A 57,671-nucleotide genomic window follows, 5' to 3' on the forward strand; every position below is an offset into this window, starting at 1 on the left:
TGAGCACGAGACCGCGCTGCTGGCGCAGGATCCCGCGCCCGGCGTCCGACACGAGGACGTCGGCCTCGTCGAGCAGGGCGAGGCCGCGGGTGCTGTTGCCCAGCGCCGTTTCGACGGCCGCGTACGTCCCGAGCACGCGCGTGGCGAGGTCGGGCCAGGACGGCCACGCGGGCGGCGGCGCCGCGGCGGGCAGGCCGAGCAGCCGCGCGGCGGACCGGATCAGCCGCCCGCCGACGACGGGCTGGCCGTTGTTGGTCGCCGCGACCGCCCGCCGGTGCAGGTCGCGGACCCGGTCTTCGACCCTCGGCGACGCGACCACGGGCTGCCCTTTCGGCCGGGGAAGGACGCCCCGGATCGTACCTCCGAGTCAGAGGTATCAGGCAGCTTCGAAACCTTCGAAAACTACAGCTCGATGGCCGGGGTGCTCACCGTCCTCGACCGGCCGACCGTGCGGACCAGCACCTGGACCATCCCGTGCGGCACGCCGCCGACCGCGAAGCGGCCCTCCGCGTCCGATGTCGTCGTCAGCGGGCCGGTTGCGGTGCGGACCTCGATCGGGTGCTCGGCGGGCGGGGTCAGCCAGCCGTCCAGGCGGATCGTGCCCCCCGGTTCCGGGCTCACGTTCACCATGATCGTCAGGCTTTCGCTGTCGAACGTGATGAGCCTGCCCTGTTCGGCCGCGCTGCGCGCGTCCGCGAGCGCCTCCTCTTCCCGGATGCGCATCACCTCCAGGTCGACGACCTCCAGCCGGATCGCGAACCGGATCTGGTCCACCAGCGTGGGAGGCATCGGGTCGGCGTCTTCCCACAGCTCGCGCACGCCGGCCAGCAGCCGGAAGTCGAGCTCGTCCAAGGGCTCGTTCGCGCCTGGTGGTTCGACGGTGGTCACAGCCAATCTCCTTCGCCGTTGGCGAGTAGCTGCTCACGCAGGCGCGCGAGACAGCGTCCCCTGGTCGGGCCGATACTCCCCCTCGGCATTCCCAGCCGGGCGCCGACTTCGGCGTAGTCCGGCCGGTGCACGAACGCCACGATCCGCAGCAGGCTGCGGCAGCGTTCGGGCAGGTTGTCCACCGCGCGCCACAACCGCACGCGCTGGTCTTCGCGCAGCACCCCCTCCTCGGGTGCCGGCGAGGCTTCCACCAGCCGCTCCGGGAGTTCCGGCAGCGGCCGTTCGGCCTGGCGGCGTTCCCCCGTGCGCCAGGCCTCCCGCTTGGTGACGGTGATCAGCCAGCCGGTCAGCGCGACCGGCGAACGGATCTCCGCGAACGAACCGAGCAGCCGCAGCCACGTCGTCTGCACGACGTCGGCCGCGTGCTCGGTGTCGAGTCCCTGGTCGCGCGCCACCTGCCAGAGCAACGGCGTGAGCAGGGAAACCAGTTCGTCCAGCGCCGCGCGGTCGCCCTCCCGCGCGGCGTCGAACAGGCTCGCCACGCGAGCGTGGTCGGTCTTGGCCACGTTCACAGCGAGCCCAGCGCGGTCCAGGCCCGCTTGACGACGGTCTCCCGGTCGACCGTGGCCAGGTCCCCCGACTGCAGCAGCGCCTTGCCGAGCTCGGCGGCGGCGAGCGGCGCGGCGAACGACGTCCCGTCCCAGACCGCGAAGCCGGCGCTGTAGTCGTCGGGGTCGAAGGAGTTGCGGCCGAAGCCCGGCACCTCGTGGTCGGCGGCCGCGGTGCCGCGGACGTCGGTCGGGTAGGTGCTGACCACCCCGGCGCCGGTGGCCCAGCAGTGCACCCACGGGCCTTCGTTGGAGAACAGCGCCTTGCTCGTGCCGACGTCGGGGTTGAGCGCCCCGACGCTGATCACCTGCGGGCCGCTGCCGCCGCCGAGCGGCTGGTCGGCGAAGGCCGCCGGGTAGAACCGGCGCGTGGTGGCGTCGTTGCCCGCCGCGGCGACGACCAGCACGCCGAGGCCGAGCAGCTCCGCGATCACCGCGGCGAACTGGCCGGTGAAGGCGACGTCCGCGGCGTCCTCGAGGTAGTAGCCCATCGAGAGCGAGACGATGTCGACCATGTCCTGCGGGCGGTTGTCCGCCTGCGCGTTCCGGACGCGGTCGGCCAGCAGGTGCAGCGCGAGCAGCACGTCGGCCTCGTACGCGACGCCGTCGCTGTGCACCACGCGGATGGCCAGGGTGTCGGCTTCGGGGCAGGCCTGCCGGACGATGCCGGCGATGAACAGGCCGTGCCCGGTGTCGGTGTCGACGTCGCCGATCAGCGGCTGGCCGGTCGTCGGCGCGTCCCAGTAGTCGGTCAGCAGCTGGGTGGCGACGGTCGTGCCGGCGCCCAGCTCGCTCGCGAGGATCGCGGCCTGGATGCCCGGGGCGACGGCAAGCCCGGAACCGGCGGCCGGCGGTCCGGAGCGGTCGGCCAGCCCGAACCACGGGTGCGGGCCGATGCCGGTGTCGAGCACGGCGATCACCGGCCGCCGGTGGGCCGGCTTCGGGCTGCGGTAGGGCGGGGCGGCGGCCAGCGTCACCGGGATCCGGTTGGCGCCGCGGGTGCGCCCGTACGAGCTGCCCGCGCCGAACCCGCTGGTCTCCCACGGCGTGCCACCGAGGCCGCTGGTCTCCCACGGCACCCCGCCGAACACCGGCGTCGTGAACAGCAGGTGCTCGACGGACATGTCCCGGACGACCGCCGGGTCCAGTTCCGGTTTCTCCCCCGAGGCGGCGGACCGCAGCAGCTGCAGCGCCCGCCAGCAGTCGACGACGACCGGTTCGGTGTCTTCGCGCACCCGCAGCAGGGCGCGGACGGGCAGGTCGTCGAGCTGCCGGACGCGGTCGTACTCCTGGTAGTCGCCGCGGTCGGCCGGCACGGCCTCGACGCCGATGCGGGCGAGCACGCGGTTGATCGACGCCAGTGTTCCCTGGTCACGCAGGTACCGCTGGGGCAGCAGGAACACGCCCGGCCGGTACACCGTCGTCCGCGGGGCGGGCTGCCCGGCGGCCACGACGGCCGTCGCCGGGTCGAGCACGCGCGCGCCGTGCCGGTCCAGCAACTGCCGTGGCGGGGCCGGGAGCTCGTTGAGCGTGCTCGCGTCCTCCACCGCTGTCTCCGCGGTCTCGTCTCGCACGAACCTGACGACCATCGGGTCCACCCTCCTGCTGCCTCTGCCCCCGTCACTGATCACCAACGGCACCCGGGAAAGACCCGCGGGCCGCACCCGGGATACGACACGGACATCACGACTGCGTAACGGTGACGGCAAACGGGTGACGACGTATCTGGCGGGCCCGGCTCACCCACTTGGCCTCCCGGACGTCACGAATCCACGCGGGGAGATCAGATGCTTGTGCTCCGGTCGGGCACGCAGGACGCCGCCTTCACGCCGGACCCGGCGACCGGCGGCGGCAGCTTCACGGTGCCGCTCGACCTGCCGCCCGGTCCCGGCGGCAGCGCGCCTGCTCTCGCCCTGCGCTACGCGACCGGCGCGGCGAACGGCCCGTTCGGGGACGGGTTCACCCTCCCGCTGCCGCACGTCGGGCCGTCGGACGGCCAGGCGCCGTCCGGTCCGGCCGGACGGCTCGCCCGCCACGGTGACGGCTTCCTGCTGACCACCCGATCGGGCCTGCGGCACTTGCTCGGCCCCGGCGAGGACGGCACCTGGTACCTCGACCGGACCGAGGACGCCTTCGGCACCACCACCGCCTTCGGCTGGGCGCACCACAGCGGCCAGGCGTACCTGACGCGGGTCGCGTACGGCCCGTACGAGGTCGAGTTCAGCTACGAGCCGCGGCCGGACGTGCTGCGCCGGGGCCGCGGCGGCACCCTCGTCACGACCGCCCTGCGGTGCACCCGGATCGACCTGCGGGTGCCCGCTTCGGCGCGGCCGCTGGTCCGGCGGTGGACGCTCGGCTACGACGCCGACGACGTCACCGGCGCGTCCCTGCTGACGTCGGTGGCGCTCGCCGGCTTCGACACGCACGGCGCCGAAGCGGCCGCGCCGGTCCTGCGGCTGGCCTACGCCGCCCGGGAGGCGCCGGCCCCGCGGCGGGTCCGGCTGACCGCGCGGGCGCGCGCCGGCGGCGGGGTGTCGGTGCTCGACGCCGTGCCGTTCCACGCCTTCGACGAGCTGCCCCGCACCGGGCAGCTGTGCGAGATCGACAACGGGTCGGGGCTGCGGACCGCGATCGAGTACGCGACCGTCGCCGCGGTGCCGGTGGTCCGGCGGGTCTCGCGGCGCGAATCGGTGACCGGCCAGGTGGGCGTGACGGAGTTCGAGTACCACGACAGCAGGCCCGCCGGCTTCGGCCGCGTCGTCCAGGACGACCTCGGCGACGAGTACGCACCCACCCTGCGGACCGTGCGCTGGTTCGGCGGCGAAGGGCTGCTGGCCAAGGAAGAGACCTACGGGCTCGACGGCTCCCCGGCGGCCGACCGGCCGTACCGCCGCGTCGAGCACCGGCGTCGTCCACAGTGGACGCGAACGGTGACGACGGAGTTCGAGCGCCGGGAGACCCCGGTTTCGGTCACCACGAAGGAGACGGCGTTCGACGCCGCCGGGAACCCGGCGCGGGAGGTGGAGACGACCGAACGGCCCGGCCGCGAGCCGGTCGTGCGCGAGACCCGGACGCAGTACGCGGCCGACCCCGACCACCGGTTCACCGCGCTCCCGGCGCGGGTCCGCACGGTGGACGGCAGCGGGAAAGTGCTGGCCGACCGGATCTTCCGGTACGACGAGGAGCCGGACGGGTCGGCAGGCTCGCACGGCCTCCCGACCGCGCGGGAGGAGCTGGTGCTCACCGACGCACTCGTCGCCGACGTCTACGGCGCGCGCCCGCCCGACCTGCGGCACCACGGCTACCACCGCCGTCCCGGCGAAGGCGGCTGGTGGGTCACCACGTTCCAGGGGCGGCTGGACACCGTCTCCGGGCTGCGCACCACGACCACCGACCCGCTCGGCCACACCCGGGAGGTGCGGTACTCGGCCGACCGCTGCTTCCCCGAGGTGGCCACGGACCCGCTGGGCAACGTGACGATCACCCGCCACGACGTCCGCACGGCCCAGGTGTGCGAGGTGACCGACCCGGCGGGCGCGGTGACCACGCTGACCCACGACCCGCTGGGCCGTCCGGACACGGTCGTCCGGCCCGGTGACTCGGCGGAGCTGCCGACCGTCCGCTACCGCTACGACGGCACCCGCGTCACCACCGAGCAGCGAGCGGTCTCCGGTGAGGCGGAGGTGCTGGTGACCGCCGAGCTGCGCGACGGCGCCGGGCGGCTGCTGGAGCGGCGGCACTCGGAGCTGCTCGGCGACGTCGTCGACGAGCACCACGAGTACTGTGCGCGCGGCCTGGTGTGCCGGACGAGCCGGTCGTTCCGGGACGGCGATCCGCGGCCCGCGCCCGCGGAGTTCCGGTACGACGCGCTGGGCCGGCCGCTCCCCGTGGCCGCGGACCGCCCCGGCTTCGGTGGCGTGCGCGACCTGCTCGGGCGGGAACTGCGGGGCGAGGACGGTGCCGTGCACGTCCGGGACGCGGCCGGGAACGTCGTCGAGACGCGGACCGCGGGCGGGCACACGGTGTTCCGCGTCCGGGACGCGGCCGGCCGGGTGGTCGCGGTGCTGGTCGACGACCCGCGCGGCACGCCGGTCACCACGTTCACCCACCACGACGGCGGGCTCGCGGTGCCACTCGGCGCGGGGCCGCACAGCTGCGGTCGCCTGGTGCGCGTGACCGACGAATGCGGCGCGACGGAGTTCGGCTACGACGCGCACGGCCGCCGCGCCGAGACGCGCTGGCGGCCGGCGCACGTCGCGGTCGAGTACCGGCTCGACGTGCGCCACCGCGCGGACGGCCGGATCGCGGCGGTGACCTACCCCGACGCCGGCGACGGGCGGCTGACCGTGCTCCACCAGTACGACGAGGTGGGCAGGCTGGTCAGCGTGCCGGGGTTCGTCGACGCCGTCGACCACGACCTGAGCGGCCGCCGGGCGGCGGTGCACTACGCGAACGGCGTCAGCGAGCACTGGGCGGACGGACGGCACGTGCTCACCGGCCCGGGCGGGCTGCTGCGCGACATCGAGCCGGTCCCGGCACCGGAACCGCCGTCGGGCAGCGAAATCCGGGACGCGTTCGGCAGGCTGCGCGGGGTGCACGGCGACGGCGTCAACGCGCTGTACAGCTACGACCACACCGGCCGCCGCGTCCGCACCCTGGTCACCAACGGCAGCCACATCCACGAGGTCCTGACCCCGGACGACCACTACACGATCGAGGACGGCGAGCTGGTGGTCGTGGTGGCCGGCGCGGTGCGGCAGTACGCGGACGGCCGGCGCCGGTACCTGCACTTCGACGACGCCGGCGAGATCGCCGTGGTGACGGACGAGCACGGCGCGGTCGTCTAGCGGTTCAGTCGAGGACGGCGAGGTCCAGCCGGCCGAGGCGGGCCGGGTCGGCGAGGATGTCGATCTCGACGATCCGGCCGTCGGCGACCGTGAAGCCGAGCACCGAGAAGGGACGGCCTTCGCGCGTGGCGACCACGCCGGCGGCGCCGTTGACCAGGGCCCGGCGCACCACGCCTTGGCCGACGCGCGAGAACGTCAGCGCCTGGTTCGCGACCGCGGCCGCCCCGCGGATCTCGGTCGAGCCGCCCTGGTCCGGCCCGCGGTCGGCCCGCAGCACGACATCCGGGTCCAGGACGGAGACGAGCGCATCGAAGTCCCCACCGCGGGCGGCGGCGAGGAAGGCGTCGACGACTTCGCGCTGCCGGGCGAGATCCGGGTCCGGCGTGACCGGAGCGCCCTGCACCCGCCGCCGAGCCCGGCTGGCCAGCTGCCGCGTCGCCGCCTCCGACCGCCCGACGACCGAGGCGATCTCCTCGAACGGCATCGCGAACATGTCCCGCAGCACGAACGCCAGCCGTTCGGCGGGGGTGAGCGTGTCGAGCACGACCAGCAGCGCGAGGCCGACCGAGTCCGCCATCAGCACTTCGTGCTCGGGCCCGCCGTCGTCGCGGCTGATGACGGGATCGGGCACTTCCCACGGTTCTTCGCGCCGGGCTTTCCGCGAGCGCAGCATGTCGAGACAGACCCGCCCGACAACGGTGGTGAGCCACCCGGCAAGGTTTTCCACGGCGGCGGCGTCGCTCCGGCTGAGCTTGAGCCAAGCTTCTTGGACGGCGTCGTCGGCCTCGGTGACCGAACCCAGCATCCGGTAGGCGACGGCGCGGAGGTGGTCGCGGTGGGTCTCGAAGCTGCGGGCCAGGAGCTCGTCGTTCACGGGGGTCGTCCTTTCGGGGGTGCGATCACCACCTTGACGGCCGGGGGCGCAGGTTTGTGACAGATCAGACGACTGTGTGCCGGTGAGTGGCATCTTCCCTTGACGTACGATATATCACCAAAGAATCATCGGATCTCTCCGGACGAGGAGGTCCTTTGAGAATCCGACTGCTTGCCTGCCTCGCCGCCGCCGTTGCGCTGGTGGCGAGCCTCGTCAGTCCTGCGAACGCCGAGCTCTACCACCCTCGCCAAGACTGGCTGCGGGCCTCGACCGCCGGGCTGTTCCTGCACTGGGGCATGTTCACCGCGCCGCGGCACACCGACTGCGCCGCCTGGGAGCGCGACGTCACCGATGGCGGCTGGACACCGGGCTACTGGATCGACGAGGCCACGAAGCTGGGCGCGTCCTACGTCGTCCTCACCACCTTCCACAGCCGGCTGGGCTACGCGCGGCCGTGGCCGTCGAAGATCCCCGGGAGCTGCTCGACCCACCGCGACTTCCTCGGCGAACTGATCGCCGCCGGGCGGGCCAAGGGAGTCCGCGTCATGCTCTACATGACCGATGATCCTCAGTGGCACAACGAAACCGGCCACGAATCCCTCGACTCGGCCGCCTACTCCGCCTACAAGGGCAAGCCGGTCGACCTGACCACCCGGCCCGGCTTCGGCGAGTTCTCCTACGACCTCTTCGACGAGGTCATGGACCGCTACTCCGACCTCGCCGGCTTCTGGATCGACAACGACAACGAGTACTGGGAGCAGCACGGGCTCTACGAGCACATCCGCGAAAAGCGCCCATCCTGGTTGCTGAGCAACAACAACGAGGACACGCCGATCATGGACACGATCAGCAACGAGCAGAAGACCGGCATGACACCGTCCTACGACTACCCTCAGGCCGTCTACACGCCGATGCCGCGGCTCACCGAGGCCGACTACAAGCTGCCGACCAACGGCGACTGGTGGTACAGCGGCGGTGACCAGGCCGTCGACTTCCGGCTCTCCACCGGCCGCTACATCACGAACGCCGGCTCCTCGATCAAGTCGCTGATGGCCGAAACCGCCATGCTGAACGGGAAGTTCCCGCCCCAGCAGGAGGCGTTCAACAACTTCATGGCGTCCTGGACGCAGCCGATCAAGGAATCGCTGACCGGCACCGAGGGCGGCGGCTACATGTACGGCGGCCTGCAGCCCGGCTTCTGGAACGACGGCGCGCACGGCGTGATCACGGTGAAAGCGGCAACCCAGTACGTGCACGTCCTGACCCGGCCGTCGACCGACCTGGTCCGGCTGCGGGACAACGGTTACCGCATCACCGGCGTCTCGGACCTGCGCACCGGGAAGCCGATGCGGTTCGCTCAGTCCGGCGGCTACCTGTCCATCTTGGACATCCGGGACTGGGACACCTACGACACCGTGTTCAAAGTGGACACCGCGGGCCGGGAGTACTTCTACGACAAGAGCACGATCAAGGCGACGGCGTCGGCCAACTCGGCAACGGCGGCGAACCTCGTCGACGGCAGCTACCTCAACTACTGGGACGCGGGCGGGCAGCTCCCGGTCTCGGTGACGCTGGACCTCGGCCGGAAGCGGTCGACGGCCTACCTCGCGGTGCACGAGCGCGAATCTTCGCCGACGTACGCGCGGGAGTCTTTCGGCCGCGCCGAGGATTCCGCGCGCATCAAGGACTACCGCGTCCACGCCAGCGACGACGGGAAGACCTGGCGCACCGTCCGCACCGGCGCCCTGCCGAGCAACCGCGGCGTCCAGTTCATCGACATCGGCGAGGTGCACGCGCGGTACCTGCAACTGGAAGTGCTGAACACCTGGTCCGGGCCGCAGGCCAAGCCGTTCTACCGGCAGCTCGCGCTCGACGAGATCGACGTCGCCTACGGCTATCCCGACCCGCGCGGCGAGGTGCCGCTGGAAGCGGAGTCGTGGCGCAACGGCTTCGAGGGCAAGGCGTCGCCGGTGTGGTGCGAGGCTTGCTCGGGCACGAACGCCGTCACCGGCCTCGACCGCGGCGCCGTCGTCTTCCGGGACGTCCAGGCCACCGGCCCGGCGCGGCTGCAGCTGGACACGACCGGACCGGGCACGCTCGCGGTCAGCGTCAACGGCGCCGCGCCGGTCACCGTCGCCGCCCCCGGGGCGATCGCCGTGCCGACGGTCGCCGGCGCCAACACGATCCGGGTCTCCGGCAGCACCGGCCTGGACCGGATCGCGGTCGCGCCGCTGCCACCCGAGTCGTACACCCCGCGGACGACGTTGACCGTGCAACCCACCGGCATCCAATGGGTCTCGCCCGGTCCGCAGTCGCTGCGGATCACCGCATCCCTGCGGCTGGACGTCGACGACCCGATCGACCAGGTGTCGCTGGCGCCGGTGGTCCCGGCGGGCTGGACGGTCACGGGCGGCCCGGCGACGACGTCGGTGCTGGGGCTCGGCCAGGTGCTGAGCGGCTCGTGGACGGTGACCGCCCCCGCGGCCCAGGACGTGAGCATCCCGGTGACGGCGTCCTTCACGACGCTCGGACGCGCGAAGTCGGTCAGCAAGCCGGTGCAGGTCAAGCAGCGGCCCGCCGACCGGGTGTTCATGCGCGAGGCGGAGGACTCGGCGAACGACATCGGCGACGCCGGCGTCACGAACTGCTCGCCGTGCTCGGGCGGGCAGAAGGTGCGCAACATCGGCGGGAGCGCGGGCGCCGCGGTGACCTTCCCGGACGTCACCGTGCCCACGGCCGGCCAGTACCCGCTGTACCTGGACTTCACGGTCAACGGCGACCGGTCGTACTTCGTCTCGGTGAACGGCGGCGCGCCGGTCGAGGTCAAGGTCAGCGGCGCCGGGAACAACACCCCGTACACCACTTCGGTCCCGGTGCCGCTGACCGCGGGCGCCAACACGATCCGGGTCGGCAACGACCGTTCCGGGGCTCCGGATCTGGATCGGATTTCACTGGGTTAGCTCCATCGATGGTTGCCAATCCGGCCACAGCCACGGCCGAATGGCTTTGTAAAAATGGTTACGTGCCGAGTGGGGGTCGGCCTGCTTTTGGCCGGCTTGTCAGCTCCCGCAGCACCCGGGCCGCGTCGACTTCGACGGCGCGGCCCGGGTCCCCGCCCGGCGCGCTCCACGCGACGGACACCCACAGCTCGGCGTAGTCGCCGCGGTCCACGCGGGGCAGCCGCCAGGTGAGCCGGCCACCGGTCCGCTCGACGGCGTCCCCGCCGACCAGCCGCGACCAGTACGGCGGCACGTGCTGCCCGGCCCGCGAGCACCGCCGCAGCACATCGGCCGCCGGCCCGCCGACACTCACCACGGCGTCGGCGGTCTCGGCGGTGAAGGCGCTTTCCCAGGTGCGCTCCTCCGCCGGTGCGCCGGCCAGCTCGGCCTGGACGACGAACTCGCCGACGTCCTCCCGGGCCAGCACGCGGAGGACGGTGGTCTCGCGGGCGACCCCGGGCAGCCCGGAGGCGGTGCGGCCGGACAGCACGTCGAGCCGCACGGCCTCGTGCCGCCAGCGGCAGAGCCGGGCCCCGGACGCCAGGCCCCAGGTCAGCTCGGGTCTGGTGGGCACGTCCCAGCCGCCGGCGCGGACGGCGAACCGCACGTCGCCGAGCGGGGTGCCGACGCCGAGCGCCCGCGGAGCCGTCCGCGACAGCACTTCCGTGTCCAACATGGACACATCCTTACCCCGCGGGCCGACCGGCGAAAACGCGCTGCACCAACGTCACCCGACCGGGGAGCCGGCCGGAGCTCTGCCGGGCCGCTCCGGCCGGAAAGTGCCGCTCGGTCAGAACCCGGACGTGCCGTTCGGCGTGCCCAGCCCGGTCGGCCCGTCGTAGCCCGCGCCCGCCGTGCAGAGGTACGTGCCGCCGCAGCTGCCGTTCGAGCCGGACGTCACGTCGTACAGGCCGCTCGTGTGCGCGTACGGGTACGAGCCCGACGTCACCGAGTTGCCGGCCAGTGCGTACACGCTCGCGATCACCGGGGACGACAGGCTCGTGCCGCCGACCTGGACCCAGCCGTCCGCGCCCTGGGCCAGACCGAGCGACAGCAGGAAGTCGCACCACGACGAGCTGCCGCAGCTGTTGTACGTGTCGTACACGCCGAGCCCGGTGGCCGGGTCCGCGACCGCCGAGACGTCCGCGACCGTCCTCTTCGCACACCCGGTGTCGTGCTGCCAGGACGGCTTGGCCTCCAAAGTGGAGCATCCGCTGCCGCTGCCGCTCCACGTCGTTTCGGTCCAGCCGCGGGCGGCGGTCGTGGACTTCTTCAGCGTCGTGCCGCCGACCGCCGTGACGTACGGCGAGGAGGCCGGCCAGCTGACGCCGTAACCGGAGTCGCCCGAGGACGCCGTCACCGCGATGCCCGGGTGGTTCAGGTGCGCGTCCGCGGCGAGGATCGTCGAGTCCTCGGAGCCGCCGTAGCTGTTGGAGATCGCCACCACGCCCGGTGTCGCCGCGGCCGTGTCGACCGCGGTCATCAGCGGGTCGGTGTCCGGGGAGTCGGCCTCCACCAGCAGGATGTGGCAGTCCGGGCAGGTCGCCGAAACCGCGTCGAGGTCGAGGCTGATCTCTTCGGCCCAGCCGTAGTCGGGCGCCGGGAGCGGGCTCGCCGCGCCGTTCTGGTTGACCTTCTTGAAGCAGCCGTTGGCCGTCGTGCACGGGGACAGCCCGCGGGCGGACCGGAACTTGGCCAGGTCGGCTTCCGCCGTCGGCGCGTCCTGGGCGTCCACGATGGCGACCGTGCGGCCGTTCGCGTGCAGCCCGCCGAGGTTGTACGCGGCCTGGATCTCGGCCGGCCCGTAGCCGACCGGGGTCGAGACGACCAGCGGGCCGTTGCCCTTCGGCGACCGGACCGCCTTGCCGAGGCAGTGGAACTTGCCGGAGTTCGCGCAGCCGAAGTTCACCACGCCGCCGCTCTGCAGCGGGGCGGCTTCGGCGGTCGAGGTGGCCACCGTCAGCGGGGCCGCGATCAGGGAGAGGACGACGAGGGACCGGAACAACCGTGGACGGGCCATGGCCTACTCCTCGGTAGGGGACGAGGTGTGGCACGGGATCGTCGCATGTCACCCGGTCGAGGTCACCCGGCAGAAGAATGTTTCTCGGTTCAGTCATTCGCCCACCGTGGTCAGAAACCGACGAAGAGTGACGAACTGACTCACCCGTTCGCGCATTGGTCCAGACAAGTGTTATCAAAAAGTGATCGAGGCGCCGCTGACTGGGAGCTACTTTGTTGCGACTAGCAACAAATACCTCGTGGATCCCCAACGGCGGAGGTGTCACGGCGTGAACCGGACCTTGGACAAATTACGACGACGCGGCCCGGGCCTCGCGCTCGTGGCCTCGGCACTGCTGGTGGCGGCCGGGCTCAGCGCCCCGGCCGCGCTGGCCGCGGACGACTACACCCAGAGCGTCACGCAGCCCAGCTCCAGCCAGGTGCAGATCAGCTTCACCCCGACGACCCCGGCGCTGTACGTGGACGTCCACTACACCGGCGTCCCCGGCCTCGGCCAGCAGAACGTCCGGATGACCAACGGCTCGGGCACCTGGCGGACCACCGTCAACGGCCTGAGCAGCGGGAACGTCCTCGACTACTGGTTCACCTACGAGAAGAACGGCCCGCAGTACGACACCCCGCACTTCAGCTACACCGTCGGCGGCGGCGGCACGACGACGGTCGCGGCGCCGACGTTCAGCCCGCCCGGTGGCACGTATTCCTCCGCTCAGACGGTGACGATCAGCAGCGCCACCTCCGGCGCGACCATCCGGTACACGACGGACGGCTCGACGCCCACCGCGTCCTCGACGCTCTACAGTGGACCGATCAGCGTCCCGAACTCCCGCACGGTCAACGCGATCGCGCTGAAGTCCGGCTCGACGACGTCCTCGGTGTCGAGCGCGACCTATACGATCGGCACCCAGGCGGGCTGCCCGACGCAGTCCGACACCCCGAACTTCGGGTCGAACGTGCGGATCTTCGACCCGAGCATGTCGGCGGCGACGATCCAGGCGCAGCTGGACACGGACTTCAACAACCAGAAGGACACGCTGACCGCGCAGATGGCGGACCGGCGCGTCGCGCACCTGTTCAAGCCGGGCACTTACAACAATGTGCACGACAACGTCGGCTTTTACACCTCGGTCGCCGGCCTCGGCCAGAACCCGGGCGACGTGCTGATCAACGGTGACGTCACCGTCGACGCCTTCAACGCCTCCGACAACGGCGTCGCGCTGCAGAACTTCTGGCGCTCGGCGGAGAACATGGCGGTCAACCCCTCCGGCGGCAACGAGCGCTGGGCGGTGGCGCAGGCCGCGCCGTTCCGCCGGATGGACGTCCGCGGCGGGCTGCAGCTGTACCCGGCAAGCTACGGCTATGCCAGTGGCGGCTACATCGCCGACACGAAGGTGGCCGGCCAGGCCGCATCGGTCTCGCAGCAGCAGTGGTACACCCGCGACTCCCAGCTCGGCAGCTGGAACGGCGGCGTCTGGAACATGGTCTTCTCCGGCACCAGCGGCGCGCCGGCGACCACGTTCCCGAACCCGCCGGAGACCACGCTGGCGACCACCCCGGTCTCCCGTGACGTGCCCTACCTCTACGTCGACGGCACCGGCAAGTACCGCGTGTTCCTGCCTTCGCTGCGCACGAACGCGTCCGGCCCGAGCTGGGCGAACGGCAGCACCCCCGGCACCTCGGCGCCGATGAGCCAGTTCTACGTCGTCAAGTCCGGCGACACGGCCGCCTCGATCAACAACGCGCTCGCCGCGGGCTGCAACCTGTTCTTCACGCCGGGCGTCTACCACCTCAACCAGACGCTCAACGTGACCAAGGCGAACACGACCATCCTCGGCATCGGCTACCCGACGCTGGTGCCCGACAACGGCGTCAACGCCATGCAGGTGTCCGATGTGGACGGTGTCCGGCTCAAGGGCCTGCTCTTCGACGCCGGCACGACGAACTCGCAGGCGCTGCTGACGGTCGGCCAGTCCGGCTCGTCGGCGTCGCACGCGTCGAACCCGACGACCGTCCAGGACGTCTTCTTCCGGATCGGCGGCGCGATCGCGGGCAAGGCGACGAACAGCCTCATCGTCAACAGCTCCGACACGATCATCGACCACATCTGGGCCTGGCGGGCCGACCACGGCAACGCGGGCACGGTCGGCTGGACCACCAACACCGCCGACACCGGGCTCGTGGTCAACGGCGCGAACGTGCTGGCCACCGGCCTGTTCGTCGAGCACTACCAGAAGTACCAGGTGATCTGGAACGGCCAGGGCGGGCGGACGATCTTCTTCCAGAACGAGATGCCCTACGACGTGCCGAACCAGGCGTCGTGGAACGCGCCGTCGGGGGTGGCCGGGTACGCCGCCTACAAGGTCGGGTCGAACGTGACGTCCCATGAGGCATGGGGTCTCGGGAGCTACTGCTTCTTCGACACGAACCCGGCGGTGTCCAGCTACCACGCGTTCGAGGTGCCGAACACCAGCGGCGTCCGGTTCCACAGCCTGCTGACGGTGTCGCTCAACTACCGCGGCACGATCACGCACGTCATCAACGACACCGGTGGTGTCACGCCTTCGGGCACGGTGCCGGTCAACGTGGTCAGCTACCCGTAAGCGGTGGAGGACGCCTTCGGCGATGCGCTGAAGGCGTCCTCCACGGGTCACTTCACGACGATGTAGTAATCACGGCCGAGGCCGGACCGCTTGCCGTCGGCGGTCCGGCTGTAGACCTGGATGGGGTAGAAACCCGACGCGTCGGGCGTGAAGGTGAAGCTCGCCCGGCCGTCGGGGCCGGCCGGGACCACGGTCGGGTTGTCCCAGTCCTCGTACAGGTAGTAGACGTACTCGACGACGCCCGGCGTGCGCGGGGTCAGGGTGAAGACGCCGGCGACGCCGGGGCCTCCACTGGCCACGTTCTCCGGGTAGTCGGTGCTCGCCACCAGCGGAGCGTCACTGGCCCGGTAGACCTTGCCCGCGATCCCGGACGTCAACCCGGCGCCGGTCGTGCTCCACACGTCGAGCCGGTGGGAACCCCGCGTCGCCGTGACGATGTTCGCGGTCACGGTTCCGTCGGCCGCGGCCGCGACCGTGGTCTCGGGCCCGTTGTCGATCCGGTAGGTGTAGGAGACGACATCGGCCATGCCGGGCGAGAAGCGGAACTCGGCCGGAACACCGACCCCCGTCTCCCCGGGGCCGGTGATCAGCGGTTCCGTCGACTGCACGTAGAAGTGGTGGACGTGCTGCGGCGACCGGTTGCCCTCGCTGTCGACGCTCGCCACGTAGAGGTCGTCGGGCCCCGACGCCTGCGGCGTGTAGGACACCGTCGCCGAACCGCCGGGGTGGTCGGCCGCCACGAAGGTGGCGGCCGGATCGGTGTTGCCCCAGTAGAACCCGACGACCGAGTCATCGCCGTCGGCGCTGAAGGTGAACGAGCCCGGCACGCCGGCACCGGGGTGCCAGGCGTTGTCGTCGGGGTACTCGGCCGACGTCACGGTCGGCTCGGCGACCGGGGTGGCCGCACTCGCCTGCGCCGGCACGGCGGCCAACGCCACCACGGCGAGAAGTGTGGTGACCCCATGACGAACTCTCATCGGAAACCCCCCATGTGAAACCTGTGTCAATTACAGCTAAGCACAATCCGCACGGGAGGCGGCGGGCGTTTCCGGCGGGCCCGGGCTTCGGGGTCAGGCGATGTGCCACACCGCGGCGGCGCCGTCGAGCACGTCGGCGTCGAGGCCGAAGTAGCCGCGATCGGGCTTGGTGTCGGTGCGCTTGCGGCCGTCCGGGACCGCGGCCAGCCGCCACGTCTTCGTGTCCTGCTGCAGCACGCCTTCGTAGGTGTCCGGTGCCGGCTCGCCGAGGCCGATGGCGTCGCTGTGGCCGAGGCTGCCGGCGACGAACGCGTACCGCTCGCCGAGCAGCGCGCCGACGATCGCACCCGCGCCCGGCCCCGTGCGTTGCAGGTGACCGTTGTGCGCGAACACCAGCGTCGGGCCGCGGCGCGCCTCGATGACCCGGATGTCCAGGAGGTTCTCGGCCATGAGCACCGCGCGCAGGCCCGCCAGCCGCGCGATCCGCGTGTCCCGGTCACCGGGCCGGGCGGACGCCGCGTGGTAGCGCAGCAGGCCGCGGCCGGCGGTGGCGTTGGCCCGGGCCCGCCACCAAGCCGCGTCCAGCCGCGGTGCCCGGGCCTGCAGGGCGACGAGCAGGTCGTCGGCGATGACCCGCAGGGCACGGGCTTCCGCGGTGGCCCCGGGTGACCGGGCCGGGTCGAGGATCGCCTCGGATCGGCTCCACCGCTCGTCTTCGCCGGTCAGCGCGGCGATGTCGGCGTCGAAGCCGAGGTAGTCGCGGACGTGCTCGAGGTACGGGCGCGGGCTGGGGGCGCTGAACATTTCCATCGGGGCGTCGAAGCCGTGGCACGCCAGCGGTTCGCCGGCGGTCTCGTTGTACTCGCGCAGCCACGCCAGCAGCTGCCGGTTGGCGGCCACCTCGCCCAGGTCGTGCGAGAAGCCGCCGTCGAGCGCGGCGACCCGGTCGGTCTCCAGGGCGATCGAGCGGAAGCCGTGCTCGGCGAGCCGGGCGAACAGGTCGTTGCGCAGCCGCGCGCAGGCGGGCTCGAAGTGGGTCGGCTCGCCCAGCGCGAGCAGTTCGGCGGTGAAGTCGGCCAGGTCCATGTGGTTGAATCGTATCCTTGAAGACTCGGTTGAGACCTGCGGATCTCGCGCGCGAGCACGGCATCTCCACGCAGGCGGTCCGCAACTACGAACGGGACGGCTTCCTCCCGCCTGCCGCCCGCACCCCGAGCGGCTACCGGGTTTACACGGAAGCGCACGCGGCGGCCCTCCGTGCCTTCCTGGCGCTGGTCCCGGCCTACGGGCACGCCACAGCGGGCGGCATCATGCACGCCGCCAACGAAGGCGACCTCGGCCGCGCGCTGACGCTCGTCGACCGCGGACACGAGCAGCTGCTGCGGGACCGCGAAACCCTCAACGCGGTCCGCACGGCGATCGGGTCGCTGACCACCGGCACGGCCCCTGAGCCCGCCACCGCCGCGTGGTCGGTCGGCGAGCTCGCGCACCGCCTCGGCGTCACCGCGGCGACCGTGCGGGCGTGGGAACGCGCGGGCGTCCTGGTGCCGTCGCGGAACCGGGCGACCGGCCACCGGGTCTTCCGGGCGGCCGACATCCGCGACGCCGAACTGGCCCACCTGCTCCGCCGCGGCGGCTACCCGCTGGCCCACATCGCGACGGTGGTCGAGCAGGTCCGCACCGCGGGCGGCACGGAGTCACTGGCCGAGGCCCTCGCGACCTGGCAGGACCGGCTGACCGCCCGCGGCCTGGCGATGCTCGACGCGGCCGCCCGCCTCAGCGCGTACCTGGCCTCACGGGCGTGACCGCGGGTGCAGCCGGTCGTAGTCGTGCGCGGCCGCGCGCTGGGTGCGCACCGGCAGCGCCTTCTCCCCGGCTTCGTCGTCGACCTCGTTGAGGCCGAGCTGCACGGCCAGCCGGATCTGCTCGCGGTTGTCACGGACGACGGAGGAGAAGAAGTCGTCGATCCGCGGGTCGAGCAGCACTTCGAGGAGCACGCGGAACGAGGTGTCGACGCAGGCCCGCACGATCTCGTCGTGGAACGGCAGCCGCTTGAGCTTCCCGAGCTGCGGGTCCGCGGCGATCTTCTCCGCGATGATCGACCGCAGCTCGTCCTTGTGCGCGCCGAGCGACTTGGCCAGGTTCTCCGGGTAGTTGCCGGTTTCCAGCACCTTGACGACCTCGTCGAGCACCGCGATGGTCACCGGTTTCTTGATCGCCTTCACGATCGGCTCGGACAGCTTGTCCACGAGCCGGTAGGTGAACTGCTCGCCGACCGCCCGGTCCGCGGCCCGCCCGATCCGCACCAGCAGCAGCAGGACGCTGACGAACTTGTGCGCGGCCATCGCGGGGTGCGCGACCGGGATCATCGCGAACAGCTCGTACCAGTTGCGCACGAGGAACTTCCGGGCCCACCGGCGTTTCCGCCACCGCCAGAGGAACTCGAGCAGGAAAACCCCGCAGATGACGCAGTCGACGGAGAAGATGACGAGGCCGGCCGCCCGCGCCGGCGGGCTGAGCACCATGAAGCCCAGCAGGCCGACGGACCCGGCGGCGAGCACGAGCATGATCCAGTCGTCGGCGCGCACGTTCCCGGGCAGGATCCCGCTGTTGAGCTCGGGCTCACTGGTGACCATGCCCGATGATGGCACGGATGCCGCGGCCGGGCCGGGTCTGCGACCCCGGAGCGTGTCGAGTTTTTGTCCGGTTTTCGTCCCGTCCCACGGTGGCCGGATGCGGCATTGTGGACGGTGGCGGTCACGGCGAGGAGGAGCATGGAGCGCACACCGCACCACCGGTCCGCTCCGGCTCGCGGGGAAGCGGCTGGCGGTTCAAGAAGCGGGCTGCCAGCCCACGCCGTAGGACCGCGCGGGCCGCAGGTCGCGGAACCCGGTGTGCACCTCGCCCGCGTTGTCGAGGAAGAGCGGCTTGCGCGCGGTCAGCGGGTCCTGGGCGTCCTTGGAGAATTCGCCGTCGATGCGCCAGACGCGCTGCGGTGGCTGCCGCCGGTCGAACCGGACGTTGAGGTCGAAACTTTCGCAGGCGAATTCCGGGGTGCAGCAGTAGAACGGCGAGGGCAGCTCGTCGACCCGGATGCGGAAGAAGAACTCGTGCTCGTCCCCGGCGTCCAGCGGCTGCGGCGGGCGCAGGCTGAAGGCGACCCGCGACGAGCTGACCATCCGCACCGAGTGCACCTCGCCGCCGGCGACGACGTCGATGCCCAGGCCCGAGAGGTCCGGCTGGCCCGCCGTGCTGGCCGGGTGGGCGAGGGAGATCGCGTGCTCGACGTCGGCGAGCCCGGCGACGTGGCTGACCACCCGGCGGGTCTCGAAGACCTCGGCGGCGGCCACCCCGGTCAACGTCAGCCGGACCGCCAGCGCCGACGTGTGCCACGGGCCGTCCTCGCTGATGGCCGAGCCACCGCCGTACGGCCACGGCGTGCTGTACGCCGCCTCGGCGATCAGGTAGATGACGTCGTCGGCGCGCCGCTGCATGGTGCGCACGTTCCGGTCGGCGCCGCTGCCCAGCAGCTCCAGGCGCTGGGTGTAGCGCTCGTTCGGGCCGGTGCCGAAACCCAGGACGATCCGCGCCGTACCGCGGTGCGATTCGGGCAGCTTTTCGATCAACCGGCGGAGCGTTTCGACGACCTTGCCGCGAACCGTTCCCGGGGTGTCGTCTTCGTGCACACCGCACACTTCGCGCAACTGTTCGCCGACGATGGCGGGCAAGGTCTTCGCTTGGATGCCGAGCCCCTTGCGAAGCAGTTTCAACTCCGCTGAGAGAGCGTTGATCTTCGCTTCGGCCGCCTCCTGAGCCAAGCCGTCACCTCCGTCGCGGTCGTTGCGTGGAAGTCTACCCACCTGCACCGGGTACCACGAAACCGTCTGCCGTTTCCCGCTGTTTCCTGTTCCGGGAAACCGCGCTGGTCAGCGATTTCCTTTGAGAGGCAACAGGAAACGCCTGCCGTACGCCGATTTCCGAGGTCAAGCTTGGTTCGTCGAAATCCTTCGGCAACCAAGGAAGTCACCGCCGCCAAACGACGGTGACTGCGAACCGGAAAGGGGAACGCGATGCACACGCACCTCGTCATCGTGCTCGGCCAGCTGGTCTCCCTGCTGGGCTGACCAGTACCTCGCCGGCGGGCCCGGGCCGCCGGCGGACCTTCCCCCCGTTCGCCGATTACAGGATGATCGAGCCATGCCGGACTTTGGAGTGGAATTGAAGCGTCGACGGATGTCGGTCGGCATGTCACTGACCGGACTCGCTGCGTCCGTCCATTTCACCAAGGGCTACCTCAGCAAGGTGGAGAACGGCAAGGTCCGGGTGAACCGCGACCTCGCCAAGGCCTGCGACCAGGCGCTGGGGGCCGGCGGAGAACTGCTCGCCCTCGTCGCGGAATCGGCATTCCCCGCGCGCCGCAGCGCCGGTGGCATCGTCGGGCTGCCCGACAGCGGCCGGTACTTCGTCGGCCGCGAATCCGAACTCGAAGCGCTTTCCGCACTGCTGCTCGGCTCGGCCGACGCGCGGGTCGGCGTGGTGCACGGAATGGCGGGCGCCGGCAAGACGGCGCTGGCCGTCGCCGCCGCCCGGCGGGTCGCCGACCGGTTCCCGGACGGCTGCCTGTTCTTCGACCTCCGCGGCCACACCCCCGGCGCCGCCCAGCTTTCGCCCGGCGAGGCCCTGCACCGGCTGCTGCGCCTGCTGGACGTCCCGGCCGACCAGCTCCCGGCCGACGAGGACGGCTTGGCCAACCTCGTGCGCGACCAGCTGCGCGGCCGGCGGCTGATCCTGGTGCTCGACAACGTCCGGTCCGCCGAGCAGATCCGGGCCATCGCGGACGGCGAGACGTCGTCGCGGATCCTGGTGACCAGCCGCGGGCGGCTGCCCGCGCTCGACGACGCCTGGCACTTCCCGGTCGGGGTGCTGCCGCTGGCCGACTCGGTGCGGCTGCTGCGGTCCGTCGCCGGCGACCACGCCCCCGCCGACGACGAGCTGGCGACCGAGATCGTCCGCCACTGCGGGCAGTTGCCGCTCGCCGTGCGGATCGTGGCCGCCCGGTTCATCGCCGGCGGCTGGACGGCGGCGAGGCTGCGTGACCGCCTGGCCGACGAGACGACCCGGCTCGGCGCGCTGGAGGACGGCGAGCGGAGCGTCGCCACGGCGTTCGCCGTCTCCTACGACGCACTGCCCGGCGACCAGCGGCGGTTGCTGGGGCTGCTCGCCCTGCACCCCGCGACGGCCGCCGAAACCGGCGCCGTCGAAGCGCTCGCCGGCCTCGACACGGGCGAGACGGACCGCCTGGTCGACCGGCTGCACGACGCCCACCTCGTCGTCCGCGACGAACGGGGGTACGTCGAGCTCCACGACCTGATGCGCACGTTCGCGGCGAAGCACGCGCTCCCCCAGCTCGAGCCGGAAGACCGTGAAGTCGCCGTACGCCGGCTGGTCGAGCACCTCGTCGCGCTGACGGTGGCGGCCGACGAGCTCGCCGAGCCCTACCGCTTCCGCCCGCCCACCGGCCTGCCGGCCCCGGCCGGCGCACCCTTCGCCGACGCCGACAGCGCGCTCGCCTGGCTGGGTGCGCAGTGGCCGACGCTCGCGGACATCGTCGATTCCGCGGCCGCGCACGGGTTGTACGACCGCTGCTGGCAGCTCGCGTTCGTGCTGCGCGCGTTCTTCTTCCGCGAGAAGCTGTTCGAGCCGTGGATCCGCACGCACGAACGCGCGCTCGAAGCGGCCCGAGCGGCCGGCGACCCGAGCGCGATCGGAATGATCCTCAACAACCTGGGCATGGCCCACATCGAGGCGGGCCGCCCGGACGACGCGGTCCGCTTCCACCAGCAGGCCCAGGCGGAGTTCGCGCTGGCCAGGGACGACCGCGGCACGATCGACGCGCTGTCCAGCCTGGCCTGGGCCCGCCTGTACCGCGGCGAAGCCGAGCCGGCGCTGGCGGATCTGACGACGGTGCTGGCCGTGTACCGCCGCACCGGACGCACCCGGAACGTGGTGATCGCGCTGCGCGGCATCGCGTTGGCGTCGGTGGCCTTGGACCGGCTACCCGAGGCGCTGGTCGCGGCGGAGGAGGCGTCCGAACTGGCCCAGCTGCCGGTCGACCAGGCGATGTCGGCCAGCTGTGAAGCCTGGATCCACTTCCGCGCGGGACGGTGGGAGGAGGCCACGCGCGCCTACCACCGGGCGGCCGAGGTGGCCGACGACGCGGGCAGCGAATACGAGCGGGCGAGGGCGTTGACCGGCCTGGGAAACACCGCGGCCGCCCGCGGGGACCGCACGGAGGCGGACCGCTGGTGGACGGAAGCGGCGGCGTACCGCGTGACGCTCAACCCGGCGGTGCTCGGCGAAGCCGAGTACCGGAACCGCCCGGCGTTCGCCGAGTGAGGCGGGCGCCGGCCACCGGTCGTGGGTGGTGAGACGGGGTCCCGCCCGTCTCACCACCCACGACCGGGGCAGCGGGCTGCCCGGGGCAAAACCGGTCAAAAGCCGGACACTAACCGGCCACGGGCCCCATCGCGGTAGCGAAGGCTTCTCCCGCGGCGATCAACGCGAGGAAAGCCGAAACCGGAGTGAGGTCCGCATGACGACACATTGAATTCCCCAGGCCGACGGTGGCCGGGGTTTCCTGGTGGAATCCCTTGCAGGCAACGGGAAACGGCTTGTCGACGGCCCTTCGGAGGGCGCACCATCGAAGCAGACCGAATTTCGCGGAAACCGCGAAATCCAGCGAATCCCGTAGATCGGGAAATCCCGAGGAGCCTGCCATGATGGTCGTCTGTTCCGCTTCCGCCCTCTTCCGCACGGCGCTGGCCATCGTCACGCTCGCGCTGGTCGCCGGCCTGGCGCTCGCCGGCCCGGCGACGCCCGCGCCCACGCCCGGCTCCGGCCCGGCCGTGGCCACCGCCACCGCCGAACCCGTGGCGCACTAGTTGTGCGCCGGCCGTGCCTTCGTCCAGGTGACCACGGCATGCAGGTGCATCCCCGGACTGCCCTGGGCCTGCCAACGGCGGCCCGTTCCCGTCGGCGAGGTGGGGGACTTCGGTGCTCCAGCCACCCGCGGGAACGGCCGACCACATGGTCAGGCGGCTCGACGCGTGGATCCGTGTAGTTCGCCCCCTGTGGGGCGGGCGATGTCGGTGGCGTGCTGGCGATCGTGGAATCGACCGGGATCGATCCCTGGCTGTGGCCGGCCGTCAGGTGGGGTGGCTCGGTGGGGGCCAGGTGCTCGACCAGCCTGGCCAGCTGGTCAACCGAACATTTGGTTGAGTCCGGCAGGCGTTGGAGAGGGTTCGGATCAGCTTTCAAGGACCTCCCGAAGCTTCTTCGCGAACGCTTCCGGCTGGCCGGCGTAACCGAACTCGCCCCCGAGGAACCCGCCGTGGTGGCTCGGGAACACCGTGGCCTCCTGCCCGAGCCGCTCGGCCGTGCCCACCGCGGCCCGCCCGGTGAACACCTCCCGGGACTCCTCACCCACCGCGACGACGATCCGCGTCGGCACCGCCGCCAGCGCCTCGACGTCGAGGTGGTAGTTCGTCACCCCGAGAGAGCGGTCGCTGAGCAACGGGTCGTCGCGGCGGCCGTCGTCACCGGACGGCAGGCCGAACTGGGCCGGGTCCGCCGGTGGCTGCGCGAAAAAGGCGTCGGTGAACTCGCCCTGCCACGACCCCAACGCCATGAACGCCGCCATGCCCGCCGAGAAGCCCTTGGCCTGGTAGGCGTCCCGCATCCCCTGGCTCGCCCGCGCGGCCGCGTCGGCGTCCGGCAGCGATTCGATCAGTGGCGGCTCGTGGGCCACGAACGTGCGCACGTCCTCCGGGTGCGCCGTGACCAGCGCGAACCCGGCGACCGCGCCGCCGCTGCTCCCGAACACCTCGACGGCGCCGGCCCCCAGCGCCTGGATGACGGCGTGGATGTCCTCCGCCTGGAGCGCGGGCACGTGGTCCTCCCGGCCGTCCTTGCGGACGCTGCGCCCGAGCCCCCGCGGGTCGTAGGTGACCACCGTGCGGTCGCCGAAGTGGGACGCCAGCGTGGTGAACCCCTCGGCGGTCATCGGCTGCCCGATCATCAGCAGCGGTGGCCGCGGGCTCTCGGCGGGCGCCGGGCCGTGCACGTCGTAGACGATGTCGGCGGCGGGTGTTTCCAGTGTGTGCGTGGTCATCGAGTCTCCCCTCGTCCGGTCTCATCGAGACGTTAGACGGGGGGACCGACAATTTCCGCCGAGGCGAGGAAGGCGACCAGGCCCGCTCATGGCCTCGCGTCGACGCACGGTATCCGGCGGTCAGGCCGGGATCAACCGGTTGAGCGTCTCCAACGTGATCACCGTCGACTCTTCGGGCAGCCCCGGCGCCAGCTTGCCGGTTCGTCTCCAGCCGGTCGAACCGCGGCGAGCCCGAGAGGTGGTGGTCGCGCGCCGTGGTGTCGATCCACGTCGGCGAGGCTTATGAGGCCCCGCTGGCTGCCGAACCGCGCGCGTGGGTTGACCGACCGGACTCGCACCGGCTTCGCCCGGGGCCACAACCCGGGGCCTCGTCTTCTTCGGCTTCGGCCAACGTAGCGCGTCCGGGAGTCGAACCCGGGTCCCCCGGGTGAGAACCGGGGATCCGTTCCACTGGACCAACGCGCCGTGCACCCGCGTCCGCGCACTGGTGGCAGCGAAGACGAATGCGGGAAAAAAGTTCCTGGTGCCAAAAAGAAAGCCGCCCGGCCCGGTTACCCGGTGGGCGGCTCCCTCGGCCATGACGTGGCTACGTCATGGCGGGAAGCCACGAGGCGTGCGACAGGTGCCGCCGTTCCATGGTCGTCATGCGCACTCCTCGGTTCGTGTGGCACCCATCATCACCGCGCTCGCCGAGCCCCGTCAAAGCAATTACGCGTCTTCCCGCGCCAGCCGCTGCGCCGCGCGCCCGATCGCCGTTTCCACCGCGCCCACCCGATCGGCCAGCAGGCCCACCGCGCCCACCGCCCGGCTCATCGGGTCCTCGCCGTCCCCGCCCAGCGCCCGCTCCCGCAGGTACGCGGCCTTGACCTCGGCCCACCGCTGAGCCTGCGAAGCCGACAGCCGTCCCCGCAGCTCCGCCAGTTTGAGCAGGTTGGCCTCGGCGCCCGAGGTCAGCGTCTGCGCCTCGCCGGCGTAGTGGTCGTCGATCAGGGCCTCGAGTTCCGCGTCGGCCATCGCCGGCACGATCCGCTCGGCGAGCTTGTTCATGTTCCGGTACGAACCCTGCAGCTGGAACGGCGGTTCGGTGCGCGAGGCGTCCGCCTGCGCCGCCGAGGCGATGTACGCCTGGTTGTTCGCCAGCACCGTCCGCTGCACCCGCAGGAGCTTCCGGAGCACGGCCAGGACCTGCTCCAGCTCCGGCGCCGAGTACGCATGGGAAAGCTGGTCCGCGCGCACCGAACCGTCGCCGCGGGCCATCCGGACCAGAACGTCCACATCGGACCGATCACGGGACACGAGCGGCGCCAGCACGGCGTTCGACGTCAACGCGTTCTCCACGTAGCTCAGCGCGAAGAGCTCCTCCTTGCCGGACAGCACGTCACCGAGGTTCCACACGTCCGCGCGGTTGGCGAGCATGTCGGGGATGCGGAACCGCTTGCCCTGCTCGGTGTACGGGTTGCCGGCCATGCACACGGCGAACCGCTTGCCGCGCAGGTCGTACGTCCGCGTGCGGCCTTCCCAGACGCCCTCCATTCGCCGCTGCGCGTCGCACAGCGAGATGAACTTCTGCAGCAGTTCCGGCGATGTGTGCTGGATGTCGTCGAGGTAGAGCAGCACGTTGTTGCCCTGCTCCAGCGCGAACGAGATCTTCTCGACCTCCTGCCGCGCGGTCGCGTTCGGCGCGTCGGCCGGGTCGACCGAGGTGACGTCGTGGCCCAGCGCCGGCCCGTTGACCTTCACGAAGACCAGCCCGAGGCGGCTGGCGACGTACTCCATCAGCGTCGTCTTGCCGTAGCCCGGCGGCGAGATGAGCAGCAGCAGCCCGGACTGGTCGGTGCGCTTGGCGTCCCCGGCCGCGCCGAGCTGCTTGGCCAGGTTGTCGCCGATCAGCGGCAGGTAGACCTCGTCGAGCAGCCGGTTGCGCACGAACGCGCTCATCACCTTCGGCTGGTACTCGCCGAGCCGGAGCCGGTCGCGCTCGGCCGCCACGAGCTCGTTGCGCAGCCGCTGGTAGGCGCGGAAACCCGGGACGCGGTCCCGCCGGAAGCGGTGCGTCCTGGCGAGGGTCTCGTCGAGCCGCAGCGTCATCGACCGGCCGGTGATCCGCGGGTGCGCGCCGAGCAGACCGTCCACAGTGGTCGTCAGGGTGGCCGACGAGTCGTACCGCGGCAGGTCGCACAGCTCGATCGCGACGGCCTCGGGCAGCTCGTCGGCCGGCAGCCCGGACGCGGCCGCGAACGACCGCAACCAGGCATCGGCCAGTTGGTAGCGGTCCGCCAGTGCGTCGAGCGAGCGCAGGTCCTCGGCGAAGCTGCGCCGATCGAGCCGGAACTTGTCCAGCAGCGCCCGTGCCCCGCCGCTGGTGACGAACCCGGGCGGGGTGGCGGCGAGCTCTTCGACCAGGTACTCCCCGGCGAACTCGGTGTCGAGCCCGAGCCCGCCGGTGAACGCCGTGACCGCGTCCCCGAGTTCCCTCGCCAGCGCGTCCATCGCCGGGGTGGCGCCGAACGCCTCCCGTACCCGCGCGAGCGACGCGGCCCGCGTCGTCCAGGCGGCGCGCGCCCGCTCCTCGGCGCCGAACGCCCAGAACAGCTGGGCCGCTGCCCGGGCTCCGGGCGGATAGCGCAGCAGCCCGGCGGCGGACCGCAGCCGCAGCAGGGCGGCCAGGATCGCGGCGGCGTCGTGGTCGTGCACCCCGCGCGCGTACCCCTCGTCGTAGCGCTCGCCGGCCACGCTCCGCACGACGTCGAGCAGCTCGGCTTCGACCAGGTCGGCGGCCGGCCGTCCGGCGAGGATCGACGTCGCCAGGTACTCGGCCCGGTAGACCTCCGGCGACTCCGAGACCAGCAGCTGGTCCCAGTACGGCCGCGTCGCCTCGAACGCGGGATCGCGCACGGCCGCCCGGTAGTCGGTGCCGGTGATCGCGAACTTCATCGAGCCGTCGTGCGGCACCAGCGTCAGGTCGACGTCCTGGGTGTTGACGGCGAAGGTGTGCCGGCCGAGGCGGATCGTCTCGCCGCCGTCGCCGTAGAGGTCGAGCCGGTCGCGCAAGGCCCGGCCGGCCTCTTGGCGCGCCGCCTTCACCCGGCCGTCGAGCTCCTCGGCCCGCACCTGGTCGCCGAGCGCCCGCAGGTCCTCGACGACGCTGCGCAGCTTCGAGACCATCGGATCGGCCGCGAAGTAGGTGTTGATCTCCTCGGCCGAGCCCAGCGCACCGGCCCGGCGCGTCACGCTGCCGAGGATGCGTTCGGCCGAGGAGACCAGCCGGTCCGCCCGCCGCGCCCGCTCGTCGAGCAGCGCCTGCTTGCGCGAGGAGAACGCCTCGTAGACGTCGGTGCGCTGCTGGCCGAGCGAGGTCAGGAAGTCGTCGAACTCCCCGAACCGCGATTCGAGGTTCTCCAGCTGCAGCAGCAGCCGTCCCAGCTGCTCGTCGCAGCGCTCCGGGGTGTCGGCGACCGCGAGCCCGCCCGTGACGGCCTGCGCGAGCAGCGCGAACTCGGCCGCGAACTCCGCCCGGCCCTCGGCCTCCAGCAGCTCCTTGCGCCGCGCGTCGAGCGTCGCCCGCGCGCGGTTGACCGCGCCGATCACCTCGCCGACGCGCTCCAGGATCTTCGTCCGGACCACGGCGTCGGCGATGTCAAGCCCGCCCACCACGTCGGTGAGCACCTCCAGGCCGGCGGACTGCTCGTCGAGCCGCTCGGTGACCGGGCCGGCCTCGGCGACGGTCTTGATCGCGCCCGCCGCGGCGATGAGCCCGGCCACCTCGGCGTGGTAGCCGGTGAACGCCTCCTCGCCCTGCAGGAACCGCACGGCCCGCTGCGCGGCCTCGGCGAACTCGGTGTCCAGGTCCGCGATCAGGGTGTCCACGCGGGCGGTGTCGGCGTACCGCAGCTCCCGCACGGTGACCAGCCGCCCGCGCGCCCGGTGCATCTCGGCGAGGCGGCGCACCCACGCGTCGGCCGCGTTCACCGCCTCGCCCCGCACGCGCCGCACGAGCGACGCGGTCTCGGCCGCCGCCGTGTCGACGGCCTCGGCCGCCTGCGCGGTGAGCGAGGTGACCGTCTCGAACTCGTCGAGCACCTGCTCGGCGGTGACGCGGACGTCGGACAGCGGCGAGCGCAGGTCACCCAGCTCGCTCTCGCCGAGCCAGTGGTAGTGGTCGAAGACCCTCGCGCAGGCGGCGATCAGCGCCTCGAACACCGCCGCCGACGGCGCCATCTCCCCGATCATCCTGGCGACCGACAGACAGTCGGAAATGCCGCGGACGAGGTCGGCGTTCCCGACCCGCTCCAGCGGCCCGGTGCCGGCCGGCTGCGACGCCGCGTAGGTGTCCGACTGGAACGGCGTCCGCCACACCTGCATCGGGTGCACCCGGCTCGGCTCGTCCGACAGCGCGCGAAACAGGATCATCGTGCCGTCGTCGAACAGCGAGTACCCGTGGCAGGGGATCGGGTTGGCGACCTCCTTGCGGATCACGTTGTAGGGCAGCAGGAGCGAGCGGCCCTCGGCCCGCGCGTGGAAGACGTACAGCACGTCTTCGCCGTTGGGCGAACGGATCACGCGCTCGAATTCGAGACCGTCCACAGTGGTGTCGAACGTCTTGCTGACCCCGGTGTCGAGGTAGTAGCCGCCGGGGAAGATGATCCCGTGGTCCTCGGGCAGCCGCTGGCACGCCTGCCCGATGCCGTCGAGCCGCACGACGTCCTGCGTGCGGGTGTTGAACACCAGGTAGCGGTAGTCGGTTTCCTTGTACGGCAGCATGCGCAGCAGGATCAGCGGGCCGATCCGGGCGTAGGCGACCTCGGCGTCGGCGAGGCTCTGCAGCGGCTCGTCCACCGGCTCGGCGTAGACCCCGGCGCCGGTCTCGGTGTTGTTCTCGACTTTGACCGTCAGGTTGCCGCCGACGGTCTCGACGAAGACCTCGTCCTCGATCGAGATGTGCGGGTGCCGTCCGAGGACGTGGTCCTCGCGGGTCGTTTCGATCCACTCGAAGTCGTGCGACGGAGGGAAGACGTGGTCGCGCTCGCCCCGGCTGTCCAGGTAGGACACTGTGCCGTCGGCCGCGACACCCCACCGCAGCACCCGGATGTCCTCGGTGCGCGGGCCGATCTGAAACACCGCGAGCAGCTTCCCGTCCAGCCGGCGCAGCTGCAGCAGCTTCGCCTGCCGGTAGTACCGGTACAGCTCGCCGAAGTCGCGCTCGAAGTGCTCGTCACGCAGCAGCTCGGGCAGTTCCTCCGCGCTGACGTCGTCGAAGCGGAACGCGTCCCCATCGCGGCTGAAGCGCTGCAGCGAGAAGACGTCGTCGATCGCCGTCTCGGGCTTCAGGCCGATGAAGACGTTGTAGCCGAACAACATCCGGCCGTCGACGGCGACGATGTCCCGTGGCACGCAGTTGTTGGCGGTGCGGATGCGCTCGGTGCCGACCAGCGCGAGCTGCGCGCTGCCGAACACCTCCAGCCGCCGGGCGTTGAGCTCGTCCGCGCGTTTCGCCAGCTCGGCGGCCTGGGCGGCCAGCCGGGCGCGGAGCACCTCATAGGTGCCCGCGTCCAGCTGCGTCTCGGCCGTCGTCACTGCTTCGCGGCGACGACGGTGGCGACCGACGTCTCGGCCAGGCCGAGCCGCTGCGCCGTGGTCATCAGCTCACGGAGCTTGTCGCTGTCCGGGCCGCCGGCCTGCAGCTGCTTCGCCAGGAAGGCCGACAGCGTCAGGTTCTTCACGTCCTCGGTGCTGACCGCGCCGATCAGCTTGGCGAGGTCGTCGGTGAAGCTGGCCGACCCGTCGACGTACGGCCGCGCGAGCGCCCCGACGACGTCGGAGTGCTGCACGAAGCCGTCCACGCTCTTGCCGAGGCCGATCGAGCCGACGATCCGGTCGAAGAACGTGGTCTCGCCGCCGACGATGTCGATGTCGGCCTTCTCCAGGCCGGCGCTGAGCACGACCGCCTGCGCTTCGGCGACGTCCCGCTGCACGTCGAGCGCGGCCAGCCGGATCTCCTTCTCCGCGTCCAGCCGCAGCCGGTACTCCTCGTGCTCCCGGCTCGCGTTGTCGAGCGCGGCCAGCGCGGCGGCCTTCTCGGTGAGGCCCTCGGCCTCGCCCTTCAGCTTGTCGCGCAGCGCTTCGGCGACCACGACGGCCTTCTCGCGCTCGACGATCGCCTCCGCGCGGCCGACCTTCTCCAGCGCGACGGCGTCGCGCTCCCGCACCTGCGCGGCGGCGAGCCCGGCGGCGGCCTCCTCGGCCTGGATGCCTTCGGCGAGCCGGATCTTCGCCCGCGTCTCCAGCTCGGCGGCCTGCTGGCGCGCCTCGGCGAGGGTCAGCTCTTCGCGGGCCTTGAACTTGGCGGCCTGCTCCGCGGCCTCGGCGGCCTTGATCCCCTTGACCAGGTTCTCCTGCGCTTCGGCCTCGGCGCGGATGACGACCGCCTCGCGGTCGCGCTGGGCCTCCTCGACCACGCGCAGCTTCTTGATGTTCTCTTCCTGCTCGGCGACGGTCTTCTCGACGGCGATCCGCTCCCGGACCACCTCGGCGATCGACCGCTTTTCGGTTTCGAGTTCCTTGTCCTTGGCGATCCGGGACAGCTCGGTCTCCCGCTCGCGGCCGATCACCTCGAGCAGGCGGTCCTTTTCGATCCGCTCGGACTCGATGGCGATGACGCGTTCGCGGTTCTTGCCTGCGACCTCGATCTCGCGCTGCTGGTTCTGCTGCTGGATGCCGAGCTGCTCGTCGGTGCGCAGCTGCGCGGCCTGCGACTTGAGCCGCTCCTCGGCCTGCACCTTGGCGATTTCCGCCTCTTCGCGCGCCCGCATGGTCTCGATTTCGCGGCGCTGCTTGATTTCCGCGTCGGCCTGGCGGCGCTGGAGTTCGAGGATCGCTTCCCGCGCGTCCACGTTCTGGCGGGTGATCTCCTTTTCTTCGTGGCGGCGGAATTCGTTGGTGCGCACGTGCTCGATCGCCGTCAGCTCGGTGATCTTGCGGATGCCCTGCGCGTCCAGGATGTTCGCGGCGTCGAGCGACGCCATCGGGGTCTGCTCGAGGTAGTCGATCGCCGCGTCCTCCAGGCTGTAGCCGTTGAGGTCGGTGCCGATGACGCGGATGATCTGGTCGCGGAATTCGTTGCGCTTGGTGTAGAGGTCGACGAAGTCGAGCTGCTTGCCGACGGTTTTCAGGGCTTCGGAGAACTTGGCGTTGAACAGTTCCTGCAGGGTGCCCTGGTCACTGGCGCGTTCGGTGCCGATCGCCTGCGCGACCTTCACGACGTCCTCGACGGTCTTGTTGACCCGGACGAAGAACGAGATCCGGATGTCGGCGCGGATGTTGTCGCGGCAGATCAGGCCTTCCTGGCCGGTCCGCTCGATGTCGATCGTCTTCACCGAGATGTCCATGACCTCGGACTTGTGCAGCACGGGCAGCACGACCGCACCGGTGAAGGTGACGTCGACCTTGCGCACCTTCGAGACGATGAGTGCCTTGCCCTGCGGCACTTTCCGGAACAACCGGCTCACGACGAACACGGCGACGAGCAGGATCAGGACCACGACGGCGATCAACACGCCGGCCCCCAGGCCGATGGCATCCATTCCAGTTCAGTCCTTTTCTGCTTCGAGTTCCCAGGGGCTCACCCAGAAGAACTCACCCGCGAAGTCGTAGTCATAGAGGACAACGCGGCTGCCGACGCCGAGGTTGCCTCCGCCGGCCAGTCGAATCTGGACGATCGCCGACGACCCGTCGGCAGCGGTGGCTTCGGCCTGCTCGAAGTCCTCGCTGACGCTGGAAGTCCGCACGACGGCGACCCGCCCGACGAAGTCCTGCCGCGTCGGTTCGGCCCCGGCGAAGACCCGCCGCAGGGGCACGATGATCAGCCGCGTCCCGACCGCCCCACCCACGAGGGCGGCGAGCAGGACACCGAACCCGAGCAGGACCCGCAGGGGTGCGCCGTCGATGAGGACGGTGCCGGCGAGGCTGAGGAACCAGCTGAAGGCCACGAACAGCGACAGCGAGATGGACAAGGGCACCCCGCCGAAGAACCCGATCTCCCCGTCTTCGAGGTCGAAGACCCCGACCAGGGCGAGCACCCAGTACCCGACGACAAGGACCAGAAGAAAGCTGAAGAGCACGGCGGGGAACCCCAGCGCCGCGGCGACGAATCCGCTCATCGTTTCCATCCCCCATGGAAGGCCCGGCGAGCGCAGGGCCGTGGCCAGCGAATATACCGGGGAGGAGGGGTGACGGAGGCGCAATTCGGACACGAAGCGGTCACGCGGTGGGCCGGACTTCCGCCACGTCAGCCGCACCGACTACCTGAAGGGACTCACTCGGTACCTCCCCGATGCAGAGGAAGAACACCGATCTCCTTGGCGACCAGCCGCACCGCCGCGTGACCGACGTCCGACTGGCGCGGCGCCCTCACCCAGCTCGGTGGGCGCCTCTGGCAGGCACCAGGAGATGACGGGGAACCGTCGGCGGTCGCGCTCGTACCCGCGTAGACCACCGAATGAGACCGGAACTGAGACGGAAGGCGACCAGGGAGCCCCCGACTGACGGAGACTCCCCGCAGAGCGGAGCCGGCAAGGGGGCTCGAACCCCTGACCTTCTGTTTACAAGACAGATGCTCTACCAGCTGAGCTATACCGGCCTGGCGCCAAGACGCCGCAACCAGTGTACCGAGCCACTCCCGGTGATCAGCTCGGGAGGCAAGATCAGCAGCTCCAAGCCACTATGGAGCGACGTGGTCGACGCCACTGCAACGGTCGGCAGGCGGCTGTCGATGGTCCGAGGGACAGAGCGAGGAGGTGGATGGATCATGAAGATCAACGAGCGCACCAACGGGGGCCGGGCGACCAGATGGCCCGTCCTCGAACCTCCCGCGCAACGGCCGCGGACGCACCGGCCGAACCTCCTCAAACGGCGGCCGTGGCACGTTCTCGAAGCGCCGACCGGGGAGTTCCCCGCCGTCGATGGCGATGCCGCCATGGGGCCGCAGCTGCCCGATGAAGCCACCGTCAACTTCGTGCTCGACCTCTCCCTGCGCATCGGTGAGGTGCAGATGGCCAGCGGGGCAGGCGCGTCGGACGTCACCGCGACCATTCTCGCCATCGCCGGCGCGCTCGGGCTGCCGCACTGCGAGGTCGACGTCATCTTCACCTCGATCACCGTCACCTGCCACCGCGGTACCGACCTCACGCCGATCACCGCGCTGCGGGTCGTGCGGAGCCGGAGCCTCGACTACACGCGGCTGACCGAGACCGAAAAACTCGTCCGGAAGATCGTCCGCGGGCACATGGGGGCCGAGCAGGCGCAGACCGAGCTGGAGCGGATCACCTCCGCGCCGCACCCCTACCCGCGCTGGGTCGCCACGCTTTCCTGGGGCGGGGTCGCCGCCTTCGTCACCATCCTGCTCGGCGGGGGCTTCGACATCGCGCTCGTCGCCTTCGTCATCAGCGGGGTCATCGACCGGGTCGGGCGGGTGGTGAACCGCTACGGGCTGCCGTTCTTCTTCCAGCAGGTGATCGGGGGCCTGGTCGCCACGCTCTCGGCCATGGTCATCGTCAGCAGCAACGTCCTGACCACCGACAAGCCGACACTGGTCGTCGCGGCCGCGGTCACCGTGCTGCTGTCCGGGCTGTCCACCGTCTCGGCCGTGCAGGACGCCATCACCGGCTACAACGTCACCGCCGCCGGCCGGACCATGGAGACCGCGCTGATGTCGGCCGGCCTGATCGCCGGGGTCGTGCTCGCGCTGCGGATCGCCGTCATGCTCGGCCTGCCGCGCACGCCGCTGCCCGAGGTGCCCGGTTCGACGCCGCAGCAGCTGCCGCTCGTCGTGCTCGGCGGGGCCGGCGCCGCCGCCTGCTTCGCGCTCGCGAGCTACTCCAAGATGCGCGCCATGCTGGTCGCCGCGGCCGCGGGTGGCATCGGCGCCGCCGTCTACGGCTCCCTCATGCTCGCCAAGCTGGACGGCGTCAGCTCGTCCGCGGTGGCCGCGACGCTGGTCGGGTTCTGCGGTGGCGTGCTCGCGCGGCGGCTCGGCGTTACTCCACTGGTGGTCGCCGTGTCCGGGATCACTCCGCTGCTTCCCGGCCTGTCGACCTACCGTGGTCTGTATCAGATCGGGGTCGAGCCCAGTGGCAACATCTCCACGCTCATGACGGCCGTCGCAATCGGGCTTGCCCTGGCAGCGGGCGTGGTACTCGGCGAATGGCTGGCCCAGCCGGTGCGTACCGGACTGGGCCGGCTCGAGCGGCGGTTCGCCGGACCTCGCATGGCTGGTCCGCTCGAACCGACCGAACGGAGCTTGGAGTAACACCGCGGTCACCGAATGTTCATCGCTCACGCGATAGGGTTTCACTCTGGGGCCGCGACCCAGGACGCGAGGAGCAGGCGACGTGAGTGACCAGAAGGAGAACGGGAACCAGGCCGATTTCGTCGTGGTGGCGAACCGGCTACCGGTGGACCTCGAACGCACTTCCGAGGGCGAACGCCGGTGGACGGCCAGTCCGGGCGGGCTGGTGTCGGCGCTGGAGCCGTTCCTGCGGTCGAGGAAGGGTGCCTGGGTCGGCTGGCCCGGCGTGCCGGACGTCGACGTCGAGGAGTTCGACGACGACGGACTGGTGCTGCACCCGGTTTCGTTGAGCGCCGACGAAGTCCGCGACTACTACGAAGGTTTCTCCAACGCGACGCTCTGGCCGCTCTACCACGACGTCGTCGAGCGCCCGGTGTTCGACCGCGCGTGGTGGAACAGCTACGTCAAGGTGAACCGCCGGTTCGCGCAGGCCAGCGCCGAGGTCGCCGCCCAGGGCGCGACCGTGTGGATCCAGGACTACCAGCTGCAGCTGGTGCCGGCGATGCTGCGCGAGCTGCGGCCGGACCTGCGCATCGGCTTCTTCCTGCACATCCCGTTCCCGCCGGTCGAGCTGTTCATGCAGATGCCGTGGCGCGCGGCGATCATCCGCGGCCTGACCGGCGCCGACCTGGTCGGCTTCCACCGCCCGGGCGGGGCGCAGAACTTCCTGTGGCTGTGCCGCCAGCTGATCGGCCTCGAGTCGACCCGCGGCGCGGTCGGCGTCCGGTCGCGGCCGGGCACCATGCAGGTCGGCGACCGGACCGTGCGGGTCGGCGCCTTCCCCATCTCCATCGACGCCGCCGGCCTCGACAGCCTCGCCCGCACCAAGGGCGTCCAGGAGCGGGCCGCGCAGCTGCGCCGCGACCTCGGCAACCCGAAGACGGTCCTGCTCGGCGTCGACCGGCTCGACTACACCAAGGGCATCGACCTGCGGCTGCAGGCGCTGCACGAGCTGCTGCACGAGGGCAGGCTGCAGCCGGACGACGTCACGTTCGTGCAGCTCGCCACCCCGAGCCGGGAGCGGGTCGAGCACTACCAGCGGATGCGCGGCGAGATCGAGCAGATGGTCGGCCGGATCAACGGCGAGTTCGCCCGGGTGGGCCACCCGGTCGTGCACTACTTGCACCAGTCCGTGGACCGCACCGAGCTGGCCGGGTTCTTCTCCGCTGCCGATGTCATGGTGGTGACGCCGCTGCGCGACGGCATGAACCTGGTGTGCAAGGAGTACGTCGCCGCGCGGCACGATCTGGGCGGAGCGCTGGTGCTTTCCGAGTTCGCGGGTGCGGCCGCGGAGCTCTCTAGCGCATTCCTCGTCAACCCCCACGACCTGGACGGGGTGAAGGACGCACTAGTGGCTGCCATTACCCTCGACCCGGCAGAGGGCCGTCGCCGGATGCGCGCCATGCGTCGCCAGGTCCTCACGCACGATGTCGATCGTTGGGCGCGCTCCTTCCTACAGGCTCTGGGTGCCGAGGCGGTCGACTGACCCGAACGACCAAGCACGAGCTCCCGAGGAGGAGTGTTGACTGCCGAGGCCCTGCCCGCCGAGCTACGGCGCGCGATCGTGCAGATCGCCCGTACTCCGCGTCTGCTGGTCGCCTGCGACTACGACGGCACGCTGGCGCCCATCACGCTCAACCCGGACGAGGCACGCCCGCTGCCCGAGTCCGTCGGGGCCCTCAGATCGCTCGCCGGTCTGCACGAGACCACCACGGCGGTCATCTCCGGCCGGGCGCTGCGGGACCTGGCCACGCTCTCGCGGCTGCCGTCCGAGGTGAACCTCGTCGGCAGCCACGGCTCGGAGTTCGACATCGGCTTCATCCACGCCCTCGACGAGCACGCGCGGGAGCTGCACCGGCGGCTGGAGTCCGAGCTCGAACAACTCGTGCTGGACGTCCCGGGCGTGTCGCTCGAGGTCAAGCCGGCGAGCATCGCGGTGCACGTCCGCCGCGCCGAGCACGAGGCGGGCCGCCGGGTGCTCGCCGACGTGCACGCCGGGCCGTCCACCTGGGAGGGCGTGTCGACCACCGACGGCAAGGAGGTGGTCGAGCTGGCGGTCGTCCAAACGGACAAGGGCCGCGCATTGGACATCCTCCGCCACCAGGTGGGCGCCACGGCGGCGATCTTCCTCGGCGACGACGTCACCGACGAGAAGGCCTTCGCCCGGCTGTCCGGCCCCGACCTGGGCATCAAGGTCGGCGACGGCGAGACCCTCGCCGGGTTCCGGGTGCCCGACACCGTCGACGTCGCCCTCGTGCTCGGCTTCCTGCTCGAGGAGCGCCGCAACTGGCTGTACGGCGAGTCGGCCCCGCCGATCGAGCGGCTGTCGATGCTGGCGAACGAGCGCTCGGTCGCGCTGGTGACGCCGGACGCGAAGCTGACCTGGCTCTGCCACCCGGGCCCGGACGCGCCCGCGGTGTTCGCCGACCTGCTCGGCGGCGAGGGGGCGGGTCACTTCTCCATCAAGCCGCACCGCAACGGCCTCCCGCTCGGCCAGCGCTACCTGCCGAACACGATGACGGTCGAGACGCGCTGGTCGCGCCTGCTCGTCACCGACTACCTGGAGCCGGAGAGCGCGCCGCACCGCACCGACCTGGTGCGCGTGATCTCGGGCGAGGCGGTGGCGAGCGTCAAGTTCGCGCCGCGGCCCGAGTTCGGCGGCGTGCCGGTGAAGCTCGAGGTCACCGACGGCGGTGTGCGGGTGCTCGGCACGTCCGAGCCGTTCGTGCTCTACTCGCCGGGCGTCGAGTGGACCATCACCTCCGACGGCCTGCACGACACCGCGACCGCGCTGGTGCAGCCGACGCCGACCCAGCCGGTCGTGCTGGAGCTGCGCTGCGGCACCACCGACCTCGGCCCGCACGAACTGTCCGAAGTGGAACGCCGGGACCGCGCGGGCCGCTACTGGAGCGAGTGGACGTCGAAGCTGCAGCTGCCCAAGGTGCAGACCGACCTGGTGCTGCGCTCGGCGCTGACGCTGCGCGGCCTGGTCAACACCGACACCGGCGGCGTGCTGGCGGCGGCGACGTCGTCGCTGCCGGAGGAGATCGGCGGCGTCCGCAACTGGGACTACCGCTACTGCTGGATCCGCGACGCCGCGATGACCGTGCGGGAGCTCGTACACCTGGGCTCGATCGAGGAGGCCGAGGGCTACCTGCGCTGGCTGCACGGCGTGCTCGCCACGCTGGCCGGCCCGGAGCGCCTGCACCCGCTGTACACCCTCGCCGGCAGCGTCATCGGCGCCGAAGCGGTCATCGAATCGCTGCCCGGTTACGCCGGTTCGCGCCCGGTCCGCGTCGGCAACCTGGCGAACCACCAGGTGCAGCTGGACGTCTTCGGCCCGGTCGTCGAGCTCGTCCGGACGCTCGCCGAGGCGCGCCACGAGCTGCGTGACGAGGACTGGCAGATGGTCCGCGCGATGGCGGAAGCGGTGACGCGGCGCTGGAACGAGCCGGACCACGGGATCTGGGAGGAGCGGCACGTGCCGCGCCACCGGGTCTACTCGCGGGTGATGTGCTGGGTGACGATCGACCGCGCGATCACGCTGGGCGAGCAGTACGGCCGGGAGATCCCTGGCAACTGGCCCGGCCTGCGCGAGGAGATCAAGGCGGACGTCCTCACCCACGGCTGGAACGACGAGGTCCAGGCGTTCACCACGGCCTACGACGGCACGGACCTGGACGCGGCCTCCCTGTTCGTCGGGCTCACCGGCCTGATCGACCCGGCCGACGAGCGCTTCCAGCACACGGTGACCGCGATCGAGGCGGAGCTGCGCAGCGGGTCCACTGTGTACCGCTACCGCCGCGACGACGGCCTCCCGGGCGGCGAGGGCGGCTTCCACATCTGCGCGGCGTGGCTGATCGAGGCGTACCTGCTCACCGGGCGGCGCACCGAGGCCCAGGAGCTGTTCGACCAGATCGTGGCGGCGGCCGGCCCGACCGGCCTGCTGCCGGAGCAGTACGACCCGATCGCGGAACGGTCGCTCGGCAACCACCCGCAGGCGTATTCGCACATCGGGCTGATCCGGTGCGCCAACTTGCTGGCGACCAGTTAGCCCTTTCGGTCCGAAAGTCCGTGAAGGCCACAACAAGGGATGGTCAGTCCCTTACTGTGGCCTTCACGGCTTTCGGAGGTGAGACGGGTGCAGGGGACCTTCGGCCAGGTCGAGTTCGTGCCGCTGCCCCCGCGGTTCGCCGTCCGGGTGCGCTGGGGCTCGGTGGTCGTCGGCTGCTCGATGATCGCCGGGATGGTGCTCCTGTTCGGCCTCACGACGTTCCTCCAGGGCATCGTCCACGGCCACGCGTTCCCGGACACCCTGCTGGGCAAGGCGGCGGCGGTCCTGCCGCCGCTGGGCGTGCTGGCCATCGCGGTACTGGTCCTGACGTGCCGCCGCTGCCTCCGGGGTGACTACCTGGTGGTGGCCAGCGCGGCGGCGACCCGCAACGCGCTGCTGGTCACCTACGTGCTGACGCTGGTGCTGATCCTGGGGTCGTTCGCGGTGCCGATCGTGTTCCGGGTCTGGGCGGACAGCCCGTCCCTGCGCGCCCCGGACCTGCTCACGACGTTCTCGACGCTGGCCTTCGCCACCCTGGGTTTCCTGGCGGGCATGTTCTACGTGCGGCCCTCGGTGCAGACGCTCCGGAAGTTCAGCGACCACCCCATCTGGTAAGTCCACTTGAGACGGTCCGGCCGCTGGGCACCGGTCTGCGCCGAGTTGCACAGATTTCTTTGCACAATCTTCTTTGCATGGCTACAGTGGGCTCATGACCAGCGCTCCACCACCGGAAGAGCTCGATCCGGACGCCCTGAAGGCCGTCACGCACCCGCTGCGCCGCCGGATCCTCGGCGTCCTGTCGGCCGGCCCGGCCACGGCCACGAAGCTCGCCAAGGCACTGGGCGAGAACACCGGCGCGACCAGCTACCACCTGCGGGAACTGGCGCGGTTCGGGTTCGTCGAGGAAGCTCCGGAGCTCGCGCGGGGCAAGGAACGGTGGTGGCGGACGCGCCCGCGGGACATCCGGTGGCCGCGCCGCAGCGCCCAGAGCGCCGAATCCCGGCTGCTGTTCGACGACATGCAGCGCCAGGGGTTCGAGGACGACCTCGAAAAGCTCAGCCGGTTCGCGGAACAGCGGGAAGAACTGCCCGGCGACTGGCCGGACGCCCTGCTCCACGCGCGCGGCGGCACCTGGCTCACCACCGAGGAGCTCAAGCAGTTCTGGGACGACTACATGGCGCTGTTCCGCCGGTACTGGCGGAGCGAGGACGACCGGTCACCGGAAGCGCGCCGCGTGCTCGTGCGCTGGCTCGGCTTCCCTGATCCAGGGGATTGACATGACACCAGAGGGTTTGACATGCGAAGAGGGGTTCTACCGGCCGGGGTGATCCTGGCGGTCACGGCGTTGGCGCCACCGGCGTCGGCGGCGGACGTGACCAATGACGAAGTGTCGTTCCGGAACGGCGCGGTGACCTTGCACGGCACCGTCGTCGCGCCACCCGGCGGCACGAAACTGCCGGGCCTGGTGATGGTCCACGGCTCGGGGGCGCACAGCCGGGACGACTACCGCGATCAGGCGGAAGCCTTTGCCCGGCAGGGCATCGCGACGCTCATCTACGACAAGCGCACCGAGGGCTACTCCCAGTTCGAACGGTCCTACGCCACACTCGCGGACGACGCGCTGGCCGCGGTTTCCGCGCTGCGCAAGCGATCCGGCGTCGATCCGGCCCGGGTCGGCGTCTGGGGGCTGAGCGAAGGCGGCTGGGTGGCGCCGCTGGCGGCTTCGCGTTCTTCGGACGTCGCCTTCGTCGTGACGCTGGGCGCGAACGGCGTCGAGCCGGCGCGGCAGCAGTCGTGGGCGGTGGAGAACCAGTTGCGGCGGCTGGGGATGACCGGGTCGATCGTGCCGATGGCGTCGTCGACGATGCTGCGCCAGCTCGCCGGCGGCGGGGTGTTCCCGGAGCCGCACTACGACCCGGTGCCGGTGCTGAAGAGCCTGCGCCAGCCGGTACTCGGGTTGTGGGGCGCGAAGGACGTCCTGACGCCGCCGGGTGAAGCGGTCCGGATCTTCCGGGATTCGGTGGCCCACCACACCTTGCGGGTCTTCCCGGACGCGCAGCACCAGCTGCGCCGGACCACGGACGGCTTCGACAAGCTGCCCGGGTACGCGCCCGGCTACCTCGAACTGGTGGGCAGCTGGGTGCAGCACCCGCCCGGCGCGTCGACCGCCGACGCACCGCCGCCGCAGGAGCGGCAGAGCACCGCGGTGACACCGCTGTCCTGGTACGAGCCGGCGTGGCTGCAGCTCGCCGTCCTGGTGTTGCTGCTGGTGGCGTTCGGCTCCGGGCTGGTCCGCCGGATCGCGCGACCGGCCCGCTGGCTGTCGGTCACCGGGTTGCTCGCGGTGCTCGGGTTCCTGGTCGTCGACGTCGTGATCCAGCTGAGCATGGGCAAGGGGCTCGGCCCGGTGGTCGCCGGGCGGCCGCTGCCGTGGCTGGCGCTGCAGCTGGTTTCGCTGGGCGCGGTGGCCGCCACCATCGGCACGGCGGTGGCGTGGTGGCGGACCCGCGGGTTCCGGCTCGGCCTGCTGCTGGCCGGCGGCGTGCTGTTCGTGCCGTGGGCGGTCTACTGGGGCCTGCTGGGCGTCTAGGCGGAGTAGCCCTTCGGCGGGATCAGCGTCGCGAGCTGGTTGAACGTGAGCCAGTAGATCTGGTTCCCGCCGAAGCTCGCCGGGTCGGCGATCTTGACCGTCATGTCGGAGCTGTCGTACCCGATGACGGTGAAGTAGTGGTAGACGGTGTAGTTCGGGTAGCCAGGCGGGTGGTTGTTCGCGGGCGCGACGATGTTGGCGACGATCGGGTAGCCGTTGTTGATGTCCAGCACGATGTCGCGCCACAGCAGGTCACGCTGGGCCTGGGTGGGCGGGTCGTTCGGCATCTCCTTGGTCTCGTACCAGGAGGTGCCGAGGTCCCGGTTGAGGACGCCGGTGACCTGGCCGATCCAGTCGGTGCCGTTGGTGGTGGTGCCGAGCTGGGCGGCCAGGGTGGCCTGGCTCGGCAGGTTCGACGTCCGCGCGGACATGGCGATCCGCGTGGCGGCCGGCCCGCACCAGTACCCGGTCTGCTGGACCTGGTACTGGATGTTCAGGACGGCTTCGGTGGTGGCTTGCGCCACGGCGGGCAGGGCGACGAGCCCCATGGCGGCCACGAGCGTGACGAAGCCGAGGCGGAATCTGCGCATGACGGTCCTTCCCCAGTTGTGACGCCGGTTGGCCAGCGCCTCACTTCGGGATGATCTCGGCAAGGATCGCCGGTTGTCCCTCACCCGCCCCTGGACGGCGTACGACGAAGGTCGGGTTCTTGAGGGGGCTCCGGGTGGCGAAGCCCCCGGCCCGGGGCGAAGCCCCGGAATGGCACAGTTCGCGTGAACGCTCGTGCGCGCTGCGGGCAACTGGGGGCATGCAGGTGATCCACGAGGGTTCGGAGCTCTGGGGGGACGACCGCCCGGACCTGGGCGGACCCGAGCCCGGGCCGGCGTTCGGGCGGCTCTTCGACGCCCACGCCGGGCAGCTGCGGCGGTACCTGGCCCGCCGCGTCGGTCCCGAACCGGCCAACGACCTGGTCGCCGAGACCTTCCTCGTCGCGCTGCGGCGGCGGGAGAGCTACCGCCCCGAGCTGGGGACCGCCCGGTTGTGGCTCTACGGCATCGCCACCAACCTGCTGCGCCACCACGTGCGGTCCGAACTGCGCGGGCTGCAGGCCACCGCGCGGCTCGCGCGGACCGGCGAAGGCAGTCACGCCGGCCACGACGGCCGCGTCGCCGAGCAGGTCGACGCCCAGGTGCGGGCGGCCCAGCTGGCCGGCGCGCTGGCCCGGCTCAGCCCGGCCGACCGCGACACGCTGCTGCTCGTGTCGTGGGCCGGGCTGGAGCCTGCCGAGGTCGCCGAAGCCCTCGGGATCCCGCCCGGTACCGTCCGGTCCCGGCTGCACCGGATCAGACGCTGGCTCAGGACGAACGCCCCGGCCCAAGAGGAGGTGCAGGACCTTGCGTGAAGACAACGTCCGGAAGATCTGGTCCGAAGCCGAACTGGACGCGGCGCTCGAAGACCTGAACAGCGATGTGGCCGAGGACGACGACCTCGCGTTCGCCCGCGCATCCCTGCTGGCGGCGGCCGGGGTCGAGCAGGCTCCGCCCGCGGAGCCGCGCCGGGCCGGGGCGTGGCGGTGGCTCGCGGTGGCCGCGGCCGTGGTCACCCTGGTCGGCGGCCTCGGAGTCGCGGCGGCGCTGTGGACGCCGGACCCGCCGGAGACGTCCCGGCCGGCGGGGCTCACCGACGTCGACCGCCCGCTCGCGCCCGGCGAGTTCCACTACACGGAGATGCGCGACTGGTCGACGTACGTCGTGCCGGGGTTGGCGACCAAGGTCCAGCGGCGGATCGAGCTCTGGATCCCGGCCGATCCCACCGGCGTGTGGCACCGGCGCACGACGGTGACCGGCGATGCGCACGGGTCCGGCGAACTGCTGCCCAAGCCCGTCGACGAATACGGACCCGCCGGCGTGTTCCCCGGCCCGCGGCTGAGCTGGCTGACGCCGGACGCGGCCTTCATCGCCTCGCTCGTCCCCGACCGGCAGAAGCTGGCCCAGCGGCTGTCCACCGACACCCTCGAAACGGACGGCCCGCAGAAGGGCCGGGCGCACTCCGCCACGGAGGTGCTCGGCATGGTCCGGAGCGTGCTGGAAACCGGTCTGCCACCCCGCGATGTCCGGTCCGCGCTGCTGGACGCACTGGCCAACGTTCCGGGCATCTACGTCGCACCCCACCAGGCCACGCCGGACCGGCAGCCCGCCACCGTCTACGCGGCCAAGGACACCGGCCGCCGGCTGTTCGTCGACCCGGCGACGGCGCGGCTGGTGGCCGCGGACAGCGTGCCGCCCCTGGCCATGGTCCGCAACAAGGCGATACCGCTGACCACGTCCCTGCCGCCGCCGAGCTCCGTGGCCACGCCGAACACCACGACGACGAAGTTCCCCGTCTCCCCGCAGCGGCCCGACGCGCCGGACACGCTGTACTCCTACGCCATCACGCGGACCTCGGGGTGATCAGCGCGCGTGGTTGGCCGCGTTCAGCGCGTCCGCGACGTTCGCCACCTCCAGTACCCGGATCCCCGCCGGCGGCTTGCCCGAGTCCGGCGGGACCAGCGCGTGCGTGAAGCCGAGCCGGGCCGCCTCCGCCAGGCGGCGGCCCACGCTCGGCACGCGCCGGATCTCGCCGGCCAGCCCGACCTCGCCCACCGACACCAGCCGGGGTGACAGGGCCACGTCTTCGAACGACGACGTCAGGGCCAGCACCAGCGCCAGGTCGATGCCCGGCTCGGTGATCTTCATGCCGCCGACCGTGGCCGCGTAGACGTCCTTGTCGCCGAGCTTGAGGCCGCCGCGCTTCTCCAGCACCGCCAGTACCATCGCCACCCGGGCCGAGTCGAGGCCGCTGACCGCGCGCCGCGGCTGCGGGGCCGCCGTCGACGACACCAGGGCCTGCACCTCGCCCAGCAGCGGCCGCTTGCCCTCCAGCGAGACCGTGATCGCCGTGCCCGACACCGGCTCGGCCGTGCGGCTCATGAACAGCCCCGACGGGTCCGGTACCCCGACGATGCCCTCTTCCTGCAGCTCGAAGCAGCCGATCTCGTCGGCCGCGCCGAACCGGTTCTTGATGCCGCGGACCATCCGCAGCGTCGAGTGCTTGTCGCCCTCGAACTGCAGCACCACGTCCACCAGGTGCTCCAGCACGCGCGGGCCGGCCACCGAGCCGTCCTTCGTGACGTGCCCCACCAGCACCACCGGCAGCCCGCGCTCCTTGGCCAGTGCGACCAGCCCGGACGTCACCGCGCGGACCTGCGTCACCCCGCCCGGTGAGCCGTCGACCTGCGGGGACGCCATGGTCTGCACCGAGTCGACGATCAGCACGCCCGGCTTGACGTCGTCGACGTGGCCGAGGATGGCCGAAAGGTCGCTCTCGGCGGCCAGGTACATCCGGTCGTGGACGTTGCCCGTTCGCTCAGCGCGCAACCGGACCTGGCCCGCGGACTCCTCGCCGGTCACGTACAGGGACCGGTCGACCGTCTTCGCCCACTGGTAGGCGACCTCGAGCAGCAGTGTCGACTTGCCGACCCCCGGCTCACCCGCGAGCAGCACCACCGCGCCCGGCACCAGGCCGCCGCCGAGGACCCGGTCGAGCTCGGGGACGCCGGTGCGACGAGCCCGCGCCGCTTCGACGTCGACCTCGCCGATCGGCCGCGCCGGTGCGCTCGGCGCCCCGGCCGCGACGCGCTGGATGGCCGGCTTGACCGGCGCACCGCGTTCCTCGAACGAGCCCCATTCCTGGCACTCCGGACACCGGCCCAGCCACTTGGCCGCTTCGTAACCGCAGCTGCCGCAGCGGTAGGTGGTCCCCTTCTTCACCCCGCGAGGCTATCGGCGACCACCGACAAAACCGGGACGCCCGGCCGGGCGGCACCGGTTCCGGGCTACTCCTCGGCGTGCGCCGGCGCCGCGACCGGCAGCTCGACCGTGACCGGTCCGGCGTTCTGGAAGACGAAGGTGACCTTGATGACCTGACCCGGCCAGAGCGGCTGCTTCAGCGCGGGCAGCGTCACGGTGGCCTGGCCGACCTTCTCGGGCGCGGTCGGCGTCGCGGCCGGGCCGGAGGACGGCACCTCGGAGGTGGCCGTGGCGGTCAGGTTGCCCGGGCTGTTGCTCGCGGAGCTGCTGCCGGTCGGCGTGCTCGACGAGGAGGCCGGGGCGCTCGAGGACGTCGGCGCGGCCGAGGACGTGGCCTGCACCTCGTTCGTGGACTCGACGGCGTCGTCCGGGCCGATGACCAGCGAGTGCATCGCGACGACGGTCTTGGAGCCGGCGATGGTCGCCTGGCCGCCGTCTTCGGTGGTCACCGAGACGAGCGAGTCGTCCTGGGCGCCGCTGTTGACGATCGTCAGGGTCAGCGCCGGGGTGGCGCCTGCCGGGTAGCCCGGGCCCGACTTCGGGTACTGGACGGCGGCGTTGCGCAGCTCGATGGTCTTGACCTGGGCGTGCGTGCCGTTGACCGCGGGCTGCTGCGAGTCGGTCTGGGTGATCTGGCCGGCCCCGCACCCGGCGAGCACGAGCGCGGCACCGAGCGCCAGCACGCCCGCGCCGAGCACGCGACGATTCTGCAGCCTCACGTCGCAGTCCTTCCCTTTTCACGGCCTCGTCGCCCCGAAGACTAGCCGGGGGCGATCTCCGCCGCGGAACGGGTGTGCGTTGCCGAGGCGCGGCGACCAAGATCAACCGTCCACAAAGGAATTCCCAGCCTGTGACGAAACGCTTCCCCGCTACCTGCGTGAGCACGGGGGGCGGACGTTTGTCAACCCCCGGCCAGGCCGCTGACCTGCGAGGACGAGTTCGGCCCGCTAGGTGGGCACTGGCGGCCCGTGCTAGGATGGAGTCAGCGAAAGGGGCAGAGGACACATGGTTTTCAAGGTCGGAGAGACCGTCGTCTACCCGCACCACGGTGCCGCACTCATCGAAGCCATCGAGACCCGTGTGATCAAGGGCGAGGAAAAGAAGTACCTCGTCCTCAAGGTCGCGCAAGGGGATCTCACGGTTCGCGTGCCCGCAGACAACGCCGAAATCGTCGGCGTCCGCGATGTCGTCGGGCAAGAAGGACTGGACAAGGTCTTCGACGTTCTGCGTGCTCCGCACACCGAAGAGCCCACCAACTGGTCTCGTCGGTACAAGGCCAACCTCGAGAAGCTCGCCTCCGGCGATGTGAACAAGGTGGCCGAAGTGGTGCGCGACCTCTGGCGGCGAGAGAAGGACCGCGGACTTTCAGCCGGCGAGAAGCGCATGCTGGCGAAGGCGCGGCAAATTCTGGTCAGCGAGCTCGCGCTCGCGGAGGGCACCGACGAGGACAAGGCTGAGGTCCTCCTCGACGAAGTTCTGGAAACCGCGACGGTCTGAGAATCTTGTTCGGGTCAGGACGGCGCTACGTGCCGCAGGCCACCCGCCCGCGGTGACCGTTGCCCCGGCCGACGGCTGAACAAGGCTCTCAACCCCCAGGCGTCCTGCCCTGCGGGAGGGCGGGTGCCTCTACGATCGCGTACCGATGAACGTCGCCGCGATCGTGACCGTTGCACATCATGCCTCCGACGGAGAGTCAGCTCTCACGCCGGTCCATGGTGAGGCGCTACTCACGCACACCGTGCGGGGGCTGCTCGACGTACCGGAGATCGATCTGGTTCTCGTGGCGGCCCCCCAGCGGTGTGCTTCGTCGTTTTCCGAGGCCGTGCGCGGCCTCGCCTGCCGGGTGGTACCCGGCTCGCTCCGGCAGGCCTTCGCCGCCGTCGAGCCCGATCTCGCCCGTGATTCAGTTGTACTCCTCCACGACGCGCTGCGGGCCTTCATTCCTGCGCACACCGTGCGTGAGGTGATCGGCGCGGTCCGTGACGGCGCGCCGGTCGTCGTCCCGGTGCTGCCGATGGCCGACACGGTGAAGGTGACCGACGCCGCATCGCTGATCGTCGGCACCGAGGACCGCACCCGGCTGCGCACCCTCCAGACGCCCGTGGGCTACGCCCTCGAGGCCTTCCGGCCGGACCTCGCGCCCACCGGCGCGGCGACGGTCCCCGGCCACCCCGACGCGATGCGCGTCACCAGCGAGTTCGAACTGTCACTGGCCGAGGCGATCGCGGCGGCACCGAAGAACGAGGAGACGCTGTGAGGATCGGCAACGGCGTGGACGTCCACCCGGTCGAGAAGGGCCGCGAGTGCTGGATGGCGGGCCTGCTGTGGCCGGAGGCGGACGGCTGCGCGGGCCATTCGGACGGCGACGTCGCGGCGCACGCCCTGTGCGACGCCCTGCTGTCCGCGGCCGGCCTCGGCGACCTGGGCGCGGTGTTCGGCACCGGCGATCCCCGGATGGACGGCGCGCACGGCACCGACATGCTGGCCGAGGTCCGCGGCCTGGTCGAGGCGGCGGGCTGGCGGGTGGGCAACGCCACGGTCCAGATCGTGGGCAACGCCCCGCGGGTGGGCAAGCGGCGCGACGAGGCGCAGAAGGTGCTGTCGGAGGCGGTGGGCGGCCCGGTGAGCGTGTCCGGCACGACGTCGGACGGCTTGGGCCTGACCGGACGCGGCGAGGGCATCGCGGCCTTCGCCACGGCGTTGCTCCTCGCCGCGGGATAAGTCCCGCCGACGCCGGTTCGGCGACTTGTCCACAACCCGGCCGAGGTGTGGACAAGGTGGGTGCCGGCTGTGACTTTTCCCGCTTTCGTCACCCGGCCCCGATAGACTGGACGTGGGGGTTCCCCCAGGGAGGGTGGGCGCGCGCGGGCGAGGCGGAGTGCCCCGTCGGCAGCGGTCCGAACATCGGCCGCGGTCCGCCAGCTGCGCGGTGATCAGGCTGAACATCCCGATCACCGAGCCGAATCCATGTCGCCCTCTCGCGGCCGGCCCACCAGCGCCCAAGACACTCAGCCGCAAGTACCTCGCCCAGGACCCGCCGCCCGAGGGCCCCGACGTCCAACGGGTGGTCGTGCGGCTGAAAACCCGACAAGATCGCCGGCAACGTGAAATAGGGTCCAGACCATGGGTGTGACTTTCAACGAGGCCACCAAGGCCCTCTTCGACGGCAAGAACTTCCCGGTGGTCGCCACCATCAACGCCGACGGCTCGGTCCAGACCTCCGTGGTCTGGGCCAAGCGGGACGGCGACGCCGTCCTCTTCGCGACCGTCCGCGGCCGGCTCAAGGAGCGGAACCTGCGGCGCGACCCGCGGGTCTCGCTGTCCGTCTTCGACCTCGCCGACCCGCTCAAGTACGTCGAGGTCCGCGGCCGCGCCGAGATCACCGAAGAAGGCGGCCGGGAGCTGATCAACGAGCTGTCGCACAAGTACGACGGCAAGGACTTCCGCACCGAGCCGCCGGAGGTCGTCCGGGTGGTCGTGCGCGTGGTCCCGGACAAGGTCACCGGCTACGCCGCGTGACGTGACGCGGGTCGCGGGCGCCTCTTCCGGGCCCGCGGCCTCGCTAGGCTGGTGACCATGACGATCAGGGCGGTGTTGTTCGACTTCTCCGGCACGCTGTTCCGGCTCGAGCAGGACGAGTCCTGGCTCACCGAGCTGACGAACCACAACGGCGACCCGCTCGACATCGAAGCGCAGGCCGAGCTGATGCGCCGGATGACCGCGCCGGTCGGCCAGGTCGTCGAGCTGGACGCCGAGCACCTGCACGCCTGGCACCACCGCGACCGCGACCCCGAGCTGCACCGGAAGGTGTACCTCGAGGTGCTGAAGAAGTCCGGCGTCCCGCGCGCGGACCAGGCGAAGGCGCTGTACGACCGGCTCATCGATCCCAGCCAGTGGACGCCGTACCCGGACACCGAGGCCGCGTTGAAGGCGGCCTCCGAGCGCGGCCTCAAGGTCGGCGTGCTGAGCAACATCGCCTTCGACATCCGGCCCGCCTTCACCGCCCGCGGGTGGGACGCCTACGTCGACGAATTCGTGCTGTCCTTCGAGGTCGGGGCGATCAAACCGGAGCTGGAGATCTTCCGCAAGGCCGTCGAAGCCCTCGGCGTCCCGGCCACCGAGACGCTGATGGTCGGCGACAGCGAAGAGGCCGACGGCGGCGCCCGGGCGCTGGGCTGCGAATTCGCGCTGGTCGACCCGCTGCCCACGGCCGAACGGCCGGACGCCCTGCTCACGGCGTTGCGCGGGTTCGGCGTCGGCTGAGGGCCTGCGACGTCGCTCACCCCCGACCCCGTACCCTTTGAGGGTGACCCTTCACCTCTTCGACACGGCGACCCGGAGCGTACGGGAGTTCCACCCCGTCCGTAGCGGAACGGCGTCGATCTACGTGTGTGGGGCCACCGTGCAGGGCGTGCCGCACATCGGGCACGTCCGCGGCGTCCTGAACTACGACGTCCTGCGCCGCTGGCTCGTCCACAATGGACTGGACGTGCTGCTGGTCCGCAACGTCACGGACATCGACGACAAGATCCTGACCAAGGCCGCCGAGCACGAGCGGCCGTGGTGGGAGTGGGGCGCGACGCACGAGCGCGCCTTCGAGACCGCGTACGAGCAGCTGGGCTGCCTGCCGCCGTCGATCAACCCGCGCGCGACCGGGCACGTCACCCAGATGGTCGAGCTGATGGAACGCCTCATCGAGGGCGGCCACGGCTACGTCGCGGACGGCGACGTCTACTTCTCGGTGAAGTCGTTCGACGGCTACGGGAAGCTGTCCGGCCAGGTCCTGGAGGACGTCCAGCAGGGCGAGACGCCGACCCGCGGCAAGCGCGACCCGCGCGACTTCACCATGTGGAAGAGCGCGAAGCCGGGCGAGCCGTCGTGGCCGACGCCGTGGGGACACGGCAGGCCGGGCTGGCACCTGGAGTGCTCGGCGATGGCCACGGCGTACCTCGGCGCGGAGTTCGACATCCACGGAGGCGGCATCGACCTGGTCTTCCCGCACCACGAGAACGAGCGCGCCCAGTCCAACGCGGCGGGCGACGCCTTCGCGCGGTTCTGGCTGCACAACGCGTGGGTGACCATGTCGGGCGAGAAGATGTCGAAGTCGCTCGGCAACACCGTGTCGATCCCCGCGATGCTGGAGCGCTACCGGGCCCCGGAGCTGCGGTACTACCTGGTCCAGCCGCACTACCGGTCGACGATCGAGTACTCCGACGCGGCGGTCTCCGAGGCCGCACAGGGCTACCGGCGGATCGAGACGTTCCTGCGCCGCGCGGCGCAGTCGGATCCGGTCGGCGTCGGCACCATCCCGGAGGCGTTCGCGAACGCCCTCGACGACGACCTCGCCACCCCGCAGGCGTTCGCCGTGGTCCACACCACGGTCCGGGACGGTAACGCCGCCCTCGACGCGGGCGACACCTCCAAGGCACTCGAATTCGCCGCGGCCGTCCGCGCGATGACCGACGTGCTCGGCCTCGACCCGCTGTCCGCGCGCTGGTCCGAGGCGGGCGGTTCCGAAACGCCCACCAAAGAAGCGCTGTCCCGGATCGTCGAAGGCCTGCTGGCCGAGCGCCAGCAGGCCCGGGCCGAGAAGGACTTCGCCCGCGCGGACGCCGCCCGTGACCGCCTCTCCCAGGCGGGCATCGTGGTGGAGGACACCCCCAACGGTCCGCAGTGGACTGTGAAGTCCGACTGATCTCGTTACAACGCAAGGAAACTTTCACCATGGCAGGCAACTCGCGGCGCCAGGGCGCGATCCGCAAGGCGGGCACCAAGAAGGGTGCCGTCGTCGGCTCGGGCGGTCAGCGCCGCAAGGCCCTCGAAGGCAAGGGCCCGACCCCGAAGGCGGAGGACCGTCCCGGGCACAAGGCCTACCGCCAGGCGAACGCCCAGACCAAGCGCGACGCGGCCCGGCAGAAGAAGGCCGACAAGCCGGAGCTGATCGCCGGGCGCAACCCGGTGGTCGAGGCGCTGCGCGCCGGTGTCCCGGCGACGGCGTTGTACGTCGCGCTGAACATCGAGATCGACGACCGGGTCAACGACGCGGTCCGGCTGGCAGGCGACAAGGGCATCTCGATCCTGGAGATCCCGCGCGAGGAGCTGGACCGCAAGACGAACCGGGCCGTGCACCAGGGCCTGGGCCTGCAGGTCCCGCCGTTCGAGTACGCCCACCCGGACGACCTGATGGCGGTGGCCCGCAACTCGGGCGAGGTGCCGCTGTTCGTCGCGCTCGACGGCGTCACCGACCCGCGGAACCTGGGGGCGGTGATCCGCTCGGCGGCCGCGTTCGGCGCCCACGGCGTGCTGCTCCCGGAGCGGCGCAGCGCGGGGATGACGGCGGTGGCGTGGCGGACGAGCGCGGGCACGGCGGCGAAGCTGCCGATCGCGGTGGCGACGAACCTGACCCGGCAGCTCAAGGCGTGGGCGAACGACGGCCTGATGCTGGTGGGCCTGGACGCCGACGGGTCGGTGGACATCGACGAGCTGGAGCTGGCGGCGGATCCGCTGGTCATCGTGCTGGGTTCGGAGGGCCGCGGCCTGTCCCGCCTGGTCCGCGAGACGTGCGACGCGACGGTGTCGATCCCGATGGCGGCGGGCGTGGAGAGCTTGAACGCTTCGGTGGCGGCGGGTGTGCTGCTCGCGGAGGTGGCACGCCGCCGCCGTGCCGCCGGGCGGGTCTGACGAAGACCACCCGGTCGGGTTAAGGTCACCGTCGGATAAACCGAGGGGACCCGATGTCGTTCGTTTCGCCGCTCTTCCTGTGGTACTTCATGCCGGCGGTGCTCATCGCCGTGCTGGTGCTGCCGCGGAGCTGGCGGAACGGCATCATCGCGGTGGCGAGCCTGCTGTTCTACGCGATCGGCGCCGGCGCCTTCGTGTTCCTGCTGCTCGGCTGCATGGTGGTCAACTTCCTGGTGGGGCCCCTGCTGGCCCCGAGCCCCTGGGACGTCCACGGCCTCCGCCGGCGCCGCATGCTGATCGCGGTGGTCTCGCTCGACGTCGCGGTGCTGCTGATCTGGAAGTACGCGGGTTTCGCGACGCAGCAGATAGCGGCGGTGGCCCACTGGTTCGGCGGCAGCGTGCCGGTGGCGAGCCTGGTGGTCCCGATCGGCATCTCGTTCTACACGTTCCACCACATTTCGTACGTGGTGGACATCTACCGCGGCGAGCGCCAGGCCCTGCGCAACCCGGTGGCGTTCACGGCGTACATCGCGATGTTCCCCCAGCTGGTGGCGGGCCCGATCGTCCGCTACCGCGAGATCGCCGACCAGCTCCCCCAGCAGCGCTCCCACCGCTTGGACGACATCGCGGCGGGCTTCCCCAGGTTCGCGTTGGGCCTGTGCAAGAAGGCGATCATCGCGGACTCGCTGGGTCCCCTGGTCGACGCGTGTTTCAAGGTCCCGCCGGACCAGATGACGTTCGCGACGGCGTGGCTGGGGGCGATCGGCTACACGCTCCAGCTGTTCTTCGACTTCTCGGGCTACTCGGACATGGCGATCGGCTTGGGCCGCATGCTGGGGTTCCGGTTGCCGGAGAACTTCGCGAGGCCGTATTCGTCGGTGACGATCACGGAGTTCTGGCGCCGCTGGCACATGAGCTTGAGCCGCTGGTTCCGCGACTACGTGTACATCCCCTTGGGCGGCAACCGCCAGGGAGCGGCGAAGACGTACCGGAACCTCTGCATAGTGTTCGTGCTGACGGGCTTCTGGCACGGAGCCCAGTGGACGTTCCTGGTGTGGGGCTGCTACCACGGAGCCCTCCTGGTGATCGAGCGCCGGTTCGGCCTCGACCTGGACCCGGCGACACCGTGGAAGCGCTACCTGCGCAGGGCACTGACCATGCTGCTGGTGGTGTTCGGCTGGGTGTTGTTCCGGTCTCCGGACCTGGGCCACGCGCTGTCGATGATCGGCCACATGCTGATCCCGGACTTCGAGGGCCTGGGAGCAAACGTGGAGCAGGCGTTCACCAACCAGCGCCTGGTCCTCCTCCTGGCGGCAATGGCGGTGTTCGTCCTGCCGGCCCACCCGGTAACGGGCCCACTGCTGGAGTCGAGCAGAAGCCGCCCGGCAACAGCATTGAGAATAGGAGTAATGACGGCAGGCTTGCTGTACGCGGCAATCCTGATCGCCACAGGAACATTCAGCCCCTTCCTCTACTACCAGTTCTAAAAAGAGGCATCGACCCACAAAAGAACCCCGGCAACCACACCCCCCTGCCGACCCGATACGCAGCCGCATCAGCGGCCGTGAGGGCTTGTCAAGGCACGCTTTCCCGCCTTGACAAGCCCTCACGGCCGTTGAACAATCCGGCGTTCGGGTTGGCAGGGGGAGCACGGCAGCCTCCAAAACCCGAAGAGGACCACATTGACCACCGAACTCTCCAAAACCCCAGGCGTGATCCCGTACGTGGACAACCACAACGGCCCCCGCCGCCTCCTGACAGTGGAAATCCCCCACCTGGGCCACACAGTCCGCGCCTACGCACCAATAGCCAGCATCGACGGCCGCCAGTACATAGTCTCCTGGGGCTCGGTCTCCTTCGAAATCCCAGCGGACCGAAACGTCCACGTGAGCGTCCACCTCCAGACGAACAGCGGCCACGACCACACGATCACCCCGTTCGCCTCGATCGTGCTCTCCCCACACCCGGCCCCCATGCGCCTGATGGCCCAATTCGTCCCCAGCCAGCGCCCCGAAGGCACGCTCGTCCCGATCGGCTGAAGCACGAACACCAGTTCAATCCGCCCAACCGGCTCACCCGAACGGCCCAAGCATGAAACCCTGACCCCGTGCTGACGACCCGGTACCTCTTCCTCACCCGTCACGGTGAAGCGGGGCCGAACGGAAGCCTCACCGAAGCCGGCCACCGCCAGGCGATCCTCCTGGGCAGACGCCTCCGGGACGTCCCGGTGACAACTATCCACCACGGCCCCCTCGCCAGAGCGGCACAGACGGCCCACCTCATTGCCGCCCAGCTCCCCGGCGTCCCCGTCCAAGAAGAAAAGGCAGCAGGCGACTTCGTCCCGTACACCCCGAGGCGGGAAGAGCTCCCGGAAACCTCCGGAGACCTCATACTGGCCTTCACCCGCCAGTTCCCGCCCGCCGACGAAGACCTGGCCGCCGACGCAGAACGCCGCTTCACCGGCCCGGTGCCGGGAAGCGAGCCGAGGTACGACGTCGTCGTTACGCACAACTTCCTCGTCGGCTGGCTGGTCCGCGCCGCCCAGGACGCCCCGCACTGGCGCTGGCTCACCCTCTCCCACGCCCACGCCGGCCTGACGGTCATCCAGTACTCACCGGGCCGCCCAGCGGCACTGCTGACGTACAACGACCTCAGCCACCTCCCGGCAGAACTCCGCTGGACCGGCTTCCCACCCGATTTCTACGTTCCGTAGTCGCCGAACGCGGAGCGTGCCGACGCCGGAAAACCGGTCTCGCCCGAATGGCCGAGCCTGTCAGGATGCGCGGATGAATCCCCGCCCGGTCCCCACGTCCGATCGGCTCAGCGACTACCTCGTTGCGGACGCCGTCGTCGATCACGGACACCCGTCGATCCGCACCCTCGCCGACGCCCTGCGCCCGGCCGGCGGCGATCCCGCGGAAGCGGCCAGAGCCGCGTTCCTCTTCGTGCGCGACGAGGTCGACCACGTCATCGACGCCGCCGACGCCCGCGTCACCTGGCGCGCGTCGGACGTCCTGCGCGAGCGCGTCGGCATCTGCTACGCGAAGGCGCACCTGCTCGCGGCTTTGCTGCGGGCACAAGGGATTCCGGCCGGCTTCTGCTACCAAGAGCTCTCCGCGCTGCACGGGCTGAACGCGGTGTACCTGCACGGCAAGTGGTCCAGGCTCGACGCCCGCGGCAACCGCACGGGCGCCGGCGGCGAGTTTTCGCTCGACGCGGAGAAACTCGCCTGGCCGGTCGAACCCGCCCGCGGCGAACGCGATCACCCGGAGATCCACCCGGCACCCGCACCGGTCGTCGTGGATTTCCTGATGAAGACCGAACCGGGCCCCGGCTGGTACGAAAACGGGCTGCCGCGCACGCTTTGATCATGGTTTTCCGGTATTTTCGGAAAACCGGCCCACCTGGTAAATTATTGCCGAGAGTGACGTCTGTCCGTCAGCTCTGTCCCCCGAACTTCTTATTTCGCGCACCCCGTAAGGCGCGTAAAGTGACTCCCCGCACTCGAACAGACACATTTCGCATACGTCCGTTCGGGTGGTTCGAGGGAGGTGAAGCACGTGGCCGCGGATGGCGGACGCCTCCGCCGTACCCCACTGCAGGAGATCTTCTGGACCAGGACGAGCCTGCTCCTCACGGTGCTCGTCGTGGTCGCCGGCCTGAGCCTGTGGGTCGCCGGTCTGATGGAGCCCGGCACCGGGAAGAACCTGGTGACGTCGCTGGGCACCGGCACCCTGATCTCCGCGATCGTCGGGTTCGGCCAGACCCTGATCACCGCCAGCGCGTCGCAGAAGGCGCTCGTCACCCCGGTGATCGAGGAGAGCCGGCGTGCGCTGGAGGACCTGAGCGCCGAATACCGCGCGCTGAACAAGGAGTTCTTCCCCACCGACGTGTTCGAGGCGACGACCGAGCCCGACCCGGCGTTCAACCGCGCGCTGATGGCCGACCTCGACGCGACCCGGCAGTACTTCTTCCGCGGCTTCTCCGGGCGGCACGCGGCCGCCCGGCTGCTGCTTTCCCGCACCGAGCGGGAATTGCGCGCGGTCATCGCCGATCCGCGCGACGCGAGCTCGATCAGCGGGCGCGCCCGCTACCTGTTGCGGCGCGAGGCGGGCGACGTCGACTACGAGCAGATCCAGACCCGGCTCGAAGAGGAGATCCGGATCGGGCTCGTCGGCCTCTTCCTGGCGCGCAGCCGCTGCGCGCAGGTCGACATCACCGTGGTCGCCGACCCGCCGCTGGACCGGCTCGAGATGTTCGACGACAGCGTGTGGGTGTCGCTCTACAGCGACGTCCGCGGCGCCACCAAGCTGTACCCGCGGTCCCTGCGGTTCACCGAAGGGTCCTTCCTCTACAACATGGAACGCGCCGAGTTCGTGCGCGTCTCGCAGTCCCGGACCGGCCGCCACTTCCGCATCACGTCCGCGACGACGCGGACGGATTTCCTGGCGCTGTTCGAGAAGATCACCGGATCCCCGTTGTCCGAGGAGCAGTTCCGCGAGCTGGAGGCGAAGTTCCACGCCTTCCGCGCGGAGTTCTCCGCAGTCGCCGAGCTAGGGAGCTGACCTTGCTCACCCGCCTGTCCCCCTTGTCCGAACTGGCCACGCGCCTGCGCACGGCCGGGTTCCCGCTCGCCGCGGACTGGCGCGTGGTCGACGGCTGGTTCCGGCCGTGGGCCGCCCAGCCCGGCCTGCGGGACGAACTGCGCACGCAGCTGCGCGCGCTGTCCGCCGCGCAGGCCACGAAGGTCCTGCGCTCGTCGCGGGAAACGACCACCCACTTCGCCTGGTGCCTGCTCGATTCGCCGTCCGACCCGTTTTCCTTCTGGCTGCACGAATACAAGGCGCAGCAGGACTGGCGGGAAGGGTACGCGGATTCCGTGCACAACCACAGGTACCACTTCTGCACCACGATCCTCCGTGGTGACTACCTCCACGAAAGGTACGAAACGACGATCGACGACGGCACCGGGCTGATCGCGTCGGCGCGGTTGCGCCGCCGGACGCTCTGCGCGGCCGGCGCGTGTGCCACCATGCTGGCCGACGAATTCCACCGGATCCCCGAAGCGGCCACCGGGACGATGACTTTCCTCGTCAAATCACGCCCGGTGAGCAGTTTCAGCCTGTCTTTCGACCCGGCCTCGGGAATCGGCCATCGTCACGTTCCGGTGGAGGTCCGATTGGGGGAATTGGCCGACCGCATCTAGCTACACACCGGCGTCAGCGGCGCTTACCATTACTCCACCCGTCTGAATACCACGGCCGGGATGGGAGAGGTGTATGCGCACGCAGGAAAGCACGATCGACCACGTGATCGTCGGCGCCGTCGAAGAAAGGGTCCACCGGCTTTGCCGGGAGTACGCCGACCGGCTGCAGTTCCACGGCTGGCACCACGTCGGTTTCGTCCGCGCGAAGGCGGCCGGTTTCGCCCGGCACAACGGCGCCGACGTGGCGGTGGTGGAAGTGGCCGCGCTGGTGCACGACGTCAACTACCTGGTGCTCCGGAACTCGCCGGCCGCGGCGGGCCGGAGCCTGCGGCTGGAAATCCTCGCCGAATGCGGTGTTCCGCCGCGGATCGCGCGGTGGATCGACGAGATCGTCGACGAAGCGGAAATGGCCACCCGCGGCCGCGACATTTCGCTGGAGGCACAGGCGCTGAGCGACGCGGACACGTTGTTCAAGGCGCTGCCGGTGACGCCGGTGGTGCTGGCGCACCGCTACCTGCGCGAGAACGGCCTGAGCCTGCGCGAGCTGGCCCACAAGATCGTCGGCGAGCAGTGCGACGTCCACGACGAGGGCTACTACTTCTACAACCCGGAGGCGGCGGCCACGTACTCGCGCTGGGCGACGGCGAACCTCCAGCTGTGGCAGTGCATCAAGGAGGCGGTCGACGACCCGACGGTGGTGGAGCTGCTGGACGCGGTGGCGTCTTAGCCCTGCCCGTAGCCCTTCAGCCGTTCGACGACGTTCGCGACCTCGGGCGGCGGCAGCAGGCTGGGCCGCCCGGCGCTCTGGGCGAGCAGCCACACGCGGCAGGCCCATTCGAGCTGCTGGGCGCGGTGGTAGGCGGCTTCGAGGCCATCGCCGTAGGTGAGGGTGCCGTGGTTGGCCATCAGACAGCCACGGCGCCCTTCAAGCGCTTCGAGCACGGCGGCGGCGAGCTCCGGCGTGCCGTAGG

At 71.0% G+C, this 57,671-nt stretch carries 47 protein-coding genes and 2 tRNA genes (2 of these 49 only partly in view); 28 read left to right on the forward strand and 21 right to left on the reverse strand.

The window, feature by feature from the left end:
• From ABZX11_RS09490 to ABZX11_RS09505, 4 genes are all read right to left on the reverse strand, one after another.
• Positions 1-319, reverse strand: the beginning of a protein-coding gene (locus ABZX11_RS09490; RefSeq protein WP_354911400.1) for a CHAT domain-containing tetratricopeptide repeat protein. It extends 2,228 nt beyond the left edge of the window; 319 of the gene's 2,547 nt are visible here — the first part of the coding sequence; it begins with the start codon at positions 317-319; its stop codon lies off the left edge, out of view.
• Positions 320-402: 83 nt separating this feature from the next.
• Positions 403-888, reverse strand: coding sequence for a hypothetical protein (locus ABZX11_RS09495; protein ID WP_354911403.1), 486 nt, complete (start codon positions 886-888; stop codon positions 403-405).
• Positions 885-1,460, reverse strand: coding sequence for a sigma-70 family RNA polymerase sigma factor (locus ABZX11_RS09500; protein ID WP_176174433.1), 576 nt, complete (start codon positions 1,458-1,460; stop codon positions 885-887). The genes ABZX11_RS09495 and ABZX11_RS09500 overlap by 4 nt, the downstream gene beginning before the upstream one ends.
• Positions 1,457-3,085 carry a S8 family serine peptidase gene (locus ABZX11_RS09505; protein ID WP_176174432.1) on the reverse strand — a complete coding sequence of 543 codons (1,629 nt, stop codon included), beginning with the start codon at positions 3,083-3,085 and terminating at the stop codon, positions 1,457-1,459. Before ABZX11_RS09505 ends, ABZX11_RS09500 begins: the two co-directional genes overlap by 4 nt.
• A 198-nt stretch (positions 3,086-3,283) precedes the next feature.
• On the opposite strand from ABZX11_RS09505, the gene ABZX11_RS09510 reads away from it, so the two are divergent.
• Positions 3,284-6,343 carry a SpvB/TcaC N-terminal domain-containing protein gene (locus ABZX11_RS09510; protein WP_354911406.1) on the forward strand — a complete coding sequence of 1,020 codons (3,060 nt, stop codon included), beginning with the start codon at positions 3,284-3,286 and terminating at the stop codon, positions 6,341-6,343.
• Between the two features lie 4 nt (positions 6,344-6,347).
• Here the strand turns inward: ABZX11_RS09510 and ABZX11_RS09515 are convergent, their stop codons facing one another.
• Positions 6,348-7,217 carry a sigma-70 family RNA polymerase sigma factor gene (locus tag ABZX11_RS09515; protein WP_176174430.1) on the reverse strand — a complete coding sequence of 290 codons (870 nt, stop codon included), beginning with the start codon at positions 7,215-7,217 and terminating at the stop codon, positions 6,348-6,350.
• A gap of 155 nt (positions 7,218-7,372) precedes the next feature.
• Here ABZX11_RS09515 and ABZX11_RS09520 point away from each other — a divergent pair, with 155 nt between their 5' ends.
• Positions 7,373-10,177: an alpha-L-fucosidase gene (locus ABZX11_RS09520; protein WP_354911408.1), complete on the forward strand. Its 2,805-nt coding sequence runs from the start codon at positions 7,373-7,375 to the stop codon at positions 10,175-10,177.
• Positions 10,178-10,235: 58 nt separating this feature from the next.
• Here ABZX11_RS09520 and ABZX11_RS09525 read toward each other — a convergent pair whose 3' ends face one another.
• Both ABZX11_RS09525 and ABZX11_RS09530 read right to left on the reverse strand, forming a co-directional pair.
• Positions 10,236-10,892: a hypothetical protein gene (locus ABZX11_RS09525; protein ID WP_354911411.1), complete on the reverse strand. Its 657-nt coding sequence runs from the start codon at positions 10,890-10,892 to the stop codon at positions 10,236-10,238.
• 114 nt (positions 10,893-11,006) lie between these two features.
• On the reverse strand, positions 11,007-12,236 hold the full coding sequence (locus ABZX11_RS09530) for a S53 family peptidase (RefSeq protein WP_176174427.1): 1,230 nt from the start codon (positions 12,234-12,236) through the stop codon (positions 11,007-11,009).
• A gap of 268 nt (positions 12,237-12,504) precedes the next feature.
• Between ABZX11_RS09530 and ABZX11_RS09535 the strand changes: the two genes are divergently transcribed.
• Positions 12,505-14,832: a chitobiase/beta-hexosaminidase C-terminal domain-containing protein gene (locus ABZX11_RS09535; protein WP_354911414.1), complete on the forward strand. Its 2,328-nt coding sequence runs from the start codon at positions 12,505-12,507 to the stop codon at positions 14,830-14,832.
• A 47-nt stretch (positions 14,833-14,879) separates the two neighbouring features.
• On the opposite strand, the gene ABZX11_RS09540 is transcribed toward ABZX11_RS09535, so the two are convergent.
• Entirely contained in the window at positions 14,880-15,773 is an 894-nt protein-coding gene (locus ABZX11_RS09540) for a hypothetical protein (protein WP_254897095.1), read from the reverse strand.
• Positions 15,774-15,902: 129 nt separating this feature from the next.
• Entirely contained in the window at positions 15,903-16,895 is a 993-nt protein-coding gene (locus ABZX11_RS09545) for an erythromycin esterase family protein (RefSeq protein WP_354911417.1), read from the reverse strand.
• 17 nt (positions 16,896-16,912) lie between these two features.
• Here ABZX11_RS09545 and ABZX11_RS09550 point away from each other — a divergent pair, with 17 nt between their 5' ends.
• Positions 16,913-17,614: a TioE family transcriptional regulator gene (locus tag ABZX11_RS09550; RefSeq protein ID WP_354911420.1), complete on the forward strand. Its 702-nt coding sequence runs from the start codon at positions 16,913-16,915 to the stop codon at positions 17,612-17,614.
• On the opposite strand, the gene ABZX11_RS09555 is transcribed toward ABZX11_RS09550, so the two are convergent.
• Positions 17,603-18,445: an ion transporter gene (locus ABZX11_RS09555; protein ID WP_176174423.1), complete on the reverse strand. Its 843-nt coding sequence runs from the start codon at positions 18,443-18,445 to the stop codon at positions 17,603-17,605. The two genes, ABZX11_RS09550 and ABZX11_RS09555, sit on opposite strands and share 12 nt — an antisense overlap.
• Before the next feature lie 195 nt (positions 18,446-18,640).
• Positions 18,641-19,627, reverse strand: coding sequence for a hypothetical protein (locus tag ABZX11_RS09560; RefSeq protein WP_176174422.1), 987 nt, complete (start codon positions 19,625-19,627; stop codon positions 18,641-18,643).
• Between the two features lie 379 nt (positions 19,628-20,006).
• Here ABZX11_RS09560 and ABZX11_RS09565 point away from each other — a divergent pair, with 379 nt between their 5' ends.
• Positions 20,007-22,205, forward strand: coding sequence for a tetratricopeptide repeat protein (locus ABZX11_RS09565; RefSeq protein ID WP_354911422.1), 2,199 nt, complete (start codon positions 20,007-20,009; stop codon positions 22,203-22,205).
• 380 nt (positions 22,206-22,585) lie between these two features.
• A complete protein-coding gene (locus ABZX11_RS09570; protein ID WP_176174420.1) occupies positions 22,586-22,750 on the forward strand; it encodes a hypothetical protein in 165 nt (54 codons plus the stop codon).
• Between the two features lie 365 nt (positions 22,751-23,115).
• On the opposite strand, the gene ABZX11_RS09575 is transcribed toward ABZX11_RS09570, so the two are convergent.
• The 6 genes from ABZX11_RS09575 to ABZX11_RS09600 all read right to left on the reverse strand — a co-directional run bounded on the left by ABZX11_RS09575 (position 23,116) and on the right by ABZX11_RS09600 (position 32,614).
• Complete coding sequence (locus ABZX11_RS09575; protein WP_354911425.1) at positions 23,116-23,979, reverse strand: alpha/beta hydrolase; 864 nt, start codon at positions 23,977-23,979, stop codon at positions 23,116-23,118.
• Between the two features lie 393 nt (positions 23,980-24,372).
• Positions 24,373-24,444 (reverse strand) — tRNA-Glu (locus tag ABZX11_RS09580).
• A gap of 243 nt (positions 24,445-24,687) precedes the next feature.
• Positions 24,688-29,553, reverse strand: coding sequence for a DNA repair ATPase (locus ABZX11_RS09585; RefSeq protein ID WP_354911428.1), 4,866 nt, complete (start codon positions 29,551-29,553; stop codon positions 24,688-24,690).
• Entirely contained in the window at positions 29,550-31,559 is a 2,010-nt protein-coding gene (locus ABZX11_RS09590; RefSeq protein ID WP_354911431.1) for a flotillin family protein, read from the reverse strand. Before ABZX11_RS09590 ends, ABZX11_RS09585 begins: the two co-directional genes overlap by 4 nt.
• A 6-nt stretch (positions 31,560-31,565) precedes the next feature.
• The gene (locus tag ABZX11_RS09595; protein ID WP_354911433.1) at positions 31,566-32,135 is read right to left on the reverse strand and encodes a hypothetical protein; all 570 of its coding nucleotides are present in this window, start codon (positions 32,133-32,135) and stop codon (positions 31,566-31,568) included.
• 406 nt (positions 32,136-32,541) lie between these two features.
• Positions 32,542-32,614 (reverse strand) — tRNA-Thr (locus ABZX11_RS09600).
• Between the two features lie 168 nt (positions 32,615-32,782).
• Here ABZX11_RS09600 and ABZX11_RS09605 point away from each other — a divergent pair.
• From ABZX11_RS09605 to ABZX11_RS09630, 6 genes are all read left to right on the forward strand, one after another.
• Entirely contained in the window at positions 32,783-34,282 is a 1,500-nt protein-coding gene (locus ABZX11_RS09605; RefSeq protein ID WP_354911435.1) for a threonine/serine exporter family protein, read from the forward strand.
• 82 nt (positions 34,283-34,364) lie between these two features.
• Positions 34,365-35,807 (forward strand): trehalose-6-phosphate synthase, encoded by a 1,443-nt coding sequence (locus ABZX11_RS09610; protein WP_176174413.1) that lies wholly within the window; start codon positions 34,365-34,367, stop codon positions 35,805-35,807.
• Positions 35,808-35,843: 36 nt separating this feature from the next.
• Entirely contained in the window at positions 35,844-38,375 is a 2,532-nt protein-coding gene (gene otsB, locus ABZX11_RS09615) for a trehalose-phosphatase (protein WP_354911438.1), read from the forward strand.
• 87 nt (positions 38,376-38,462) lie between these two features.
• Positions 38,463-38,990, forward strand: a complete 528-nt coding sequence (locus ABZX11_RS09620) for a hypothetical protein (RefSeq protein ID WP_354911440.1) — start codon at positions 38,463-38,465, stop codon at positions 38,988-38,990.
• Positions 38,991-39,084: 94 nt separating this feature from the next.
• On the forward strand, positions 39,085-39,651 hold the full coding sequence (locus ABZX11_RS09625; protein WP_354911442.1) for a helix-turn-helix domain-containing protein: 567 nt from the start codon (positions 39,085-39,087) through the stop codon (positions 39,649-39,651).
• Positions 39,652-39,699: 48 nt separating this feature from the next.
• Positions 39,700-40,965, forward strand: coding sequence for an alpha/beta hydrolase (locus ABZX11_RS09630; RefSeq protein WP_354911496.1), 1,266 nt, complete (start codon positions 39,700-39,702; stop codon positions 40,963-40,965).
• On the opposite strand, the gene ABZX11_RS09635 is transcribed toward ABZX11_RS09630, so the two are convergent.
• Entirely contained in the window at positions 40,962-41,555 is a 594-nt protein-coding gene (locus tag ABZX11_RS09635; protein WP_176174409.1) for a C39 family peptidase, read from the reverse strand. The genes ABZX11_RS09630 and ABZX11_RS09635 overlap by 4 nt on opposite strands.
• 218 nt (positions 41,556-41,773) lie before the next feature.
• Between ABZX11_RS09635 and ABZX11_RS09640 the strand changes: the two genes are divergently transcribed.
• Both ABZX11_RS09640 and ABZX11_RS09645 read left to right on the forward strand, forming a co-directional pair.
• Positions 41,774-42,367 (forward strand): sigma-70 family RNA polymerase sigma factor, encoded by a 594-nt coding sequence (locus tag ABZX11_RS09640; RefSeq protein ID WP_354911445.1) that lies wholly within the window; start codon positions 41,774-41,776, stop codon positions 42,365-42,367.
• Positions 42,360-43,415 carry a CU044_5270 family protein gene (locus ABZX11_RS09645; RefSeq protein WP_354911448.1) on the forward strand — a complete coding sequence of 352 codons (1,056 nt, stop codon included), beginning with the start codon at positions 42,360-42,362 and terminating at the stop codon, positions 43,413-43,415. The genes ABZX11_RS09640 and ABZX11_RS09645 overlap by 8 nt, the downstream gene beginning before the upstream one ends.
• Here the strand turns inward: ABZX11_RS09645 and radA are convergent, their stop codons facing one another.
• Positions 43,416-44,774, reverse strand: coding sequence for a DNA repair protein RadA (gene radA / locus ABZX11_RS09650; protein WP_176174406.1), 1,359 nt, complete (start codon positions 44,772-44,774; stop codon positions 43,416-43,418).
• A gap of 65 nt (positions 44,775-44,839) precedes the next feature.
• Positions 44,840-45,532: a hypothetical protein gene (locus ABZX11_RS09655; RefSeq protein ID WP_176174405.1), complete on the reverse strand. Its 693-nt coding sequence runs from the start codon at positions 45,530-45,532 to the stop codon at positions 44,840-44,842.
• A gap of 286 nt (positions 45,533-45,818) precedes the next feature.
• Here ABZX11_RS09655 and ABZX11_RS09660 point away from each other — a divergent pair, with 286 nt between their 5' ends.
• From ABZX11_RS09660 to ABZX11_RS09725, 14 genes are all read left to right on the forward strand, one after another.
• Complete coding sequence (locus ABZX11_RS09660; RefSeq protein WP_004559016.1) at positions 45,819-46,310, forward strand: CarD family transcriptional regulator; 492 nt, start codon at positions 45,819-45,821, stop codon at positions 46,308-46,310.
• A 145-nt stretch (positions 46,311-46,455) separates the two neighbouring features.
• The gene (locus tag ABZX11_RS09665) at positions 46,456-47,070 is read left to right on the forward strand and encodes a 2-C-methyl-D-erythritol 4-phosphate cytidylyltransferase (protein ID WP_354911451.1); all 615 of its coding nucleotides are present in this window, start codon (positions 46,456-46,458) and stop codon (positions 47,068-47,070) included.
• Positions 47,067-47,534, forward strand: a complete 468-nt coding sequence (gene ispF / locus ABZX11_RS09670; RefSeq protein ID WP_354911454.1) for a 2-C-methyl-D-erythritol 2,4-cyclodiphosphate synthase — start codon at positions 47,067-47,069, stop codon at positions 47,532-47,534. The genes ABZX11_RS09665 and ispF overlap by 4 nt, the downstream gene beginning before the upstream one ends.
• A gap of 402 nt (positions 47,535-47,936) precedes the next feature.
• Complete coding sequence (locus ABZX11_RS09675) at positions 47,937-48,332, forward strand: PPOX class F420-dependent oxidoreductase (protein ID WP_176174402.1); 396 nt, start codon at positions 47,937-47,939, stop codon at positions 48,330-48,332.
• A gap of 57 nt (positions 48,333-48,389) precedes the next feature.
• Positions 48,390-49,076: an HAD family hydrolase gene (locus ABZX11_RS09680; RefSeq protein WP_176174401.1), complete on the forward strand. Its 687-nt coding sequence runs from the start codon at positions 48,390-48,392 to the stop codon at positions 49,074-49,076.
• 43 nt (positions 49,077-49,119) lie between these two features.
• Positions 49,120-50,508: a cysteine--tRNA ligase gene (cysS, locus tag ABZX11_RS09685; protein WP_354911457.1), complete on the forward strand. Its 1,389-nt coding sequence runs from the start codon at positions 49,120-49,122 to the stop codon at positions 50,506-50,508.
• A gap of 29 nt (positions 50,509-50,537) precedes the next feature.
• Positions 50,538-51,494, forward strand: coding sequence for a 23S rRNA (guanosine(2251)-2'-O)-methyltransferase RlmB (rlmB, locus tag ABZX11_RS09690; protein ID WP_176174399.1), 957 nt, complete (start codon positions 50,538-50,540; stop codon positions 51,492-51,494).
• Positions 51,495-51,547: 53 nt separating this feature from the next.
• Entirely contained in the window at positions 51,548-52,981 is a 1,434-nt protein-coding gene (locus ABZX11_RS09695; RefSeq protein ID WP_354911460.1) for an MBOAT family protein, read from the forward strand.
• 195 nt (positions 52,982-53,176) lie between these two features.
• Positions 53,177-53,533, forward strand: a complete 357-nt coding sequence (locus tag ABZX11_RS09700; RefSeq protein ID WP_176174397.1) for a hypothetical protein — start codon at positions 53,177-53,179, stop codon at positions 53,531-53,533.
• Between the two features lie 68 nt (positions 53,534-53,601).
• Positions 53,602-54,207 (forward strand): histidine phosphatase family protein, encoded by a 606-nt coding sequence (locus ABZX11_RS09705; RefSeq protein WP_354911464.1) that lies wholly within the window; start codon positions 53,602-53,604, stop codon positions 54,205-54,207.
• A 73-nt stretch (positions 54,208-54,280) separates the two neighbouring features.
• A complete protein-coding gene (locus ABZX11_RS09710; protein WP_354911467.1) occupies positions 54,281-54,862 on the forward strand; it encodes a transglutaminase domain-containing protein in 582 nt (193 codons plus the stop codon).
• A 183-nt stretch (positions 54,863-55,045) separates the two neighbouring features.
• Entirely contained in the window at positions 55,046-56,059 is a 1,014-nt protein-coding gene (locus ABZX11_RS09715; RefSeq protein ID WP_176174394.1) for a hypothetical protein, read from the forward strand.
• Positions 56,060-56,061: 2 nt separating this feature from the next.
• Entirely contained in the window at positions 56,062-56,700 is a 639-nt protein-coding gene (locus ABZX11_RS09720) for a hypothetical protein (protein WP_176174393.1), read from the forward strand.
• A gap of 73 nt (positions 56,701-56,773) precedes the next feature.
• The gene (locus ABZX11_RS09725; RefSeq protein WP_176174392.1) at positions 56,774-57,427 is read left to right on the forward strand and encodes an HD family phosphohydrolase; all 654 of its coding nucleotides are present in this window, start codon (positions 56,774-56,776) and stop codon (positions 57,425-57,427) included.
• Here the strand turns inward: ABZX11_RS09725 and ABZX11_RS09730 are convergent.
• Positions 57,424-57,671: the end of a class II aldolase/adducin family protein gene (locus tag ABZX11_RS09730; RefSeq protein WP_176174391.1), read on the reverse strand. 403 nt of this gene lie beyond the right edge of the window; 248 of the gene's 651 nt are visible here — the last part of the coding sequence; its start codon lies off the right edge, out of view — the gene reads right to left on this strand; the stop codon is at positions 57,424-57,426. The genes ABZX11_RS09725 and ABZX11_RS09730 overlap by 4 nt on opposite strands.

Origin of the sequence: Amycolatopsis sp. NPDC004169, assembly GCF_040610315.1 — a bacterium.
Classification (GTDB): Bacteria; Actinomycetota; Actinomycetes; order Mycobacteriales; family Pseudonocardiaceae; genus Amycolatopsis.

Excerpts from the sequence above, each read along its gene's own strand:
- ABZX11_RS09505 (WP_176174432.1), bottom strand. The coding sequence starts at position 3,085 with ATGGTCGTCAGGTTCGTGCGAGACGAGACCGCGGAGACAGCGGTGGAG.
- ABZX11_RS09510 (WP_354911406.1), top strand. The coding sequence starts at position 3,284 with ATGCTTGTGCTCCGGTCGGGCACGCAGGACGCCGCCTTCACGCCGGAC.
- ABZX11_RS09525 (WP_354911411.1), bottom strand. The coding sequence starts at position 10,892 with ATGTTGGACACGGAAGTGCTGTCGCGGACGGCTCCGCGGGCGCTCGGC.
- ABZX11_RS09530 (WP_176174427.1), bottom strand. The coding sequence starts at position 12,236 with ATGGCCCGTCCACGGTTGTTCCGGTCCCTCGTCGTCCTCTCCCTGATC.
- ABZX11_RS09545 (WP_354911417.1), bottom strand. The coding sequence starts at position 16,895 with ATGGACCTGGCCGACTTCACCGCCGAACTGCTCGCGCTGGGCGAGCCG.
- ABZX11_RS09555 (WP_176174423.1), bottom strand. The coding sequence starts at position 18,445 with ATGGTCACCAGTGAGCCCGAGCTCAACAGCGGGATCCTGCCCGGGAAC.
- ABZX11_RS09565 (WP_354911422.1), top strand. The coding sequence starts at position 20,007 with ATGCCGGACTTTGGAGTGGAATTGAAGCGTCGACGGATGTCGGTCGGC.
- ABZX11_RS09570 (WP_176174420.1), top strand. The coding sequence starts at position 22,586 with ATGATGGTCGTCTGTTCCGCTTCCGCCCTCTTCCGCACGGCGCTGGCC.
- ABZX11_RS09575 (WP_354911425.1), bottom strand. The coding sequence starts at position 23,979 with ATGACCACGCACACACTGGAAACACCCGCCGCCGACATCGTCTACGAC.
- ABZX11_RS09590 (WP_354911431.1), bottom strand. The coding sequence starts at position 31,559 with ATGGATGCCATCGGCCTGGGGGCCGGCGTGTTGATCGCCGTCGTGGTC.
- ABZX11_RS09595 (WP_354911433.1), bottom strand. The coding sequence starts at position 32,135 with ATGAGCGGATTCGTCGCCGCGGCGCTGGGGTTCCCCGCCGTGCTCTTC.
- ABZX11_RS09605 (WP_354911435.1), top strand. The coding sequence starts at position 32,783 with ATGAAGATCAACGAGCGCACCAACGGGGGCCGGGCGACCAGATGGCCC.
- ABZX11_RS09625 (WP_354911442.1), top strand. The coding sequence starts at position 39,085 with ATGACCAGCGCTCCACCACCGGAAGAGCTCGATCCGGACGCCCTGAAG.
- ABZX11_RS09635 (WP_176174409.1), bottom strand. The coding sequence starts at position 41,555 with ATGCGCAGATTCCGCCTCGGCTTCGTCACGCTCGTGGCCGCCATGGGG.
- ABZX11_RS09640 (WP_354911445.1), top strand. The coding sequence starts at position 41,774 with ATGCAGGTGATCCACGAGGGTTCGGAGCTCTGGGGGGACGACCGCCCG.
- ABZX11_RS09660 (WP_004559016.1), top strand. The coding sequence starts at position 45,819 with ATGGTTTTCAAGGTCGGAGAGACCGTCGTCTACCCGCACCACGGTGCC.
- ABZX11_RS09665 (WP_354911451.1), top strand. The coding sequence starts at position 46,456 with ATGAACGTCGCCGCGATCGTGACCGTTGCACATCATGCCTCCGACGGA.
- ABZX11_RS09675 (WP_176174402.1), top strand. The coding sequence starts at position 47,937 with ATGGGTGTGACTTTCAACGAGGCCACCAAGGCCCTCTTCGACGGCAAG.
- ABZX11_RS09680 (WP_176174401.1), top strand. The coding sequence starts at position 48,390 with ATGACGATCAGGGCGGTGTTGTTCGACTTCTCCGGCACGCTGTTCCGG.
- rlmB (WP_176174399.1), top strand. The coding sequence starts at position 50,538 with ATGGCAGGCAACTCGCGGCGCCAGGGCGCGATCCGCAAGGCGGGCACC.
- ABZX11_RS09695 (WP_354911460.1), top strand. The coding sequence starts at position 51,548 with ATGTCGTTCGTTTCGCCGCTCTTCCTGTGGTACTTCATGCCGGCGGTG.
- ABZX11_RS09710 (WP_354911467.1), top strand. The coding sequence starts at position 54,281 with ATGAATCCCCGCCCGGTCCCCACGTCCGATCGGCTCAGCGACTACCTC.
- ABZX11_RS09725 (WP_176174392.1), top strand. The coding sequence starts at position 56,774 with ATGCGCACGCAGGAAAGCACGATCGACCACGTGATCGTCGGCGCCGTC.